The 49,338-nt window shown below is 33.0% G+C and carries 32 protein-coding genes and 1 tRNA gene; 23 read left to right on the top strand and 10 right to left on the bottom strand.

Annotated elements, in window-relative coordinates:
- A partial coding sequence (locus E0F76_RS18410) for a transposase (protein ID WP_132004782.1) occupies positions 1 to 239 on the bottom strand: 239 nt, incomplete at its 3' end.
- A gap of 51 nt (positions 240 to 290) precedes the next feature.
- Here E0F76_RS18410 and E0F76_RS18405 point away from each other — a divergent pair.
- The 12 genes from E0F76_RS18405 to E0F76_RS18350 all read left to right on the top strand — a co-directional run bounded on the left by E0F76_RS18405 (position 291) and on the right by E0F76_RS18350 (position 25,127).
- Entirely contained in the window at positions 291 to 566 is a 276-nt protein-coding gene (locus tag E0F76_RS18405; protein WP_132009728.1) for a T9SS type A sorting domain-containing protein, read from the top strand.
- Positions 567 to 1,047: 481 nt separating this feature from the next.
- A complete protein-coding gene (locus tag E0F76_RS18400; protein ID WP_132009726.1) occupies positions 1,048 to 1,827 on the top strand; it encodes a T9SS type A sorting domain-containing protein in 780 nt (259 codons plus the stop codon).
- Positions 1,828 to 2,176: 349 nt separating this feature from the next.
- A complete protein-coding gene (locus E0F76_RS18395; protein WP_181954054.1) occupies positions 2,177 to 5,416 on the top strand; it encodes a SusC/RagA family TonB-linked outer membrane protein in 3,240 nt (1,079 codons plus the stop codon).
- Between the two features lies 1 nt (position 5,417).
- Positions 5,418 to 7,409, top strand: a complete 1,992-nt coding sequence (locus tag E0F76_RS18390) for a RagB/SusD family nutrient uptake outer membrane protein (protein ID WP_246022109.1) — start codon at positions 5,418 to 5,420, stop codon at positions 7,407 to 7,409.
- 23 nt (positions 7,410 to 7,432) lie between these two features.
- Positions 7,433 to 8,641 (top strand): DUF4959 domain-containing protein, encoded by a 1,209-nt coding sequence (locus tag E0F76_RS18385; protein ID WP_132009724.1) that lies wholly within the window; start codon positions 7,433 to 7,435, stop codon positions 8,639 to 8,641.
- An 11-nt stretch (positions 8,642 to 8,652) separates the two neighbouring features.
- Positions 8,653 to 9,888: a DUF4998 domain-containing protein gene (locus tag E0F76_RS18380; RefSeq protein WP_132009722.1), complete on the top strand. Its 1,236-nt coding sequence runs from the start codon at positions 8,653 to 8,655 to the stop codon at positions 9,886 to 9,888.
- Positions 9,889 to 10,051: 163 nt separating this feature from the next.
- A complete protein-coding gene (locus tag E0F76_RS18375; protein ID WP_132009720.1) occupies positions 10,052 to 11,275 on the top strand; it encodes a hypothetical protein in 1,224 nt (407 codons plus the stop codon).
- A 354-nt stretch (positions 11,276 to 11,629) separates the two neighbouring features.
- The gene (locus tag E0F76_RS18370; protein WP_132009718.1) at positions 11,630 to 12,805 is read left to right on the top strand and encodes a glycoside hydrolase family 43 protein; all 1,176 of its coding nucleotides are present in this window, start codon (positions 11,630 to 11,632) and stop codon (positions 12,803 to 12,805) included.
- A 108-nt stretch (positions 12,806 to 12,913) separates the two neighbouring features.
- Positions 12,914 to 16,465 carry an alpha-L-rhamnosidase gene (locus E0F76_RS18365; protein ID WP_132009716.1) on the top strand — a complete coding sequence of 1,184 codons (3,552 nt, stop codon included), beginning with the start codon at positions 12,914 to 12,916 and terminating at the stop codon, positions 16,463 to 16,465.
- Between the two features lie 17 nt (positions 16,466 to 16,482).
- Positions 16,483 to 18,945, top strand: a complete 2,463-nt coding sequence (locus E0F76_RS18360) for a sugar-binding domain-containing protein (RefSeq protein WP_220398949.1) — start codon at positions 16,483 to 16,485, stop codon at positions 18,943 to 18,945.
- Between the two features lie 59 nt (positions 18,946 to 19,004).
- Complete coding sequence (locus tag E0F76_RS18355) at positions 19,005 to 21,008, top strand: DUF2264 domain-containing protein (protein WP_132009714.1); 2,004 nt, start codon at positions 19,005 to 19,007, stop codon at positions 21,006 to 21,008.
- A gap of 69 nt (positions 21,009 to 21,077) precedes the next feature.
- On the top strand, positions 21,078 to 25,127 hold the full coding sequence (locus E0F76_RS18350; RefSeq protein ID WP_132009712.1) for an FG-GAP-like repeat-containing protein: 4,050 nt from the start codon (positions 21,078 to 21,080) through the stop codon (positions 25,125 to 25,127).
- A gap of 282 nt (positions 25,128 to 25,409) precedes the next feature.
- Here the strand turns inward: E0F76_RS18350 and pheT are convergent, their stop codons facing one another.
- Positions 25,410 to 27,830 carry a phenylalanine--tRNA ligase subunit beta gene (gene pheT, locus E0F76_RS18345; RefSeq protein ID WP_132009710.1) on the bottom strand — a complete coding sequence of 807 codons (2,421 nt, stop codon included), beginning with the start codon at positions 27,828 to 27,830 and terminating at the stop codon, positions 25,410 to 25,412.
- A gap of 295 nt (positions 27,831 to 28,125) precedes the next feature.
- On the opposite strand from pheT, the gene E0F76_RS18340 reads away from it, so the two are divergent.
- Both E0F76_RS18340 and E0F76_RS18335 read left to right on the top strand, forming a co-directional pair.
- A complete protein-coding gene (locus tag E0F76_RS18340; protein WP_132009708.1) occupies positions 28,126 to 29,631 on the top strand; it encodes an aldehyde dehydrogenase family protein in 1,506 nt (501 codons plus the stop codon).
- 76 nt (positions 29,632 to 29,707) lie between these two features.
- A complete protein-coding gene (locus E0F76_RS18335; RefSeq protein WP_132009706.1) occupies positions 29,708 to 30,082 on the top strand; it encodes a DUF779 domain-containing protein in 375 nt (124 codons plus the stop codon).
- A gap of 1 nt (position 30,083) precedes the next feature.
- Here the strand turns inward: E0F76_RS18335 and E0F76_RS18330 are convergent, their stop codons facing one another.
- From E0F76_RS18330 to recG, 6 genes are all read right to left on the bottom strand, one after another.
- Positions 30,084 to 31,007 (bottom strand): AraC family transcriptional regulator, encoded by a 924-nt coding sequence (locus tag E0F76_RS18330; protein ID WP_132009704.1) that lies wholly within the window; start codon positions 31,005 to 31,007, stop codon positions 30,084 to 30,086.
- A 76-nt stretch (positions 31,008 to 31,083) separates the two neighbouring features.
- Entirely contained in the window at positions 31,084 to 32,394 is a 1,311-nt protein-coding gene (locus E0F76_RS18325; RefSeq protein WP_132009702.1) for a TolC family protein, read from the bottom strand.
- A 2-nt stretch (positions 32,395 to 32,396) separates the two neighbouring features.
- Positions 32,397 to 35,504 carry an efflux RND transporter permease subunit gene (locus E0F76_RS18320; protein WP_132009700.1) on the bottom strand — a complete coding sequence of 1,036 codons (3,108 nt, stop codon included), beginning with the start codon at positions 35,502 to 35,504 and terminating at the stop codon, positions 32,397 to 32,399.
- 67 nt (positions 35,505 to 35,571) lie between these two features.
- The gene (locus E0F76_RS18315) at positions 35,572 to 35,940 is read right to left on the bottom strand and encodes a four helix bundle protein (protein WP_132009698.1); all 369 of its coding nucleotides are present in this window, start codon (positions 35,938 to 35,940) and stop codon (positions 35,572 to 35,574) included.
- An 80-nt stretch (positions 35,941 to 36,020) separates the two neighbouring features.
- On the bottom strand, positions 36,021 to 37,079 hold the full coding sequence (locus tag E0F76_RS18310; protein ID WP_132009696.1) for an efflux RND transporter periplasmic adaptor subunit: 1,059 nt from the start codon (positions 37,077 to 37,079) through the stop codon (positions 36,021 to 36,023).
- Between the two features lie 246 nt (positions 37,080 to 37,325).
- A complete protein-coding gene (gene recG, locus E0F76_RS18305) occupies positions 37,326 to 39,431 on the bottom strand; it encodes an ATP-dependent DNA helicase RecG (protein WP_132009694.1) in 2,106 nt (701 codons plus the stop codon).
- 509 nt (positions 39,432 to 39,940) lie between these two features.
- On the opposite strand from recG, the gene E0F76_RS18300 reads away from it, so the two are divergent.
- Genes E0F76_RS18300 through E0F76_RS18290 form a run of 3 tightly spaced genes read left to right on the top strand, consistent with a single transcriptional unit; the run spans position 39,941 to position 42,109 of the window.
- Positions 39,941 to 40,603 carry a hypothetical protein gene (locus E0F76_RS18300; RefSeq protein WP_132009692.1) on the top strand — a complete coding sequence of 221 codons (663 nt, stop codon included), beginning with the start codon at positions 39,941 to 39,943 and terminating at the stop codon, positions 40,601 to 40,603.
- A 42-nt stretch (positions 40,604 to 40,645) separates the two neighbouring features.
- Positions 40,646 to 41,194 (top strand): DUF1697 domain-containing protein, encoded by a 549-nt coding sequence (locus E0F76_RS18295; RefSeq protein WP_132009690.1) that lies wholly within the window; start codon positions 40,646 to 40,648, stop codon positions 41,192 to 41,194.
- Positions 41,195 to 41,203: 9 nt separating this feature from the next.
- Positions 41,204 to 42,109: a patatin-like phospholipase family protein gene (locus tag E0F76_RS18290; protein WP_132009688.1), complete on the top strand. Its 906-nt coding sequence runs from the start codon at positions 41,204 to 41,206 to the stop codon at positions 42,107 to 42,109.
- On the opposite strand, the gene E0F76_RS18285 is transcribed toward E0F76_RS18290, so the two are convergent.
- Positions 42,101 to 42,622, bottom strand: a complete 522-nt coding sequence (locus tag E0F76_RS18285) for a DUF7935 family protein (RefSeq protein WP_132009686.1) — start codon at positions 42,620 to 42,622, stop codon at positions 42,101 to 42,103. The genes E0F76_RS18290 and E0F76_RS18285 overlap by 9 nt on opposite strands.
- An 88-nt stretch (positions 42,623 to 42,710) precedes the next feature.
- On the opposite strand from E0F76_RS18285, the gene E0F76_RS18280 reads away from it, so the two are divergent.
- From E0F76_RS18280 to E0F76_RS18265, 4 genes are read left to right on the top strand one after another with little or no spacing between them, the layout of a single operon-like run.
- The gene (locus E0F76_RS18280) at positions 42,711 to 43,478 is read left to right on the top strand and encodes a sulfite exporter TauE/SafE family protein (RefSeq protein ID WP_132009678.1); all 768 of its coding nucleotides are present in this window, start codon (positions 42,711 to 42,713) and stop codon (positions 43,476 to 43,478) included.
- Between the two features lie 57 nt (positions 43,479 to 43,535).
- Positions 43,536 to 45,869, top strand: coding sequence for an ATP-dependent helicase (locus E0F76_RS18275; RefSeq protein WP_132009676.1), 2,334 nt, complete (start codon positions 43,536 to 43,538; stop codon positions 45,867 to 45,869).
- Positions 45,870 to 45,880: 11 nt separating this feature from the next.
- Complete coding sequence (locus tag E0F76_RS18270; protein ID WP_132009674.1) at positions 45,881 to 46,228, top strand: TfoX/Sxy family protein; 348 nt, start codon at positions 45,881 to 45,883, stop codon at positions 46,226 to 46,228.
- Positions 46,225 to 46,845 (top strand): L-threonylcarbamoyladenylate synthase, encoded by a 621-nt coding sequence (locus E0F76_RS18265; protein WP_132009672.1) that lies wholly within the window; start codon positions 46,225 to 46,227, stop codon positions 46,843 to 46,845. The genes E0F76_RS18270 and E0F76_RS18265 overlap by 4 nt, the downstream gene beginning before the upstream one ends.
- A 73-nt stretch (positions 46,846 to 46,918) precedes the next feature.
- Here E0F76_RS18265 and E0F76_RS18260 read toward each other — a convergent pair whose 3' ends face one another.
- Entirely contained in the window at positions 46,919 to 48,706 is a 1,788-nt protein-coding gene (locus E0F76_RS18260) for an ABC transporter ATP-binding protein (protein ID WP_132009670.1), read from the bottom strand.
- A gap of 170 nt (positions 48,707 to 48,876) precedes the next feature.
- On the opposite strand from E0F76_RS18260, the gene E0F76_RS18255 reads away from it, so the two are divergent.
- Together E0F76_RS18255 and E0F76_RS18250 are read left to right on the top strand one after the other, a co-directional pair.
- Positions 48,877 to 48,951: transfer RNA gene (locus E0F76_RS18255), tRNA-Val, on the top strand.
- A 156-nt stretch (positions 48,952 to 49,107) separates the two neighbouring features.
- The coding region (locus E0F76_RS18250; protein WP_456236441.1) for an ISAon1 family transposase N-terminal region protein at positions 49,108 to 49,338 on the top strand (231 nt) is incomplete at its 3' end.

Below are 49,338 nucleotides of genomic sequence, written 5' to 3'. Positions count from 1 at the left end.
GCATCTTTGAGCTTTCTTTCAAGTTCCGAAATGCGTTCCTGTTCTGGCGTTTGCTTTAAATTGCCGTTCCCTGGAAAACTTCCTTGTCCGAACTCTTCATATTCTTTTCTCCATTTATACAACTGTGGAGCAGTAACTCCTAACTCTCTGGCCAGTTCTGAAATATTTGTTCTTTCAAAACTCAACTGGACTGCTTTCTCTTTAAAAGCTCGGTCATAAATTATTCGCGTTTTTTTCATAAATTAAAATTAAGGTTTTTATTCTTAACTTTTTATGCGGGTAAAGTTAGCATGTCCAAGCTTTTAAATTCACTTGCAGTTGAAAATAATTCAGTATTTACAAAATCGAATTATACTTTCTTCACGATAGAAAATACATTAAAAGTAAATTATATTGGTGATGAGTATTATAGTTATGAAGTTTATTCAATAACGGGTAAATTACTTTCTGAAGGTAAAATGCTATCAAAAGGCGTAGTTAATTTAGGTGTTTTTAAAACAGGAATATATATAGTAAAAGTAGTTGATAATGCTGGAGTGAATAAAATTAAAGTGTTAATTAAATAATTCTATAGATGCGACATTGACTTAGTCGACACAAATGATTAGGAAAGAAATAATACTAATATTAAAACATAAAACATAGAAGTAGTTTAACAGATAGGTATTTCTTTTTATATCCAACTAAAATATATATTATATAAGTAAACAATAAAAAATAATGAATTAATATTTAGTATTTGTTAATTGAGTGGTTTTTCAATAATTACACTATATTTAATTTTAGGTGATTTAATTTATTAAATAATATTTTATTAGGTAATAAAAATAAACTTATTGTTTTATTGTGACAGTTTCATTAATAATCCTTACATAATAATAGCTTTTTACTTACAGGAACATATACTACCCCTTGTTTTGTCATTTTATACCCTACAAAATTGTCTTTTTTAATCAAAATTTGAAAATTATTAATGGTGTGTTTTTTACACTTATGTTAAATGTAACCTATTTATTCAACTATTAATTAGTAAAAAATTTTTAAAACATGAAAAAAATTACTAAACTATTTATTGTAACTATCTTGATTGTAAGTACAAATTTTTTGAATGCTCAATGTTATACTCCTTTATATCCAAAAGGAAACTTATGTCCTGATCCAGAAATGACCGATTTGGCACTTTGGAACGGCTGGGGTGCAAAGAGGGAAGTTGTACAAAGTTCAGGAGCCTATTGTGGAGATAAATTCATGAAGTTGGTTTCAAATGGTAATGCTGCTGGTTGTGCTTGGCCTGGTACTAACGGTGAAGATTCAGCATTAGATATTAATCTTACATGGGAAAAAAATGCAAAATATCGTTTGCATGTATGGGTAAAAACTGTAGGTGGAAGTATTGGCTTTTTGGCTAAGGGGACTAATCCAGATGTTTCGAGTTCATATGATACAAGTGGTAATTGGCAATTAATTGATTTGGAAATGGTTACAGGTGCTGCAGCGGTTGCAGGATTTATTTCTTTTAACACATGTGATGGAGGAGCTACTGCAACTGAAATAAATCTAGATAATTATGAATTATATAGGATTGATAATTTAGGTTTGAATAATGTGTCTTCTGTAATTTCTACTAATATAAATGCTGTTGGAAGTAAAATATTTATTACTAATGTGGATTCTCCAACAGAAATTAGTGTTTATAGCATGACAGGTGCTTTAGTTGAATCATTCAAAACTGACACTGATACGGACTTTAATTTTAAATCAGGTCTTTGGATTGTGAAAATTAAAACTACTGATGGTGAAAAATCAGTAAAAATAGTAATTAATTAGTTTAGTTTTTACAGGAAATTACTGTAAATTTTTTCCTTAAAAACATACATTTTTAAACACGCTAAAACCAATAATTATTTAACTAATTCTTGGTTTTATAAAGCTTATTGGTTTGAAAAAGTAATTTTTCCTAACTGATATGTCTTTTAATTTTTTCTAAATAAAAAACTAACCAAATTGAATTACTTTCAACGAGTTACGCATTTATCTAATTAACTAATCAACCAAAAAAAACAACTAAACTATGACATAGCAAACAAACCAAATAAACTCAATAGACCTATTTATTTAAAATAGCAGAATTAGAGTATTTAGAAATTTTGTTAAAAATTAAAAATTACAACCAAGTATGAAACACTTTATTATAATAAAGAAATTACAATTTTATGATATAGACTTTAAGCTTAGAAAGAAACTCACTTTACTTCTAGTGTTGTTTTCTTTGTTCCAAGTTCAAGCGAATCAGAGTACTAATTCAGGAATAACACAGGTTATTCAACAAAAAAAAACTATTAGCGGGGTAGTAACAGATGAAAAAGGGATTACTCTTCCAGGTGCAATAGTTCTAATCAAAGGAACTAAAAATTCAGTAGCGACTGATTTTGAAGGTAAATTTACTTTATCAATAGATGATAAAGCTAAAACAATTGTTGTGTCTTTTATGGGGTTTGAAAGTAAAGAAGTTTCGATAGGAAATGCAAAAGTATTTAATATCACCATAAAATCTTCATTAAATGATCTAGACGAAGTCGTAGTAATAGGTTTTAATAACACACAGAAAAAAGGAGGGTTAGTGAGTTCAATAACTTCTATTAATCCTAAGGAATTAAAAGGTCCTACAAGTAACCTGACACAAATGATGGCTGGACGTGTTTCGGGTATGATTGCAGTTCAGCGTAGTGGGGAGCCTGGATCGGATAATTCAGATTTCTTCATCCGTGGTTTAGGGACCTTTGGTTCAGGTAAGCAAAATCCTTTAATCCTTATTGATGGTATTGAATCGTCTTCTACAGATATGGCGCGCTTGCAACCAGATGATATTGCAGCTTTTTCTGTTCTAAAAGATGCGGCAGCGGCAGCAGTTTATGGTGCAAGGGGAGCCAATGGTGTTGTTTTAATTACTACTAAATCGGGAAAAGAAGGAAAGACAACGTTTCATTTTCGTACAGAAACAAGGATGTCTTCCAATACGAAAAATTTCAATTTTGCCGACAATATTACGTATATGAAATTGGCTAATGAAGCGACTTTGACAAGACAATATGACCAAACTCGACTGAAACCACTTCCTTACGATCAAAATAAGATCGATAGAACTGCTGCAGGAGATGATCCTTATTTGTATCCAAATAACAATTGGATCAATGAGCTTATCAAAAAATATACGATAAATCAAGGTTTTAATTTAAGTGCAAGTGGAGGTGGAGAGAAAGCAAGGTATTATATAGCTAGCACTTATAATATTGATAATGGCATCTTAAACGTAGAAGGACTAAATAATTTCAACAGTAATATTAAGTTAAGAAACTATTCTATCCGAACGAATATTGACATCAATCTTACTCCAACAACATCAGCAACAATAAGAGTGTATGGTCAATTTGATGATTATAATGGGCCAGTAGGAGGAGGAGGACATATATTTAATTCAGCCTTATGGTCTAACCCTGTTAAATTTCCTAAAGTTTATCCCAAAAGTTATCTCCCTTTTATAGAACATCCTTTATTTGGTGGGGCTACAACAGGGTATGGTTCCAATTCGTTATTGATTAATCCTTATGCAGAAATGGTGAGTGGATATGAAACTTGGAAAGCATCTACAATCCAGCCTCAGATTGAGCTAAAGCAAGACTTGAATACTCTTACAAAAGGCTTAACCGTTAGAGCTATGGGGTATTTGAGAAGGTATTCATTTTATTCCGTTTCTAGAAAGTACAATCCTTTTTATTATAGTTCTACTATAAGTCCAGAAACTGGAGAACTTCAATTAAGCGTTTTAAATGATGGAGGTAAAGGATCTATAGGCTTGGTAGGAACAGAGTATCTAAATTATGGAGAAGGTGAAAAAAAATTAGATTCTAGAACTTATCTTGAAACAGCTATTAATTATAATAGAACTTTTAATGAAAAACATGCAATTTCAGGGATGCTTATTAATTTAGTGTCAAATTTTGAACAAGGAAATGGAGGGAGTTTACAGAACTCTTTACCTGCTAGAAATAATGGTATTTCAGGAAGGTTTACCTATGGTTATGATAATCGCTATTTAACTGAATTCAATTTTGGATACAATGGTTCTGAACGATTTATAAAAGGTAATAGATACGGTTTTTTCCCATCAATAGGTGTGGCCTATCGTATTTCAAACGAAAAATTTTGGGAACCTTTGAAAGAGATTATAACCGATTTGAAATTTAGAGGAACTTATGGATTAGTAGGAAATGATCAAATTGGTGATGCATCTGATCGATTTTTTTACTTATCTAATGTGAATTTGAATGATGGTGCTTATGGTGCTGCTTTTGGAGAACAATATGGATATAATAGAAATGGAGTTTCTGTAAGCCGTTATGCTAATAATAATATTGGTTGGGAAAAATCACAACAAATCAATTTAGGAGTTGACTTAGAATTGTATAAATCTTTCAACGTAACTGTCGATGTTTTCAAACAAACTAGGAGTAATATTTTAGAAGTTAGACAAAATATAGGTTCTACACTAGGGCTTACGGCCATACCTGCCACTAATTTTGGAAAATATGAAAGTAAAGGATTGGATCTGTCAGTTAATTATAACAAACAATTAGGGGATCAATGGTGGACTCAATTTAGAGGGAATTTAACCTATGCAACTGGGAAAAAATTAATAGTTGATGAGTTATCTTATCCAGATGATTTAGCATATCGTTCTCAAGTGGGGCAAAGCGGCTCTCAAGTATATGGATACATAGCAGAGAGACTTTTTGTGGATCATCAGGAAACATTGAATTCCCCAATACAGTTTGATCAATATTCAGGAGGTGATATTAAATATCGTGACGTAAATGGTGATGGTAAAATAACAGAGAATGATATGGTTCCTATAGGACATCCAACGGTGCCTGAAATTGTTTTTGGATTTGGCGGTACTGCTGGATATAAAAGTTTTGATGTAAGTATATTTTTTCAAGGTGCAGCAAGAACTTCAATTTTTATTAACCCATGGAATATTGCTCCTTTTGTATTGACTGGGAATGCTCAAAATGGTTTGCTTAAACCAATTGCTGATGATCACTGGTCAGAAGACAATAGAGATTTATATGCTTTCTGGCCAAGATTGAGCGATACTTTTGTACCCAATAACAATGTAACTTCTACTTGGTGGATGCGTGACGGCTCCTTTCTTCGCTTAAAAACAGTAGAACTTGGATATAATGTGCCAGATAAAACAACTAAAAATTTAGGGTTAAGTTCTGCAAGAATTTACTTCAGTGGAAATAATTTAGCTGTTTGGAGTAGTTTTAAATTGTGGGATCCAGAAATGGGTGGAAATGGTTTAGGATACCCTATTCAGTCTGTATATAACTTGGGTTTAAAATTAGATTTTTAATATGAAGCCTTTAATACAAAATAATATGAAATATATGAAAGAGAATTTGTTCGAGAAAAGTCTCATTAAAATTCAGAAATCAATAGGAATTGTTTCAATAGTACTATTGGTTTTAGGAACTCAATCTTGTGAAAATAATTTTCTGGATGTTGTTCCAGATAATGTTGAGACAATAGATCTTGCCTTTAAGCTGCGTAATGAAGCAGAAAAATATTTGTTTACTTGTTATTCTTACTTACCTAAGAATGGAGATGCAATATATAATATTGCCATGTTAGCAGGAGATGAGGTATGGATACCTGGTCAAGATGAAGCAATAAATAGTTATGCTTTTGATATTGCAAGGAATTATCAACGAGTTTCAAATCCCTATATGGATGTATGGGAAGGTAGATATCAAGGTGGTGGTCCTTCAGATAGATATAGAATTTTTGCAGGGATACGTCATTGTAACACTTTTTTGGAAAATGTTGAAGATAAAACAAAAATTGCTGACTTGAATCCCGCAGAACGTCTAAGATGGACTGGAGAGGCTAAATTTTTAAAAGCATATTACCATTACTATTTGATGCGTATGTATGGACCAATACCAGTTATGAGGAAAAATGTTCCAATTGATGCGCCAATTGAAGAGATACAAGTTTCAAGAGAACCTATAGACAAGACTATCGATTATTTAGTTACTCTTTTGGATGAAGCAGCTTTAGTACTTCCTCCGCAAATAACGGATACTCAAAATGAATTAGGACGCATTACTAGACCAATTGCATTAGGTATCAAAGCTGAAATTTTGTTAATGGCTGCTAGTCCTCTTTTTAATGGGAATGCAGATATGGCTGGTTTTAAAGGTAAAGACGGAACCCCTTATTTTAACCCAACTTTGGATCCTTTAAAATGGAAGAAAGCAGCAGATGCGGCAAAAGAAGCTATAAGTGTCGCCGAAGCAAATGGTAATAAAATTTTCTATAAAGAAGATATTTCTTTTGATATTGAGAGTGTTACTAGAAAGAAATTAGACATAACTGAAGCTGTAACCGAACGTTGGAATAATGAAATTATTTGGGCAAATCCAAACAGTCGTACCTATGAATTGCAACGTTTATGTATGGCTCCTTTAATCAATACTGTTTCTCATTCTCAAGCAAGAAAAGTATTATCTCCAACATTGGAATCTGCTCAGATGTTTTACACAAAAAATGGTGTTCCAATCGAAGAGGATAAAACACTTGATTTTAGTGAGATAACTCAATTGAAAGAGGCTGGTTCTGAGGATAAATACAATATTTCCGTAGGATATAAAACATCAATATTGAATTTTAATCGTGAGCCGCGTTTTTATGCTGATTTAGGATTTGATGGAGCAATTTGGTATAAATATGATAGTGGTTCCGATGACACACGTTGGCATATTGAAGCTAAATACAAAGATTATGCAGGTAGTGCAGATGCTTTTGATTTTAATGTGACTGGTTACTATTTAAAAAAACTTGTAAATTGGGAACAAACCTTTGGCGGAGGGTCACTATATAAAGATTATGCATGGCCAGAATTAAGATTATCAGATTTGTATTTGATGTATGCCGAAGCGTTGAATGAAGTAGAGGGGCCTACAGCAGATGTATTGAAATATGTAGATCAGATAAGAACCCGAGCTGGTTTAAAGGGTGTTGCAGAATCTTGGCAAAATTTTTCGAAAAATCCGCTTAAGTTTACCTCTAAAGATGGAATGAGAGAAATAATTCATCATGAACGAAATATAGAACTTGCATTTGAAGGCAAGAACTACTGGGATATTAAAAGATGGAAAAAAGCGACACAAGAGTTTAATGAGCCTGTAAAAGGATGGAATGTATTTGGTTCTACTGAAGCTGATTATTACCAGGTTAGAACATTATTTCAACAACGCTTTGTGTCTCCTAGGGATTATTTCTGGCCTATAAATGAAAATACTCTTATTCAAAATCCTAATTTAGTTCAAGCGCCAGGATGGTAAAACGTTTAATAAAAAATAAAATTATGAAACTAAAATTTATAAAATATATACCTATTTTGATATTACCTCTGTTTGGGGTTCTATTTAGTTGTTCAAAAGATCAGGGTGCTAGTCCTTTAGAACATAGTACTATAGCTCCAGGAGAAATAAGCAATATTGCAATCCAGAATTTACCTGGAAAGGCTAAACTAACCTACAGTTTACCTAATGATAAAGATTTACTTTACATAGTAGCTCAATATACTCTAGAAAATGGGACAAAAATGGAAGTAAAATCTTCTTATTATAACAATTCCATGATTTTAGAGGGTTTTACAGGTCTTACTGAAAAAGAGGTAACTCTTTATGCTGTTAATAGAAGTGAAGTGAAGTCTAAACCTGTAAAGGTTTCTGTTGCGCCACTTAGAGCTCCTGTTTATAGTGTATTTGATAGTATGACTCTTCAACCCGATTTTGGGGGTATCCGAATAAAAGCAGATAATCCAACGAATGAAAATCTGGCTTTTTTGATTATGACTAAAAATATTCAAGGTAATTGGGAACCTTTACCTAATAGTATCTATACTACTACGAGTGAGATCAATCAAGCTTTAAGAGGATTTGATACGATTAAACAGCAATTTGCTCTAGTAGTGAGAGATCGATGGTTGAATAAGTCTGACACCTTATTTCAAGAAGTGAAACCAATTTACGAAACATTAATGCCAAAGTCCAATTATGCCGCAATTCATTTAGCAAATGATTCAAAAGTTATTGGTACTTATCCTGTAAAAAACTTATGGGATGGGCAATTTTTAGAGTATTGGGGTTCTTATTTTACCGATAGAACTATTGATGTAGGTAATCATTTGGTAACTTTTGATGTTGGTAAAGTAACAAAATTAAGTAGATTGAAACTTTGGCAATTTTCTGAACCTATTGGAGGTCAGAGACTTTACTATTACCTAGGTGCAATAAAAAAATTCAGGATTTGGGGTAGTAATACTCTAAATGACGGGAATCTATCAGGTTGGACTTTATTGGGAGATTTTGATATAAAAAAACCTTCTGGATTACCTTATGGTCAAGAAAATAACGATGATCTTTTAGCTGCTATAGATGGTCAGGATTTTGAAATTTCTATAGATATGCCAGCGGTTAGGTATTTAAGAATAGAATGTATAGAAAACTGGTCTGGAGGCCAATTTATGGCTGTATCAGAGGTACAAGTTTATGGTAATCCTAACTTTTAATTAAAAAAATTATGAAGCATTTGAAAAATAAATTAAAATTAATCATTCTGCTGTTATCAATCCTAAGCATTATCGCATGTTCAGGAAGTGATGAGTATTTAAAATATACAGAGGGTGGTGAAATTTCATATACTGGTAAAATAGATTCTCTTAAATTTTATCCAGGTAAAAATAGAGTTATGGTAAAAGGTTTAATAATTTCAGATCCTAAAGTCACTGAATTAAGGGTATATTGGAATAATAAAGCAGATTCTGTTGTTGTGCCAATTAATCGAACTAATGGAATAGATGTTGTATCTTCGATTATTCCAAACCTTCCTGAGAACATTTACAATTTTCAGGTAAAAACCTTTGATGCTAAAGGAAATGGTTCTGTAGTTCAAGATAAAACTACTCAAGTTTATGGAGAACGATATGAGGCAAGTTTAAGTGATAGGAAAATTGCAAGCAGTAGTTTATCGAGTAGTTTATCTCTTATAATAAACTTTGCTACGATGGATTTAACTACTGGCGCCTATGCTACTGAGGTTGTTTATACTGATAAATTTGATGTCGTGCATACTGTAACAATTCCAGTTGCAACGAGTCAAGTAACAATTCCAAATTATAAAATTGGAAGTCAATTTAAACAACGGTCATTGTTTTTACCAGTTCCAACATCAATTGATACTTTTTACACCGATTTTGTTTCAAAAGTACCCGAAGTTATTGATCTTTCCTATATGATTAAAAACAGTGCAGTTCCTTTTAAAGCATCTTCTTCATCTGGTAGGTGGGGTATCTTAGCTGATTGGACAACTAATGATGCAGCAAAAAATCATGGTGGTTACGGAGGTTGGGATGAATGGTCAACTGGTCTTTTTAATCTCGAAAGTGGTTGGGGAGCCCCGCTAATAACTAATGGTAAAGTATATCAAACATTAACATTAGAAGCAGGGACCTATACATATAAAGCAAACCCAAGAGTAAATGGATCTGGTCTCGATAGTGGTTATACTATAAGTGATTTCGTTTATTTTACAGTAGCTGCAGGTAAAACATTACCTAATTCTGCAGCAGGAGTCCTTGAGACAGATCCATTAACAATTGGTTTTAAGAGAATTATCAAAACGATGTCATCAACTTCAGTAGAAGTTACCTTTACACTTGCACAAACAAAAGAAGTTTCTTTAGGTATTGCTACGACTCAAGGGGATGCTAGATATTGCAACATTCTTTCTTTTAATTTATTTAAAAATAATAAATAGTAAAATAGTAGAGAATTTTAATTTGGCATGTAGTTTTATATTGCATGCCATTTTATTTACTTTTAAAATATGTTTTCTTGAACCTTTTAAAATCAGAGACAAATTTTTAATACTTAAATTTTATTCAAAATAAGCTTACAACTCCATATTTATTCGATGTTTTATGAAATATATATATATTATTGGAATAGTATTACTCAGTTTTTCAATACTTTCTTGTTCAAATACTCCGTTGAGTGATGAAAAAGTGGTACAAATACCTTCAGAAGTTATTCCTGAAAAAACACCTGAGGTATCAACAATTGAAGTGTTAAATATTGATGTAAAAACAGCTACTATTAATGCAAAAGTTATTAATAAAGGTAGTGCTTCTGTAACCAAAAGAGGAGTTTGTTTAAATACTATAGAAAACCCAACAATAGAAAATGGTGTTTTATATCCAGAGACTATAACTAAAGCAACGGGCGAATTTTCTGCTAATCTTTTTGATTTACAGGATAACACTAAATATTATATCCGTGCTTATGCTATTAATAAAGTAGGAGTTGGATATGGAAATCAGATCGTTTTTGATACAAAATTGGCGAATATTCCTGTTTTAAAAATGGGAAATGTTACGATTTCTGGTGTTCATGATTTGTTTGTAGATGTTAAAATTGTTAGTAATGGAGATTTTCCTATTGTAGAATCAGGAGTTACTTGGGATTTAAATGAAAATCCAATCATCGAAAATAATAAAACAACTGTTAGAATAAAAGATAATCTGGGTGGATTTCTGCAAAGAATCACAAATCTTCAGGAATTAAAAAAATATTTTGTAAGACCTTATGCAAAAACTATAAAAGGTGTAACTTATGGAAATCAAATATCAGTAAGTACCATTAAGTCAGGTAAATTTACTTTTTATATGTGGGAAGATCCAGTTGCAAGTACTGAAACTAAAGCAGCTTATGTTAGAATAAGAGCAGCTTTTGAGGACGCTACTTATTATTATAATAATTTTACTTCTGTTGAGAAACACCTTACTATTAATTACTCTCCAGGTACACCGACTGCTGATGGAAATATTTCTGGTTGGATTAATATGGGTTCAAATCAATCCTATCAGCGTACAGGTACAGCAATGCATGAAATCGCTCATACGATTGGTGTAGGAACTCATGGGCAATGGGGCATACTAATGAAAGGAACTTGGCAAGGAAACCGAGTTAAGGAAATTTTACGTGTGCTTACTGGTTCTACTACATCCGAATTATTAGGAGATGGTCAGCATTTTTGGCCTTATGGAATTAATGGAGCCAATGAAGATAATGGAGATGAAATGTTATATATCACAAATGCACTTATATTGCAAGGTATGAAAACGGATGGGTTGCCTAGTAATTAAAGTTTTTAATTTTTTTGTTTTAATTCCTCGAATTCCTGCTGCGATTCTTTTTTTGTAATATTGTGGTGTAAGTGAAAATAAATTAATTTTAATATTTCATTTTTAATATAGCATATTGTAGCTCTTGATTAATAAAAGAATCAGTATATCGCTTTAATATTGACCAAAATTTGAAAGGGATTGAAATTTTCAAATAAAATTAGTTTGCTTTTATAAAAATTGTAATAGTCTCGCTAGTATTATGCTCCGAAGTAGTTTATAATATGATGTGAATTTAGTGCTAATTTGTTCAAAATTGTGGATGAAGTTTAATTTAAAAATAGTTTATTAAAAAGATAAAAAAAATAATTCTAGATGTTCGAATTTTATAAAATAAAGAAAGCAAGTTTGTTTGGAATAAGTTTAATAGTGTGCTTGTTTTGTATACAATGCAATGTTAACAAAATAGGCAAAAACAAAATATTTTTTGTTCCTGGTAAAAAATGGCTTGATACAAGAGGAGTACATATCAATGCACACGGTGGAGGTGTATGGTTTAATAAAGGAATTTATTATTGGTACGGAGAACACAAAACTTCTGGCAGCGCTGGTAATACTTCCTTATTTGGTGTAACTTGTTATTCTTCAAAGGATTTGAATCATTGGAAAAATGAAGGGATTGTATTGAAGGTACAAGAAAATGCCAACTCTGAAATAACGAAAGGCTGTGTGATTGAACGTCCTAAAGTGGTTTATAATAAAAAAACAGGAAAGTACGTGATGTGGTTTCATCTCGAATTAAAGAACCAAGGATATGATGCTGCCAGAACTGGTGTTGCTGTGAGTGATTCTCCTCAAGGTCCATTTGATTTTATAAAGTCATATCGTCCTAATGTTGGGATTTGGCCAATGAATTTTGAGGAGAAATTTAAGTTACCATCTGTGGATGAGAATGAATTAAAATCTTGGACTCCTGAATGGTTAACCGCAGTAAAAAACGGAACTTTTATTCAAAGAGATTTTAATAAAGGACAAATGGCAAGGGATATCACCGTTTTTGTAGATACGGACGGTAAGGCTTACCATATTCATTCTTCAGAAGATAATTTGAGTCTTGATATTTCAGAACTCACAGCAGATTATTTAGATTTTACAAATAATTGGAATGTAGTAGCACCCGCTGGTCATAATGAAGCACCCGCGATTTTCAAAAAAAATGACATATATTACATGATAACTTCTGGATGTACGGGTTGGGATCCTAATGAGGCACGTTCGTTTTCATCAAAATCAATTTGGGGACCATGGAAATCGCTAGGAAATCCTTGTATCGGAAAAGATGCTTCTTTAACATTTCATTCGCAAGGCACCTATGTCCTTCCTGTGGAAGGAAAAAAAGATCAATTTATTTTTATGGCTGATCGGTGGAATCCCAATAACCCGATTGAAGGCACTTATGTTTGGCTTCCTATTCAGTTTGATGGCCAAAAACCAATTGTAAAATGGTTTGATAAATGGAATTTAAAAAGTATTGATGATAATTATAAATAGAATTAAGTAAATTTAAGTATTTAAATACACAGGAATGTCAACTGCTAATATGTTGGTTTCCATATATTAGATGAGAGAAAAACAAAAATTTTATCAACCAATAAAAACATGAAGTCCTTAAAACTAATTTTCTTATTGTTTTTTGCTTTGCCTAGATTGCTTTTTGGTGCTGATATACAAATTAGTAATCTTAAAGTGGAGAATGAAGTAAGTCCTATAGGTCTTGATGTGTTTCAGCCTGTCTTTAGTTGGCAAATGGAATCATCAAACAAAAATAGAGGGTGTTTTCAAAATGCCTATCAAATTATTGTAACAAATAATCAGGGGCATGTGTTATGGAATACTGGGAAAGTTAAAAGTGGATTATCCATTAATATTAAATATAAAGGCGAAAACTATAAACCCACAAGTCTGTACAATTGGACGATAACAGTTTGGGATCAAACAGGGAAAAAGTACTCCACTAAGGCATGGTTCGAAACAGGATTGATGAATGACAAAATGGTTACTAATATAGATTCAGATAAAGAAACAACTGCTTGGTCTGGAGCAAAATGGATTGGAGGGAATTCTAATGATATGGTTTTGCATTCTCAATATCTTCCAGTTTTTGTTATTAATAGTACGGTTCAGCTTGATAAAAAGTCACAATCGACTAAACTATCTTTAATTTATGGCGCTAATGATCAGCGTTTAATGGATAAAAATAAAAATCAATACAAACTGGAGCACAAAAAAGGAGATAGTTACATTCAGGTCGAATTGGATATTTCACCTTTGAATTCAGATGGAAATGCAAAACTGAATATTTATCGTGTGGGTTATCATCCAAATGATATAAAAGATACTCCTTTTAAAAATTTTTCTATTTCGAATACTATTATTAATAAAGTAAATAAGTATGATGCTCATACTATAAGTGTTGAATCTTGTTTAGGGAACACTAAAATATATATCAATGGTCATGCAGGAGAAAATCTGGTAGCCGATATTAATTTAAATCCGTTAGGTTCTGGAGGTGATTTTATAGCTTTTCCTTTAGTAGGCGATATAGGTTTTTCAGTGCCTAAGGGAGAAAAAGGAGAGTTTTCAAAAATTGAAATTAAAAATTATCGAAGTCCTTCGAATGTGATTTTTTCTGAAAACAGTAATTCTCCAAGTATATTTTCGTCATTTAAAGAAGTAACTATTGAAAATAATAGCTATACAGTAATGGGAGGAAATAAAGGAGCTTTTGTTTTAGCCAACCCAAGTAGAAATTCCATGCCAATGTTGCGTACCGTATTTGAGGTAGATTCTCCTAAAATAAGTAAAGCTAGATTGTATATCACGGCACGTGGTATTTATGATGTTTATTTAAATGGCAAAAAAATAGGAGATGATTATTTTAATCCAGGGCTAACACAATATAACAAAACCCATTTGTATCAAACTTTTGATGTAACTCCATATATCCAAAAAGGGAATAATGTATTGGGAGCAATTCTTGGAGAAGGTTGGTGGAGTGGAGGTAGTACATTCGCTGGTGAAAACTGGAATTTCTTTGGAGATCGTCAATCTTTGTTGGCCAAATTGGTGGTCACTTATTCTGATGGGAGTGAAAAGATTATGGTGAGTGACCCTGAAACATGGAAGTATTTTAATGATGGCCCAGTTAAATATGGGAGTTTTTTTCAAGGCGAAGTATATGATGCAAGAAAAGAAAAAGCAATTGAGGGTTGGAGTACTTCAGAGTATAATGAATCAAAATGGCATTCAGCAGTAACCATAGGAACAAATGGATTCGTAAGCTTAAAAGGAACAGTTAATTTACCCAACTTCAAGAATTTTACAGATGCTAAATTAGTGGGGCAATTTGGTAATACGGTTAAGCCAATTAAAGAATTAACCGCTCAATCAGTTACAGAAGTTCGTCCAGGTGTATTTGTGTATGATATGGGACAAAATATGGTTGGAGTTCCAAAAATAAGGTTTAATACTATTGGTAAAGGAAAAACTATTGCATTGCGTTTTGCCGAAGTTTTGTATCCTAATTTAACTGAATACAAAGGAAATGAAGACATGCTTATGCTCGAAAATATTAGGGCAGCCATGTCGCAAGACATTTATATAACTAAAGGAGGCGATGAAACTATAATGCCGCGATTTACATATCATGGATACCGCTATGTAGAAATAACGGGCATAGAAAAACCATTACAGTTAGCTAATGTACAAGGAACCGTATTAAGTTCGATACATCAATTGTCTTCTCATTATGAAACTTCCAATCCTTTGGTAAATAAGTTATGGGAGAACATTACGTGGTCTATGTATGGAAATTTTTTATCCATACCTACTGATTGTCCTCAGCGCAACGAACGTTTAGGATGGAGTGGCGATATTTCGGTTTTTTCTCGAACTGCAGTTCATTTATCCGATGTTAAACAGTTTTTGAAAAGGCATATGTTAGCCATGAGAGACATACAAAGGGAAGATGGGCGATTTCCAGATGTAGCTCCAATAGGTGTAGGATTTGGAGAAACGATGTGGGGAAGTGCTGGAATTACTGTTGCATGGGAAAATTATTTGCAATATGGAGATGTAAGTTTGTTAGAGGAACATTATGATGCTATGAAAAGGTACATGAACTATCTAATAGCTGATATTGATCCTAATACAGGAGTTTTTAAAGAAAAAGAAAGAAATACTTGGGGTTCTTTAGGTGATTGGTTGAGTTTAGAAGATTCTAAGAATGAAAAAACACTGTTTTGGGAGTCCTATTTTATTTATGATTTAGAAATTTTGACTAAGGTTGCCACTATATTAGATAAAAAAGAAGATCAAGAACTTTTTTCAGAATACTATAAGCAACGAAAATATTTTTTCAATACAACATATATCGATAAATCAACTGGTAAAACTATTTTTAGAGGAAAAATTATAGATTCACAGACGTCGTATGTATTGCCTTTTGCGTTTAATATTTTAAATAAAGAGAATGCAGATTTAGCTTTAAAGCAGTTTGTTAATGCTGTAACCAGAGAAAATAAAACGGATCAAGGTGTTGTTTGTCCGCCCTATTCACTATTGACTGGGTTTATTGGAACTGCATGGATAAGTAAGGCGCTATCGGATAATGGGTATTCTAATGTTGCTTACCAATTGCTACAAAATAAATCGTATCCTTCGTGGTTGTATCCTATTAATCAAGGAGCTACTACTATTTGGGAACGATTAAATTCATATACTCATGATGATGGATTTGGAGGGAATAATAATATGAATTCTTTTAATCATTACGCTTTTGGTGCAGTAGGAGCATGGATGTATAATTATTCTTTAGGAATTATAAGAGATGATAATTCGCCAGGGTTTAAACAATTTGTTCTACAACCAGAACCGGATACTACTGGAAAAATGACATTTGCTAAAGGGTACTATGATTCTATGTACGGACGAATTGAAAGTAGCTGGGAAAGAAAAAATGACAAATATTATTTCCGTTTTGTTATACCAGCAAATACAAGTGCAACTCTTTATTTCCCAGCTTTAAAAGAAAGTGATGTAATTGTAAAAGATAAAAAGAGCGGAATTAAATTTTTGAAATTAGAAAATAATAAGGCTGTTTTTGAATTAGAATCGGGTGAATATAGTTTTGAAACAATTATTAGTGATTAATAAAAACAAATAATAGTATGAAGATGATTAAAGATATAAAAGGGATAGTATTATTCATGTTATTCACTGTAATCGGTATAGCTGGAAATAATGAAAAGAAACCAAATAGCGCTGACAGAAATCAGCTTTTTGATTTTGATTGGAAATTTACTTTGGGTGATTCATCAGAAAATAGTTCTATTAACCTTGATGATAGTTCTTGGAGAAAATTAGATTTACCTCATGATTGGAGCATTGAAGGGAAAACAGAAAAAAATAACCCTAGTGAAGGTGATGGTGGCTTTTATCCAATGGGAATAGGATGGTATAGGAAAAATTTTGAAGTTCCAAAAGAGTGGAAAGACCAAAAAGTGTCTATTTATTTTGAAGGAGTTTATATGAACGCTGAAGTTTTTGTTAATGGAAAGTCAATAGGTATGCAACCTTACGGCTATACTTCTATCGAATATGATTTGACACCGTATTTAAAATTTGGAAAACAGAATATAATTGCTGTTAAAGTGGATAATTCGAAACAAAAAAACAGCAGATGGTATAGCGGTTCTGGAATTTATCGTCATGTTTGGTTGAAAGTGAAAAATGCTATTCATATTAAAAACTGGGGAGTAAGTATAACGACTCCAAAAGTGACTAATGAAAAAGCTTCGGTTCAGGTTAAGACTATGCTGAAAAATGAAACAGAGAATTTGCAAATAATAGACGTTTCAACAACAATTTCTATTAAAAAAGTGAATGGCTCTAATACTATTTCAATGAGTACTGGTAATGGATTGGGAGTTAGTTTAAAAGCTGGTGAAGAAAAAGAAATTGTTCAAAAAATAGAAGTTGAAAAACCAATATTATGGTCGCCGGAAACACCAGATCTTTATAAGGCAGAAGTGCAAATTATTAAACGAGGAGAAATCAAGGATGGTGGTTTGCCAGTTGATGTTGTTACTAAAAATTTCGGAATCAGAACAATCGAATTCAGTGCTGAAAATGGCTTTTTGTTGAACGGAAAAAAGATAGAATTAAACGGAGGTTGCGTGCATCATGATAACGGAGCTTTGGGAGTTGCAGCTTATGATCGTGCTGAAGTAAGAAAAGTAGAATTGTTAAAAGCTGCCGGATTCAATGCGTTAAGAACTTCGCATAATCCTCCTTCGGAAGTTTTTTTAGATGCTTGCGATCGATTGGGAGTGTTGGTAATTGATGAAGCTTTTGATGGTTGGAGAGAAAAGAAAACAAACTATGATTATGCCAGTATTTTTGACAAATGGTGGAAGCACGATGTGGAATCTATGGTTTTGCGTGATAGAAATCATCCTTCTATTATTATGTGGAGTATTGGTAATGAAATTATCGAAAGGAAAGAACCAGCAGCCGTTGAAACAGCAAAGATGCTGGCTAATGCTGTGCGAAATATAGATCCAACACGCCCGGTAACATCAGCAATGACTACTTGGGATAATTCATGGGAAATTTTCGATCCTTTAATGGCGGCACATGATGTGGCAGGATATAACTATCAGTTGCATCATGCCAGATCCGATCATGCCAGAGTGCCTTCGCGCATTATTGTACAAACGGAATCTTATCCTAAAGATGCCTTTTCGAATTGGAATCTGGTTCAAAAATACAATTATATCATCGGTGATTTTGTGTGGACAGCGATGGATTATTTAGGCGAATCTGGTATTGGCCGTTATGTGTATCCAGGAAAACCAACTGGTGAACATTGGGAAGGCAATTTGTATCCTTGGCATGGTGCATATTGTGGTGATGTAGATTTAATAGGGTGGAGAAAACCCATTTCTCATTATCGAAGTATGTTGTATAATAATAATGAAAAATTATATATGGCAGTACGTGAACCCAATCCGGAAAACGGAGAAATTAAATTGACTTTATGGGCAGTTTGGCCTACTTGGGAAAGTTGGACTTGGCCGGGACTAGAAGGAAAAAATATAGAAGTAGAAGTATATTCAAAATATCCTAAAGTAAGACTTTATCTAAATAATAAAGTTATTGACGAAAAAGAAACATGTATAGCTCAGGAGTTTAAAGCCACTTTTGTAGTTCCTTATGCTAGTGGCGAATTAAAAGCGGTAGGCATAGAAAATAATAAGGAAGTAGAATCGGTTTTGTTGAAAACAGCACAACAAGCATCTAAAATAAAATTGACAGCTGATCGAAATGAAATAACTGCTGATGGACAGGATTTGTCTTTTATAACAATAGAAATTACAGACGAAAATGGGAATTTGAATCCTAATGCGGCAAACCAACTTACATTTAATGTTTCAGGACCGGGAATTATTGTCGGGGTAGATAACGCTAATTTGAAAGATACAGATCTTTATGTTTCCAATAAAAGAAAAACATGGAAAGGGAAAGCATTAATCATTGTTAAAAGTACTAAAGAAACCGGATCCATTACTATTGGTGCAAATTCAGAAGGATTGTCTGCGGGTATCGTTACCATTGAATCAATAAAATAAAGATTATACAAAACGAGTTTTTGTAGAACAAATTATAAATAAAATAAATTTTAGAAGTTATGATGAATTTAAATTTTTTGTTGTTGACGTTTATGTTTAGCCTTTCTTTATTTTCGCAACAAAAAGAAAATACCAATGCCGTTTTTAAAATTGTCAATCCAGATTATGCGTTAAGTCCTTATACAGGAATGACGAAGCAACATTGGAGTGACGCAGCTCTTTATTTATTAGAAGGAGCCTTTAGTTATATCCATACTTTAGATGATCCAATGCAATTTCCAAAACAACCTGGAAAAAGTTATCCTCAAGATGAAAGTAAAGCACCTACAGAAAAATTAGAAGGATTGAGCAGAACTCTATTTATTGCTTCTCCATTACTTAAAGCGAATCCTGATTTAGTGATTAATAATATAAAAGTAGCTGATTATTATAGATATCAATTTGCTAAATTTATTGATCAAAAAAGTCCTGCTTATATTGTTCCTCGTTCCAAAAATGGAGGGCCGAGTCAAAATTTGGTCGAATATGGTGCTATTGCGATTTCATTACTTACAAATCCTGAAGTCTTATGGAATCCATTGCCGCAGAAGCAAAAAGATGCTTTGGCGCATTCCATGTTGAGTTATGGAGACGGACCAACAGTACCTTCTAATTGGAAGTTTTTCAACATTTTTGTGTTGAGTTTTTTCAAAGACCAAGGCTATGCAGTGAATGAAAAATTATTAGTAGAGTATCTGCAAAAATCATTAGATGATTATAGAGGAGAAGGTTGGTACAATGATAATCCCGCTTATGATTATTATAGTATGTGGGGGTATCAATTGTATGGAGCACTATGGTCAGAGTATTTTGGAAATAAATATTACCCAGAATATGCAGCAAAATTCAGGAATAATTTTAAAGATCTGAATGCCAATTATCCTTTAATGTTTAGTCGTAATGGAGAAATGATCATGTATGGACGTAGTAATAGTTACCGGATTGCTTCCATTGCCCCCCTTCCTTTTATGGGATTAGAGAAGGATTCTAGAATTAATAATGGATGGTTGCGAAGAATTTCATCTGGGGTTTTAAAACAATTTTTACTTCACCCAGATTTTATGAAAGATAATGTACCAACATTAGGATTTTATGGTGCATTTGAACCTACAGTGCAAGTTTATAGTTGTAGAGGAAGTGTTTATTGGATGGGAAAAGCTTTTCTGGGACTATTATTGCCAGATGATAATCCTTTTTGGACAGCCAAAGAAAATGAAGGAACTTGGGAAACCGAATTCAAAAAAGACCAAGTTTATAATAACTTTCAAGAAGAATCAAAAATCTTGATTACAGATTATCCAGAAATTGGAGCTTCAGAAATTAGAGCTTGGTGTCATGAAAAGAAAAAAGACGATTGGCAGGGATTTCGATCAACAGAAAATTATAATCGATTGTCATACAATAGTGCGTTTCCTTGGCAAGCCGATGGAGTAAACGGGGAAGTAGCAATGAATTATGTTTTCAAAAACAAAAGCCAAGAATGGGAGCCATTAAGACTTTATACCTTTAAAAAATTCGAAAATGGCATTTATTATCGTGATGCGGTTTTAGAAACTAATGAAAATATAAGAATGAATTTGGCCGATATTCCTTTGCCAAATGGTATTTTGCGTATAGATCGAAATAGTAGTACAGAAGCGGTATCGATGCGATTAGGAAATTATGCTTTGCCGCAATTGGATAAAGAAATCACTAATCAAACCAGAAAAGTAAATGGACGTCAGGTAACAATTATAGATAATGGGAAATACCAATTGGCTATGATTCCTCTTATGGGATGGGATAAAACTGAAGTTGTTACTTCGAAATTTTTACACCCAGAAAGTGAAAATAGTATCGTGATTGATGTGACTCATGATTTTGATCCAAATCAAAAATCAAATATTTATGTAACAGTAATGCTTTGGAAAAAATCAGGTAAAGAGTTTACCAATAGAGAATTGATGCCTATTAGAAAAATTAAAATTTTAGATAAGAATATAGTAGTTCTAGTAAATGGAGAAAGAAAAGTGATTGAATTTTAAATGTTTAAGAAAACGAATTAAATTATGGATTATAAAATTAATAAAGTTTAACGGAAGCGAACGATTCAAATGTTAAATAAATCATTTTTCAAATATTGTTTTATAATAACTATTTATAGTTTGGGAATAGGTACTAATTCCATCAAAGCGCAAACTTTTGATAGAATAGAAACTCTAGCAGGATTAGGTGTTTTAGAAAAAAATAATGGTGTTGCCGTCGCTGATTTTGATGGTGATAATGATTTGGATCTTTTTGTAGTGGCAAAAGCAAAAGATGAAGATGGTGTTGTAGCTAGTCATAGCAGGTTATTTAAAAACAATAATGATGGTACTTTTACTGATGTAACTAATAATTCAGGTTTAGTTAATCTATTTCCATCAACTGAAGAAGCTGCTACTTTTGATGGTTTGGCAGGATTTAAACAAGGTGGTTTTTGGGGTGATTATGATAATGATGGTTTTCCAGATTTATTCTTGACGAATACCTCTAAGGTTCAACTTTTTCATAACGAAAAAAATGGAACTTTTATAGAAGTAACTGAAAAAGCTGGATTACAAAAACATAATGGTTGTTTAAATACTGGAGCAACTTGGTTCGATTATAATAATGATGGGCTACTTGATATGTACCTGTCCGTTTGGTCAGAGACTTGTAATAATAGATTATATAAGAATAACGGAGATGGTACTTTTTCTGATGTAAGTAATCTGTTCGAAGGAGTTAACAATAAACTCTCTTATCAAAGTGTTCCCTATGATTTTAATAATGATGGTTGGATGGATTTATATATTACAAATGATTATATATCCCAGACTAATGATTTGTATATAAATAATAAAGGTATTGGTTTTACAGAACAGTCAAGTTCTTTTGGGTTAGAACGTTCTAAAGATGATATGGGAATTGCCATTGGAGATTATAATAATGACGGTTTTTTTGATGTATTTGTAACTGCAATACAAGAAAATGCTCTTTTTGCCAATACTGATGGCAAAAAATTTGTAAATGTTGCAACTGAATTGGGGGTTAATAAGTCAGGATGGGCTTGGGATGTTTCTTTTTCAGATTTCGATCTTGATGGAGATGAAGATTTATTTGTCGTAAATGGATTTGCATATAATGGATCGAGTAGTGATAATAATAAGTATTTCGAAAATTTATATGCTAATGGGGGGAATAAATTCATTGACAGTTCAGATAAAACAAAATTAGGAGATTTAGCTGTAAGTGTAAGCGAAGCAGTTTTTGATTATGATAATGATGGTGATTTAGATGTTCTTGTAACCAATAATGATAAAAAATCATTTTTTTATGAAAATAAAATCACTGATTTTACAAATCCCAAAACAGATCTGCATTGGCTTAAAGTTGAACTTCAAGGGACAGTTTCAAATAGAGATGCAATTGGAGCTAAAGTAGCTATTAAAACCTATAAAGGATCTTTGTACCGCTATTATTCTGGAGTGGGGTTTTTGTCTCAAAGTTTAAAACCCATTCATTTTGGATTGGGTTCAGAAAATAAAATAATAGAATTAAAAATTACTTGGCCTTCTGGATTGGTAGAAATCTATCAAAATATCCCAGTGGATAAAACAATTTTTGTAAAAGAAGCTACTGGTTTTGAAGTTCTTTCGATTGAGCCTAGCAAAAAAGTTTATGGCTGCACCAATCCTACTTCTTGTAATTATAATTCTTATGCAACTATAAGTTCTGGTGAGTGTATGATGTTAGACTCAGGAATTATATCGGGGAGCCAAAATGCGGTATTTCATAGTATACAAATTTATTCATATCCTTTAGCTTCAAATTCAACTGCCAATTGGGAAGTTCTAGGGGGGCAAATTGTAGAAGGAGGAATAGGAGGATCTATTAAAGTACAATGGGGAACAGCTAGCCAAGGAGTAGTTTTACTAACTGAAATAAACAGCAAGTGCTTTAGTGAAAAAATTGCTTTGAATGTAAATTTAACAACGGAACCAGTTGTTGTGCCAGAACTAAATTTATCTGTTGCAAGATTGTGGAATGAAACTTTATTAGCAGCAATACGTAAAGATTATGCACGTCCTACTGTACATGCGAGAAATTTGTTTCATACTAGTGTTGCCATGTATGATGCTTGGGCAGTATTTGATAATGAAGCAGAAACGTATCTATTAGGAAAAGAAGTTCATGGTTTTAATTCTTTATTTAACGGTTTTGTACCTAATGAAGTTAAGGAAAATTCTAGAAAAAAAGCCATTTGTTATGCAGTTTATCGCTTACTATCCTTTCGTTTTATAAATTCGCCTGATAAAATTCAAACTCAAAAGAATTTTGATTCATTAATGAGTAAATTAGGGTATGATATTACAATTACTTCAACAGATTATTCACTGGGAGACGGTGCGGACTTAGGGAATTATATTGCTCAAACGGTTATAGATTATGGTCTTGTAGATGGTTCAAATGAAATTAATCAGTATAAAAATATATTTTATCAACCAGTAAATAAAGCTTTAAATCTCTCCAGTCCAGACAATACAATGTTTGCTATTGATCCCAATAGATGGCAGCCTTTAAGTTTTGAAACATTTATTGATCAAAGTGGTAATTTAATTCCGGGCTCCACACCAAGTTTTTTAGGACCAGAATGGGGTAATGTATTTCCATTTTCCCTTAGTGAAAATGATAAAAAAGAATATACCCGGTTAGGGAATAAATATATGGTATATCACGATCCAGGAATACCACCAATTTTGAACTTGAAAGAAAAAACAAAATCAAGCGAAGCTTATAAATGGGGTTTTTCGCTAGTTTCCAAATGGTCTTCTCATTTGGATACTAAAGATGGTGTAGTTTGGGATATTTCACCAAAATCGATAGGTAATATAGATTCGTCTAAGTTTCCTAAAAATTATGCAGAATACCCCAATTTTTATAAGGAAAACGAAGGAGGAGATGTGGGTGAAGGATATTCTATAAATCCGTACACAAAGCAACCTTATGTTGAACAAAAAGTTTTAAGAGGGGATTATACAAGGGTTTTAGCTGAGTTTTGGGCAGATGGGCCCAATTCAGAAACACCTCCGGGACATTGGTTTACCATATTGAATTATGTTAGTGATAGTAAAATATTAAAGAAAAAATTTAATGGTCAAGGTAGTATATTGTCTAATTTAGAATGGGATGTTAAAGCTTATTTTGTCTTAGGAGGAGCTATGCATGATTGTGCTATTTCTGCTTGGGGAATAAAGGGTTGGTTTGATTATATTAGACCAATTTCAGCTATTCGTTATATGGCAAATAAAGGACAAAGCTCAGATGCTTCATTGGCTAATTATGATATTGCTGGCATACCTTTAGAACGAGGACATGTTGAAATAGTTAAGGAAAATGATCCTTTAGTAGGAGCGAATAAGGAGTATTTAGGTGAAATTAAATTATATTGCTGGAAAGGCCATGATTATGTAAAAGATCCAAAAGATGATGAGGCTGGAGTAGGTTGGATTTTGGCTCGAAATTGGTGGCCTTATCAACGTCCTACTTTTGTAACTCCGCCTTTTGCAGGATATATTTCAGGGCATTCCACTTATTCCAGAGCAGGTGCAGAGGTAATGACATTGTTGACAGGAGATGCTTTTTTTCCAGGTGGTTATGGAGAATTTATTGCTCGTAGAAACGAATTTTTAGTTTTTGAGGAGGGACCTTCTAAGGATGTTAAATTACAATGGGCAACTTATCGCGATGCTTCAGATCAGTGTAGTTTATCCAGAATTTGGGGAGGAATCCATCCTCCTGGAGATGATATGCCAGGGCGGATTATTGGAGAGAAAATAGGTAAAGAAGTTTTTGACTTTTCTCTACAATATTTTAATGGAAAAATTAATAAGATTCTAATTGATGATTCAACTTTAAAGATTTTTCCTAATCCAGTAATAAATAAGTTAACTATTGAAACTAATTTAGAAAAGAGTAGCAAAAACATAATGCTCTATGATATGCATGGAAAATTAATTTTAAATAAGGTTTTTTCAGATGCTACTTTTGAAATTAATTTAGAATCATTAGCAAAAGGAGTTTATTTGATGACCATTTTTAATAAAGAGATAAATATAAATAGGCTAATATTGAAAAAATAAATAAAAAGATTGTTCCTAATTCTTCATCTTAGTTTACTTTTTTTAAGTCAAAAATTACCTAGAATTAAAAAATATAAAATTGTTCTTTTTAATTACCGGTCTTGTCTTTTTATTTGTTGAGTAAAGTGTGCAGATCCAAAAAAATGTAGAAAAATGTTATATCGATTTAATAAGTTAAGCAAAAAAATCCCAAATCTGAATTCAATTCAGATTTGGGATAAATATATTTTAAAGATATTTTTTATTTAGCAAAAGACCAACTTAAATATAAAGCTAATAATACTACCTCAAACTGGCGCCCAATTCCGTTTCGAAATTCTTTTGCAACTTGCCCATAATTTTGTCAATTTGAACGTCGGTCAAGGTTTTTGTGTTGTCTTGAATGGTGAAACTAACTGCATACGATTTCTTTCCTTCCGGAAGATTATTCCCTTGGTAAACATCAAACAAATTAATGTCTTTTAGAAGGGATTTCTCGGTTTGTCTGGCAATATTATAAATGGTATCGAAAGACACGCTATCATCTAATAATAAAGATAAATCTCTGCGAACTTCAGGATATTTGGGGATTTCAGTGAATTTGATTTTATTGGAAAGAAATTTTAAAATCAAATCCCAATTGAAATCAGCAAATAAAACTTCTTGCTTGATATCGAAATGTTTTAAAATCGATTTTTTCACCACACCATATTCTACCAAAATATCATTTCCAAATCCTATCGCAATTCCTTCTGAAAACACATCGGAAGTCATTGGTAAATTTTGTGTTTTTTGAATTCCTAATCTCGAAAGTACTCCATTTACATATCCTTTGAATAAAAAGAAATCAGATGGTTTTTGTGTATTTGTCCAACTTTCTTGATTTCGATTTCCAGTTATAAATAGGGTTAAATGTTTGTGTTCTTCGAAACCAGCAAGGTATTTATGATAGGTTTTTCCAAATTCAAAAAATTTCAAATCTGAATTTCTACGATTAATGTTATAGGATAAAGCTTCTAAACCGGAAAACAATAAGGATTGTCTCATGGCTGCTAAATCATTACTTAAAGGATTTAACATAATGACATTATGATCTTCTTTTAAGTCTTCGGACAATTGAATATAAGATGCTGTAGTCAACGAATTGGCCATCATTTCATTGAATCCTTGAGAATTCAATTGAGATGCAATTACATTTTGAACCTTGTAATCTTCAGTTCTTGGAGAAATGGAAACCGTAGCATTTAATTTATCCGAAAATTTAATATTGTTGTATCCATATACTCGAAGGATTTCTTCGATAACGTCTATTTCTCTTTGAACATCTACACGATAAGCAGGAATCACTAATCCCAAACCAGCATCGGAAACACTATTTATTTTTATTTCTAATGAGGCAAGAATATTCTTGATGATTTCCTTTGGAAGTTCTTGGCCAATAATTTTCTTTACGTTATTAAAGTTCAAAACCACTGGAAAATCTTCAATTTTCTTTGGATAGATGTCAACAATATCCGAGGTGATTTCGCCTCCAGAAACTTCTTGAATTAATAAAGCGGCTCTTTTCAGGGCATAAGCTGTTATTGTTGGATCAATTCCTCTTTCAAATCTAAAAGAAGCATCAGTGTTTAATTGATGTCTTTTAGCACTTTTTCGAATACTTACTGGATTAAAATAGGCACTTTCTAAGAATATTGAGGTTGTTTTTTCAGTAACCCCTGATTTTTTACCACCAAAAACACCTGCTATACAAAGTGGTTCGTTTTCATCACAAATCATTAAATCCTCTTCATGCAAAGTTCTTTCGATATCATCTAGAGTGGTGAACTTTGTCCCAGCAGGGAGTGTTTTTACTGTGATTTTACCATGTATTTTAGCAGCATCAAAAGCATGTAGCGGTTGTCCTAACTCATGTAAAACATAATTAGTAACATCAATAATGTTGTTTTTTGGATTAATTCCAATTGCTTTTAGTCGGTCTTGTAACCATCTTGGAGAAGGTTTAATAGTAATCCCAGAAATGGTAACACCACAATATCTAGGAGCTAATTTAGCTTCAATTACAGCAACGTCAATTTTTAAAATACGTTTGTCTACTCTAAAATTACTTACAGACGGTGTAATGAATTCAACATTTAAACCTGTTTGCATTAAACCAGCTCTTAAATCACGGGCAGTTCCTAAATGGCTCATGGCATCAGCACGATTGGGAGTTAATCCGATTTCAAAAACTTCATCGTTTTCAATATTAAAAAGACTAGATGCTTTTACTCCTGCGAGAACTGAATTGTCCAGAACCATAATACCTTCATGGCTTGTTCCAAGACCTAATTCATCTTCGGCGCAAATCATACCGAGGCTTTCCTGTCCGCGAATTTTTCCTTTTTTTATTTGAAAAGATTCTCCTGCTGCATCATACAAAGTAGTGCCTATAGTGGCCACTAATACTTTTTGACCAGCCGCTACGTTACTCGCTCCACAAACAATTTGTAATGGAATTCCATGACCTAAATCTACTGTTGTCACTTTTAATCTGTCGGCATCAGGATGTTGAACACAGGTAAGAACGTGACCCACAATAATACCTTCAAGACCACCTTTTACAGATTGGTATTTATCGACCATTTCAACTTCAAGACCTAAATCGGTCAATAGGGCAGCGGTCTCTTCGGATTTCCAGTCTATTTTTATGAACTGTTTTAACCAGTTGTACGATATTTTCATTTGAAATTTTAAATAATATTACTTAGTCAGTTTGACTTGCGGTCTCGGATGCAAATATAAGGATTGCTGTTTGTAGAAAGAAACTATTTATTTGGTTTTTTATTTTTGAATATCGAAAAAAAATAATTGTTTGTAAATAGGAATTATTTAATATAATTTATTAATAATTATATAATATTTCATTTAATAGCTATAAATAAATACAAAGTAAAATTTTATGCTACTATTTGAATGAATTGTGCTATTGTATTGAATTGAATGAGACTATTTTTGAAAAAACAAAATTTATAAAAACATGGACAACATAGTAAAAAGACCTGAATTTAAGGCAACGTACAATAATTACATAGGAGGAAAATTTGTTGCACCAATCGGAGGACAATATTTTGATGTTGTTTCTCCTATTGATGGAAAAGTATTTACTAGGGCGGCTCATTCAACTAAAGTTGACATTGATTTGGCTGTTGATGCGGCTTATGAAGCTTTTCAAACCTGGGGAAAAACATCTGTGACAGAGCGAAGTAATTTATTGAACAGAATTGCACAAGTTATTGAAGATAATCTTGAATATATAGCTACTGTTGAAACCATAGATAATGGAAAAGCAATTCGGGAAACCTTAGCTGCGGATATTCCATTGGCAATTGACCATTTTAGGTATTTTGCTGGTGTAATTCGTGCTGAGGAAAGTTCAATTGCAGAATTAGATCATCAAACGGTTTCTATTGCACTAAGTGAACCATTAGGTGTAATTGCTCAAATTATTCCTTGGAATTTTCCAATTTTAATGGCAGTATGGAAACTGGCTCCAGCATTGGCTGCAGGAAATACAGTCGTTTTAAAACCAGCAGAAAGTACTCCGATTTCTATTTTAGTTTTAATGGAATTGATTGGAGATATACTTCCTCCTGGGGTTATAAATATTGTGAATGGTTTTGGAGCAGAACTTGGAAGAGCTTTGGTAACCAACAAAAAAGTATCAAAAGCGGCATTTACTGGATCTACTCCAACGGGTCGTTTAGTGATGCAATATGCTACTGAAAATATTATTCCAGTCACATTAGAATTGGGAGGAAAATCTCCAAATATTTTTATGAAATCTGTTGGTGATGCTGATGATGATTTCTTTGATAAAGCTATTGAAGGCGCTGTATTATTTGCTTTAAATCAAGGAGAAATTTGTACTTGTCCTTCTCGGTTATTAATTCACGAAGATATTTATGAAAAATTCATTGCAAGAATACTTGAAAGAACAGCGGCTATCAAAATGGGAAATCCATTAGACAGAAGCACTATGATGGGAGCGCAGACTTCATTGGTTCAAAAAGAAAAAATACTGTCTTATATTAAATTAGGCAAGGAAGAAGGTGCGGAATTGTTAATTGGTGGTGCAGAAAACCATATGGAAGGGGATCTTTCAGGCGGTTATTATATCAAACCAACTCTTTTCAAAGGGAATAATAAAATGCGTATTTTCCAAGAAGAAATCTTTGGGCCAGTATTAGCGGTAACCACTTTTAAAACTACCGAAGAAGCAATTGCAATAGCAAATGACACCATGTATGGTTTAGGAGCTGGAGTTTGGACTCGTGATGCGCACGAAATTTATCAGGTTCCAAGAGCTATTCAAGCAGGTCGTGTTTGGATTAATCAATATCATTCTTATCCTGCTGGCGCACCTTTTGGAGGATACAAGCAATCAGGAATTGGTCGTGAAAATCATAAAATGATGCTTGGACATTATCGTCAAACCAAAAATATGTTGATTTCTTATGACAAAAAGAAATTGGGTTTCTTTTAGAAATCAGTTGATATTTCGTTAATTTTAAACCTGACAGATTGCTTAATTTGTCAGGTTTTTTTAAAATTATAAAAAAATGATAAAAAGAATTGGTGCTACAGCAAAAGCAATAGAATTAATTAAAATATTGCAGGAAAAACACGGCGATTTGATGTTTTATCAAGCCGGAGGATGTTGTGAGGGAACACAGCCGCAATGTTTTGAAAAAGGAGGATTCTATCAAAGATTAGGTGATGTTTGCATTGGTACAATCGAAAATACCGAATTTTGGGTTGACAAGGATTTATTCGAATATTGGAAACATACCCATTTTACTTTGGACGTAATCGATGCTTTTGGAGCAGGTGGATTTTCGCTAGAAACCCCTTTGAAAAAAACATTTCAAATTGAATACCGAATTTTCACACCAGAGGAGGAGCAATTGCTTGAGCCTGTTAAATACATTGAATAATCTAATTTACGTACAACAATTGATATTGTTTTGGTGTAATTCCTTCGTGTTTTTTGAACAATCGAATGAAATAATTGGAATCTTCAAAACCAGATAAATAACAGACTTCATTGATTTGTATCGTAGGATTTTTGAGTAATTGCTTGGCACATCTTATTTTCTCGTTAATTACAAATTCAAGAGGACTCATACCTAATTCTCTTTTGAAAAGTCTATAAAATGAAGCCGTACTCATACCTACTTTTTCACTCAAATGTTTCAAATTTATATTTTCGTTCAAATTCAACCGAATGAATTCTACCACATGAAAAATAGGATTTTTTGGGTCGGTAAATACGCCATCGTCAATTGCTTTTGCCGATTGTGTTTGAATAATTCGAATCAATAATTCTTGCAAAGTCAAATCAGCCAATACATCTTTGGTAATAGAGGTACTCATACATTCTTTTATCAATTTGTTGATGGTTGTCGCCAATTCCACATTATTATAAAAAAAATAATTTTGATAATTCAATTGCCAAAATTGGTCTTTTCCATCTTTTGGATATCTTTCATTCAAAAATTGTAATGTATCGCTAATTTTTGTTTGGTCTATTGCTAATGCCAAACATTGTGTAGGATTTTTTATTGAAGCTTCTGGAAAATCGATTTTCATTTCAACATTCGAAGGAATCACAACGGTTTCTCCGGGTAAATAATCAAAACCAGGATCATCAAAAAGATGCATTACTTTCTTGCCTCTTAACATGCTAGTTACTACTAAATCATTAAATTTTAATGGAACAAGTACTGAAGATTCATAGGTTTCAAATAGATTGAGTTCACAATGATTTAAGGAATATACCGATCTGTTTTCCACTAATGTTTTTAACGATTTCTCGTTAGTTAAATTTGGAGGATTGATAAATGTCCGATTATTATTCATAAATTAAACTATTTTACTAAGTAAATTTAAATCTATTGAAAATAATCGTGATAATCACAATTTCTTACGAAAGATTTCAAAAACTAATATTCCCAGCCAATTCTTTTAAAGCAATTTCAGAAAGTTTGGCTTGAAATTGGGCATCGCTATAACGCACTTTTGCATTGATATAATTCAATTGTGCGGTTCTAAACTCCAGTGAAGTTATAGTTCCAATATGAAATTTATCAAGAGTGATTTCTAGATTTTGTTTTGCAATTGTTTCATTATTTGCTTCTAAATTAATTAACTCAAGATTCGTTAAGTAGGTTTGAAATGAAATTGCTAATTGAGCGGTCAAAATTGTATTTTGTTGGTCTAAAAAAATTTTACTGTTTTCCACTTCAATTTGGGCGTTTTTTTCATTTCTATTTTGATTGAAACCGTCAAAAATATTCATGCTAGCTGTAAAACCATAATTTAAACCTCGAGAATTCGATTGTTTTGTAAATCCTAAACTCGATTGGCTATCGGCAAAATTATAAGCTGAAGTTAACGATATTGTAGGATAACGATCTGATTTTACTTTTTTAAGTTCTAATTCGGCAATGCGATTGTTTATTATTTGTGCTTCTAATTCAGGGTTTTGTTTTTGTGCTAAATCTAATAAATCACTGTAAATCAATTTTTCATCTACCATTATTTCATCTGCCACTTCAAATGGTGTTTTTGAATCTCGAGCTAATATCTGATTCAAAGCAATTTTAGTATTGGCATAAGATTCTTTTTGACGTAACAATGCAACTTGATCAGTATTCAAATCCACTTGCGCATTTAATACTTCTAGTTTTGAAGCTTTCCCTATTGTATAACGATTTTTTGCTAATTCCAATCTTTGTTTCGAAATAACGATACTCGAATCTAAAGCGGTCAATTGCTGTTGTTGTTGCACCAAATCATAATAATTCAGACTTACTTGTCCCAGTTTGATTAAGATGGTTTTTTTCAACTGCGCCTCTCCCAATTTTTGTAATGCTTTTAATTGGTCGGCTTTTGCAAACATTTTCAATCCATCAAATACAGTCCATCCAAGGCCAACACCATAATTTAAACTATTATTTTTGGCATTGTTCAAAGAAACAGTGGAATCGTCTTGGCGCGTTTGTGAGGTATTTTGAATGCTATTATTATCTACTACAGAAGCAGTCACTATAGGAAGCATGCCTGTGTTTCCAATTGTGTTGTTGTTTTCACCAATTTTGGCATTATTGGAAGCGATTTTTATTTCAAAATTATTTTCTAATGCTATTTTGGTGGCATTTTCGATCGTTAAAATTTCTTGTGCTTGCAGATGAAGTACTGAAAATAACACTAAAAATAATAAAAGGTATCTTTTTTTTGAATTCATAATTAGTGGTTTTGTTTTATTTCTCGTTCATATTCTTCGATATGATCAAATTCGGGATAATGTTTTCTTTTTTTAGACCACATTAAATACAAGGCCGGAATTATAAATAAGGTCAATATTAAGGAGAATATGGTACCTCCTACAATTACAACTCCCATTCCAATTCTACTTTTAGAGGCTTCACCTAATGACAAAGCAATTGGTAAAGCGCCTAATGCAATGGCCAGACTAGTCATCAAAATAGGTCTCAATCGAGCTTCGGAAGCCTCCATAATGGCATCGATTTTAGATTTTCCTTGTTCCCGTAATTGGTTGGCAAATTCGACAATCAAAATACCATTCTTGGTTACTAAACCAATTAGCATTATGGTTCCAATTTGGCTAAAGATGTTCCAAGTCTGATCAAACAACCACAAGGAGAATAGGGCTCCGGCGACAGCCATTGGCACCGTTAAAATGATTATAAAGGGATCGACAAAACTCTCGAATTGGGCGGCAAGAATTAAAAATATCAATAACAAAGCCAATCCAAAGGCAAAGGAAGTATTGGAACCACTCTCAATAAAATCTCTGGATTCACCACCCAAATCGGTTGTAAAAGAATCATCTAATACTTTGGCTTTAATTTCGTTCATGGCATTAATTCCATCTCCAATACTTTTCCCTGGGGCAAGAGCCGCAGAAACCGTTGCCGACATATAGCGGTTGTTATGATACAATTGTGGGGGATTGCTTTTTTCATCAATTTTGACCACATTATCCATTTGTATCAATTCCCCTTTATTGTTTTTGACATACATCGAAGTTAAATCCATAGGTTTTGAACGGTCTTTTTGTTCGAATTGACCAATTACTTCATATTGTCTTCCGTTTTTGATAAAATAACCAAAACGTTGTCCACTCAAAGATAGTTGTAAAGTCTGGGCAATATCGATTACTGAAATCCCTAAACTTTCGGCTTTATCTCGGTCAATTGTTACATTTATTTCGGGTTTATTGAATTTTAAGTTCACATCGGTGGTAGCAAAGGTTTCGTTTTTATTCGCTTCATCCATAAATAATGGGATTTTTTCTTGTAATTTCTCAAAATTAGGCGCTTGAATAATATACTGAATTGGCAAACCACCGCGACGACTCACTGAAATAGTAGGTTGTTGAATTACAGCTGTTTTTACATCAGGATATTTTTTTGTCAACTTTGTCATTTGATCCGCAATATCCATTTGAGAACGTTTTCTTTCTTTTGGAGTTTTCAAAGATATTCTAATAAAACCACTATTTACGGCACCTGCACCACTAAATCCAGGAGATGTAACCACTAAACTCACTTGTTTTTCTGGAATTGAATCATCAACTAATTTTGAGATTTCCTGCATGAATCTATCGGTATATTCATAGGTTGCACCTTCTGGAGTATTCATCCGCATCACAAATCCGCTTCGATCATCTAATGGAGCTGTTTCTTTTTGAAGAATACTAAAAAACATATAAATCATTCCAAAACACACTATTATAATTGGAAAACTAATCCATTTCTTAGCCATAAAACGGTGTAAATAGTGTGAGTATCCAGCGTTTAATTTTTGAAAATAAGGTTCCGTTTTAAGGTAAAAATTGGATTTTGTTTGCTCGCCACCTTTCATCAAATAGGCATTCAACATTGGTGTTAATGTCAAGGATACAAAGGCGGAAACTAAAACTGCCGCACCAATGACGACACCAAACTCCCGAAACAGTCGACCAACAAATCCTTCAAGAAAAATTACAGGTAAAAATACAGCAGCCAAGGTGACAGAAATAGAAATCACCGCAAAAAAGATTTCATTCGATCCCTTAATTGCTGCTTCTATAGGTGTCATACCTTCTTCGACTTTTTTGAAAATGTTTTCAGTTACAACAATTCCATCATCGACGACGAGTCCTGTGGCTAATACAATAGCTAATAAGGTCAATACATTTATCGAAAATCCGAAAAGCCACATGATAAAAAAGGTTGCGATTAAGGAAACTGGAATATCAATTAACGGTCGGAATGCTATGGCCCAGTCTCTAAAAAACAGGTAAATAATTAAAATTACCAGAATTAAAGATACTCCTAAGGTTTCTGCTACTTCCAATACTGATCTTTTTACAAAAATAGTATTGTCAATAGCAATATTTAGTTTTACATCCTTTGGTAAGTCTTTTTTTAGTTTGGCAAATTCTTTATAAAATGCTTTCGAAATATCGAGATAATTGGCACCAGGAAGTGGAACTATTGCAACGGCAACCATGGGCGTTCCTGATTGAGTCAATTGGGTTTCAATGTTTGATGCATCAAGATTTGCGCTTCCAATATCACTGAATCGTACCGTTTTATCACCAACTGTTCTGATAATGATGTTGTTAAATTCGTCGGCTGTGGTCAAATTTCCAACCGTTTTTACCGTTAATTCTGTATTGTTTCCTGTAATTTTTCCTGAGGGTAATTCTACATTTTGCTTGTTTAATGCCGTTTTAACCTCGGCAACGGTAATACCATATGAAGCTAATTTTTCTGGATTTATCCACAAACGCATAGCGTATTTTTTTTGTCCCCAAATTTGAATTCCACTCACTCCAGGAATAGTTTCTAGTCTTTGTCCTATGATATTTTCGGCAAAATCGCTTAATTCTAAAGCACTTCGAGTATCGCTTTGAACGGTCATCGAAATAATTGCGTCGCTATTAGCATCTGCTTTAGAAACAATAGGTTGGGAGTCAATATCCTGGGGTAAATTTCGAACAGCTTGAGAAACTTTATCTCGAACATCGTTTGCGGCGGTTTCTAAATCTTTGTCTAGATTAAATTCGATTGTAATAGAGCTACTCCCTTGATTACTTGAAGAGGTAATATTCTTTATTCCATCAATTGCGTTTATGGCTTTTTCGAGAGGTTCGGTAATTTGCGATTCAATAATGTCGGCATTAGCACCGGTATAATTGGTACGAACTGAAATCTGGGCTGGATCAATAGAAGGAAATTCTCGAACACCTAAAAAAGTATAACCAATTATCCCAAACAGAATAATCAATAAATTTAATACTATTGTTAGTACAGGTCTTCTTATACTTATTGTGGATAAACTCATTTTTGATATACTATTTAGGATATTGGATGTACGATATTATATTTAGGAAATACAATACGTTGAATTTTTAATTGGCGCAATTTATTCTTGCCGTTTTAATTGATGATACTATGATTGCAACTAATTCATTTGCTTCTTTTATAAGTATTTCAATGTTTGAATTTAGATTCAGTTTTTCTATGGTTGTTATCTCTAAAAGTAATTCAAGAAAAAAATGACTTTCATCAGCTTCTTCTTCAACAATTTTTAATTTATTAATGAAATCGGCCGCTGATTTTGCTCTTTGAGAAGCTCTGTAATTTGCACCTACAGAACTTGAACATCGAATAAGTTGATTAACATAAGCATTATATTCTCTAGATTTTGGTAGTTTACTACAGAGTATCCAACAATCGATGGCGAACTTTTTTGTTCTTTTTAGCATTATTTCTTTCATTTCAAACAATTTAAGGTTCTTTTAAAAAATTCAATAATCTATTATTCAAAATCGAATATCCAAAATCGAATATCGTATATTTATTTTATTTTCACTTTTACTGCTGCCTCATTTTTCAAACTCATTACGCCACTTGTTATAAGTGTATCTCCTTCATTTAAACCTGATAAAACTAAAACCGAAGCGTCTGTTCGAGTGGTGGTTTCTACCATAATTTCTTTGGCTTTTCCGCCAACGGAAATGAAAACTTTTTTGCCGTTTTGAATCGGAACTATTGCTTCTGTAGGAACAATAATTGCATCTTTTATTATATTTAAAGGTAATTCTACATTGGCAAAAGTGCCAGGAAATAATTTTCCCGATTTGTTTTCTGTTATTGCTCGAATTTGTAAAGTTCGGGTGGCAATAGCGACTTCGGGTTCGATCGCATAGATTTTTGCATGGTACTTTTCATTTGACCCAGCAACAGTAAAACTCAAATTGGAATTTGGTTTTAATTGGCTCACATATTTCTCTGGAATAGAAAAAGTAATTTTTAATTTTTCAATGTTGACTAATTTAGCCACTAGAATACTTGGTGTAATATAAGTTCCTGTCGAAATAGAACGAAGACCAATTTTTCCAGAAAAAGGAGCGCGAACACTTGTTTTAGCAATTTGAGCTTTGATGAGCTGGGTTTGGGCTTGCGCCAATTTTAAATCGGCTTTGGCAATATCAAATTCCTCTTGACTTATCGCTTCTTTTGTAAGTAGTAGTTTGGCTCTTCTTTCGTTTTCTGAGGCTAGATTTTCTTTGGTTGTTGCTTGACCTAATTGTGCTCTTAACTCCAAATCATTTACTTTAAAAAGCAATTGTCCTTTTGAAACGGTACTTCCTTCGTTAAAATAGATTCCTTCAACAATTCCGGAAACTTCAGATCGAATTTCTACCTGTTCGTTGGCTTCTATAGTACCTGAAAGGGATATCGAGTTGTCAAAAGTTACTTCTTTAAGGACAATTCCTTCTACGTTTAATACTTTTTCTTTTCCGCCTTTGTCTTTAGAATCGTTGTTTTTTGCTTTATTGGAAATAATTCGATAGCCAATAAAAACACCAAATCCGATTATTACAAGGATAAAAACTACTTGTTTTAGTTTCATAACTATTTTTTAGAAAAATGAGATTAATTGAGAATTTTTGAATTTTTTAAAAAAAAACAAAATTAAGGTTTAGAATTCTTAATAAAAGTGTTTTTATGATAATTTACCAACATATTAAATACAACTTACTATAGAAAAACTAAGAATAACTTAATAAGACCAAAATTAAATAAAAAGGTTTAATATGTTTAAAAAAAAAGTTTAGCATTTATTTGTATTTAAATTAAAACATTGTAAAATAACACTTTAGCTTATGTAGTTCCAAATATTTTTCTTTTTATTCAATTCAATATAAGTTGCTCTTAAAATGGTATTTTCTGTTTTTTGCATTGATGCATCGTCTTTTAATATTTTCAGGGCATAATTCCGTGCCAAAATTAAAATATCGCGATCCCGAACAATATCGGCAATCTGCAGATTCAAAACACCACTTTGTTGGGTTCCCATCAAATCACCTGGACCACGAAGCTTGAGATCTACTTCGGCAATTTCGAAACCATCATTCGTTTTGACCATGGTTTCCATTCGGGTTTTACTGTCGGCACTTAATTTGTGGCTCGTCATCAGTATACAATAACTTTGCTCGGCTCCACGACCTACACGACCACGCAATTGATGAAGCTGAGACAGTCCAAAACGTTCTGCACTTTCGATTATCATTACACTGGCATTTGGAATGTTAACACCCACTTCAATTACTGTTGTAGCGACCATTATATTGGTTTTCCCTTCTGAAAACCGCTTCATTTCGGTATGTTTATCTGCCGGTTTCATTTTGCCGTGAAGGATGGAAATGGAATACTCAGGCAATGGAAAATCACGAGAGATACTTTCGTAACCGTCCATCAAATCTTTGTAATCCATTTTTTCTGACTCTTGAATTAATGGATAAACGATATAAATTTGTCTACCAATGGCAATTTCATCCCGAATAAATTTCCAAACTTTCAAGCGGTTGCTGTCAAAACGATGTACAGTTTGAATGGGTTTACGTCCTGGAGGCAATTCATCAATTACCGAAATGTCTAAGTCACCATACAAACTCATAGCCAATGTTCGCGGAATAGGAGTGGCGGTCATTACAAGAATATGCGGTGGAATTTCATTTTTCTTCCAAAGCTTAGAACGTTGTTCTACTCCAAAACGATGTTGTTCGTCAATCACTGCCAAGCCTAAATTTTGGAATTTTACCTTGTCTTCCAATAATGCATGTGTGCCAATTAAAATATGTAAAGTTCCATTTTCGAGTTCTTCATGAATGATTCTTCGAGCTGCAATTTTGGTTGAACCAGTGAGTATTCGGATGTTGATATTCAGTTCTTTGGCCAACTCTGATAAACCATTATAATGTTGATTGGCCAAGATTTCTGTTGGCGCCATTAAGCAAGACTGAAAACCATTATCCAACGCAATAAGCATGCTCATTAATGCTACAATTGTTTTTCCAGAACCTACATCACCTTGTAATAACCGATTCATTTGGGCATTGCTTCCCATGTCGATGCGGATTTCCTTAATCACTCTTTTTTGAGCATTTGTCAATTCAAAAGGCAAGTGATTTTTAAAAAAATCATTGAAATAGTCGCCCACTTTTGTAAAGGGATGCCCTTTTATTTTATGTTTCCGAATGAGGTTTTTTGTGATTAATTGCAATTGAATATAGAACAATTCTTCGAATTTTAATCGGTATTGGGCTTTCGCCAAAGCTTCGACGCTTTTAGGAAAATGTATGTTGAATAAGGCGGCATTTTTTGGTATCAATTTTAATTCGGCAGTCAAATATTCGGGTAAGGTTTCAGCAAATTGCGCTTGTGTTTCCAGAAATAATTGCTGCATCATTTTGTTGATCACCCGATTTGAAATGCCACGATTGGCCAAGGTTTCGGTTGATGGATAAACAGGCTGCATCGCCGAACGTAAACTTTGTTCGTGTTCGGTCATCAATTCGATTTCGGGATGCGCCATATTAAAAGTGTTCCCAAATGAAGTACATTTCCCGAAAATGACACACATTTCATTGAGTTTCAAACTCTCTCGAATCCATTTGTGACCTTGAAACCAAACGAGTTCCATTTGCCCAGTATCATCCACAAAAGTGGCAACCAATCTTTTTTGGTTTTTGCCAAAGGCAACGGTTTTGACATTGATGATTTTGCCAATAATTTGAACTTCGGCAACATTATTTTGTAGTTCGTTAATCTTATAATAACGGGTTCGGTCGATATACCGATTGGGAAAAAAATTGAGTAAATGTCCGTACTTATGAATTCCCAATTCCTTGCGTAACAATGTGCCACGGTTTGGTCCAACGCCTTTGAGGTATTCGATGGGAGTTTCTAAGAGATTGGCCATTACTAAATTTAGATTTTAGATTGCAGACTTTAGAGTATAAGAAATAGCTATTTTAATCTATTTTCGTTATTCTAGGAACGTTTTTCTTTCTAAAAGCGAAGATAGTTTTTTGTTTTGAAAATAGGAAATGAGAAAACTTGAAAAGATGTAAGAAAAGAGATATATTTGATAAAGTATTTTCAAAAATCAAATAAATAACAAACTACCTTAAATCAAATGAAATATAAAATTTTTAATTTAATAGCACTTCTACTATTAATAGTATTTAATTCAAACGTATTTGCTCAAGATTCAAAAGTAACAATTGAAAGAGGTGTTAATTCTAGTGAAAGTGATCATAGTATTATCTTAAATTACGAAAAAAATATGCCAGGTAGTTTATATATATATTTAGATTTTTCGAATGTTACCAATTGTGATGTAACAAATTATAAACAGTAATAAAAGGCTATTCAGGTAATTTACTCACACTTAAGCCGTCAGATGAAAAAAAATATATTGGTTATTCTTTGAAGTATTATACAATTATTGGAGAACCCAATCCGAAAGTAGATAGTTTATTTCATTACGTTTTGCCTTTTAAAAAAGGGAACAAGCATAAAATTGCAGAAGCTTCCTATTTAGGTGAAAAGTATTTTGACCAAGAAAGGCCTAAAAATTGGAAATCTTATGTTATAAATTCTAAAACAGCCGATACGATTTGTTGTATGAGAAAGGGAATTGTAGTTAAAGTTGTTAATCAATATGAAAATTCTTCTTTAGCGATGGTGTATTCGAGTAAAAGGAATGCTATAACTGTAGAACATTCTGATGGAACACTCGCAATTTATAAAGGATTCAAAAATGATGGAATATTTGTAAAACTAGGTCAAACAGTTTATCCTCAAACAGAATTAGGTATTATTGAACAATTTAATTCAAATAATTATAGAGCAGATGTTTCTATTTCATTTTTGTTTGATTGTGATTTTAAATCTTTAGAAAAACAAACGATGCAGAATTACAAAAGTAAATTCGGATATGTAACTCCTTATTTTGTGACAGAAAACGGAGTGGAAAAATTAGTGTCAAATAAAGAATATACTTCGGTTTGTAGTGAAAAAGAATTTTTAGGAGAATTCACTCGATCAGAAAAGAAAAAATATTTGAAAGAACCAACGCAGTTTAATTAAAATTAGAAAAGGTATATTTGAATATTTAAAATTATTTATAAAATGACAACTCATCTCGCACTACTTCGTGGCATCAATGTTTCTGGACACAATATGATGAAAATGGAGGTTTTAAAAACTACTCTTGAAGCTGTTGGTTTCGAAAATGTGCAAACTTACATTCAATCGGGTAATGTTTTTGTAGATTGTACTGAAGAAAATGCTGCTTCGGTAGGTTTCAAAATCAAACAAGAAATTTTCAAGGCTTTTGGCCATGAAGTTCCCGTAGTTGTTATTGGCAAAACCGATTTAGAAGTTTGTTTTGCAAACAACCCATTTTTGAAAGAAAAGGAAGTTGACACAAAAAAACTATATGTTGCCTTTATCTCAAAAGAATTAAAAAGTGACAGTATCAATGATTTAAAAATAAGTCAATTCAAACCTGATGAAGCCAGTATTGATGCCAGTCGAATTTACATCAAATACGCTGTAGGAGCAGGAAAAACAAGGTTTGATCAGAAATATATTGAAAAAAAACTAAATGTAACGGCAACAATTCGAAATTGGAACACAATTACCCAATTATTGAATATATTTGAAAACAAAAATTAAACATATTATATGAGAGCATTAGTTATTTCTGGAGGTGGAAGTAAAGGCGCCTTTGCAGGAGGCGTTGCGGAATATCTAATAAAAGAAAAAGGATACAAATATGATTTGTTTTTGGGAACTTCTACAGGAAGCTTACTGATTTCGCATTTGGCTTTGGGGAAAATTGATGAAATTCATGATATTTATACCAATGTTGATATGGGTAAAATTTTTAACATAAACCCTTTTGTTATTAAAAATAAGAAGGGAATTGATATTGTTACTATCAATCATTTCAGTATATTAAGACAATTCTTGTTTAAGAGAAGGACTTTTGGCGAAAGCAAAAATCTTTTGAAATTGATAAAATCAAGCCTAACGATTGCGGAATTTAATGAATTAAAAATGTCTAATTTAGATGTTGTTGTAACGGTTACAAATATTTCAACTAATGAAACCGAATACAAATCGATTAAAGATTGTACTTATGACGAATTCTGCGAATGGGTTTGGATTTCTGGTAATTATGTACCATTTATGAGTATTGTTACTAAAAACGAATGCGAATATGGTGATGGCGGTTTTTCAAATTTAGTTCCAATTCAAGAAGCAATAAAACGAGGAGCCACAGAGGTTGATGTTGTTATTTTAGAAACGGAGACTAATAAAACGAAACAAGTAGTAGGGAAAAATCCATTATCTTTATTAATTGATCTTTTCAGAATCACTTTAGGACAAGTTGAAAAGAAAAATATCACTATTGGAAAACTGATTGCCAGAAATAGAGATGTCAAATTAAATTTATATTATACGCCAATAAAATTGACCAATAACGCACTTATCTTCAATAAAAAAGATATGACAAACTGGTGGAAAGAAGGATTTAAATACGCCCATAAAAAAAGTGTAATTATGAGTGAAGTTTTATTACCATAATTGGCTTACTTCATTTTTCAAATACGATAAAGCGATGCTAGTAGGAGCTTGTTTTTCTGATAATTCTTTTAATATGTATTCTCGTAATTGATTAGCGTCACTGATGTTTTCTTTTGAAGTTGCTGCTATTATGGATTGAATTGTTGCGTTTTTAGCTTTGATTATTACCGACCAACATTCTTCAGAAATATAAATTTGTTGAGCTAAATTATGCTCAAATTCTTGCTCAATCTGCGCTATTACAAAATTTTGATAATCATTTTTATTTTCTGAAATAGGTGAGATACGAACCAATAATTGACTAGGATTGATGCGCTCTATAAACAATGTCATGCGTTCATAAGCTTGTAATCGTAAGGGTAAAATATCAGTTTTTGTATCTCTTTGCAATAGATACTGTCTTTTTTCTCGCTCATTCTTAGTGTATTGCTCAAATAGATTATAGCCTATCAATGCAATTATTAGTGTTGGTAAGCTGTAACTTATTAATGCTATAATTTGAGTTGAATCCATTTTAAATCGTATGTTTAAATTTATTGAAGGCAAATTAACGAATAAACAAATAAACATAAAGAGTACATTTGCGAAAATTTTATTTTAAATGGAATCTTACATTATAATTGTACTTTGTTTGGCCGCATTTGCAGCAGGATTTATTGATGCTATAGTCGGTGGAGGCGGATTGATACAAACGCCTGTTGGATTGATTATGCTTCCCAATCTTTCTGTTTCAACGGTTATTGGAACATTGAAAATTCCTGCTTTTAGCGGAACATCATTTGCAGCCTATCAATATTTGAAAAAGGTGGATATGAATTGGAAAATTTTAATCATTATTATGGTTTTGGCTTTTCCGTCAGCATTCTTGGGTTCTACTTTATTAACTTATGTCAGCAATGACTTTATGAAACCTTTGTTGTTGGTAGTGCTATCATTATTAGTTATTTATACTTATGCCAAGAAAAATTTTGGGCAACAAATTATCAAATCACATTCTGTCAGAACTCAGGTTTTATATGGCGTTCTCATTAGTTTTATAGTAGGTTTCTACGACGGTTTCATCGGCCCAGGAACTGGCAGTTTTTTAGTATTGGCCTTTATATCCTTGATGGGTTTTGATTTTTTACATGCTTCCGCCAATGCAAAAATGGTAAACCTTTCGACTAATTTCGGTTCAATCTGTTTATTTGCTTTAAAAGGAAAAATTATTTGGGCAATCGCAATTCCAATGGCAATTTGTAATGCGTTTGGTGGTTGGATTGGAGCTAAATTAGCTATAAACAGAGGAAATAACTTCATTCGGATTTTCTTTTTGGTGGTTATTATTGGAACCTTAATCCGATTTGGATACGATGTGTTTTATAAATAGAAAACCACTCTTTTTTTAATTCATAAATCCTTATTTTTGCATATTACAGAAAATTTTATGCAAAAATACATCGATCAACTTAACGAAGCCCAACGCGAACCCGTACTCCAAAAAGACGGCCCAATGATAATTATTGCTGGTGCTGGTTCTGGTAAAACGCGTGTGTTAACCATTCGGATTGCTTATTTGATGAGTCTTGGAGTGGATTCGTTTAGTATACTGTCCTTGACGTTTACCAATAAGGCGGCTCGCGAAATGAAAAAACGTATCTCAGATATTGTTGGCGCATCTGAAGCCAAAAATCTTTGGATGGGAACTTTTCACTCCGTTTTTGCTCGAATTCTTCGTTCAGAAGCTGATAAATTGGGTTATCCATCAAATTTTACGATTTATGATTCTCAAGATTCCTTGCGTTGTATTTCGGGGATTATCAAAGAAATGCAATTGGACAGAGATGTGTACAAACCCAAACAGGTGCTAAGTCGAATTTCTTCGTATAAAAATAGCTTAATTACTGTAAAAGCCTATTTCAACAATCCCGAATTGCAGGAATCTGATGCTATGGCCAAAAAGCCACGTTTAGGTGAAATATATCAAAATTATGTAGAGAAATGCTTCAAATCTGGCGCTATGGATTTTGATGATTTATTATTAAAAACTAATGAATTACTGAATCGTTTTCCAGAAGTTTTGGCTAAATATCAGAACCGTTTTCGATATATTTTGGTCGATGAGTACCAAGATACCAATCATTCTCAGTATTTGATTGTTCGCGCTTTATCGGATAAATTCCAAAATATATGTGTTGTGGGTGATGATGCACAGAGTATTTATGCCTTTCGTGGCGCCAACATCAACAACATCTTGAATTTTCAAAAAGATTACGAAGGAGTAAAAACTTTTCGATTAGAACAAAATTACCGCTCTACAAAAAATATTGTGGAAGCTGCAAATACTATAATTGACAAGAACCAAACCAAACTCGATAAAATTGTTTGGACGGCGAATGATTTTGGACCCAAAATAAAAGTGCATCGCTCTATGACTGATAGTGAAGAAGGTCGTTTTGTAGCCAGTACGATTTGGGAGCAAAAAATGCAAAATCAATTGCATAATGGTGCTTTTGCTATTTTGTATCGCACCAATGCACAGTCTCGTGCTATGGAAGACGCATTGAGAAAACGTGATATCCCATACCGAATTTATGGAGGTTTGTCTTTTTACCAAAGAAAAGAAATCAAAGATGTGTTGTGTTATTTGCGATTGGTTATCAATCCTAAAGACGAAGAGGCTTTAGTTCGTGTTATTAATTATCCAGCCCGTGGAATAGGGGATACCACCGTTGAAAAACTAACAGTAGCTGCCAATCATTACAAGCGTTCTATCTTTGAAGTAATGCAGAATATTGATAAAATCGACTTGAAACTGAATTCTGGAACCAAACAAAAACTATCTGATTTTGTAACGATGATTCAGAGTTTTCAGGTAATCAACGAGAATCAAGATGCTTTTTATATTACGGATCACGTTTCCAAAAAAACTGGATTGGTTCAAGAATTAAAAAAAGATGCGACTCCGGAAGGAATGGCAAAAATCCAAAATATTGAAGAATTACTGAATGGTATCAAAGATTTTACCGAAGGCCAAAGAGAAATAGATGGCGCTCGTGGCGCTTTGTCCGAGTTTATGGAAGATGTGGCTCTCGCAACGGATTTGGATAAAGATACCAGTGACGAAGATCGTGTAGCGCTAATGACCATACATTTGGCTAAAGGATTAGAATTTCCGCACGTTTTTGTAGTGGGAATGGAAGAAGATCTGTTTCCAAGTGCGATGAGTATGAGTACCCGAAGTGAACTCGAGGAAGAACGCCGATTATTTTATGTGGCATTGACTCGTGCAGAGCATCAGGCGTATTTGACTTATGCACAATCGCGTTACCGTTGGGGAAAATTAACCGATAGTGAACCTTCCCGATTTATCGAGGAAATCGACGGACAATATTTAGAATATCTTACGCCAGAAGAAAGTAATTATCGCTACAAACCAATGATTGATAGTGATATTTTTGGAGATATTGACAAATCGAAGTTGCGTTTGGCTAAACCAATTGCTGGAGCTCCACCAAAAAACAGTACCAATAATGAACCTAAAACGGATTTTAATGTTAGAAAGTTAAAACCTGTTTCGACTAATTCTACATCGGGTACTGCCAATTTATTTGACAATAAATTAGTCGCAGGAAATATCGTGATGCACGAACGTTTCGGTAAAGGGGAGGTGCTCAACTTGGAAGGTGTTGGCGCGGACAAAAAAGCAGAAATCAAATTTGAAGTTGGTGGAATCAAGAAATTGTTATTGCGTTTCGCAAAGTTGAATGTGATTGGGTAAAAACTATTAAAATGGCTTACAACGAAGAATTATCATTACGTGTAAACAAGCGATTAATAGAATTAAATTGTAGCTTTATAGAAAAGAAAATGTTTGGTGGAAATGCATTTATGATTAACGACAAAATGTGTGTCGGAATTATGAAAGCAGAAGTAATGCTTCGGGTTTTGGATTCAGAATACGAAGTATTAATAGAAAGCAATCATGTTCATCCAATGAATTTTACTGGGAAAACAATGAAAGGATTTCTTTTGATAGAAGCAGAAGGATTGAAAAAAGAAACCGATTTAAATAAATGGATTGATTATGGTTTGGAGTTTTCCAAATTTGGAATTGTAAAATCGAAAAAGAAAAAATGAGCCAATTTATAAAAATATACGAAGACAAACCTAACGAAGCGGCTATTGCCAAGGTCGTAAAGGTTTTAAAAGAAGGTGGTTTGGTAATATATCCAACCGATACTGTTTATGGTTTGGGATGTGATATTACGAATACCAAAGCTTTGGAACGCATTGCCAAAATTAAAGGAGTGAAGTTGGATAAAGCTAATTTTTCCTTTATTTGTCATGATTTGAGTAATCTTTCGGATTATGTGAAGCAAGTAGACACGTCGACTTTTAAGTTATTAAAAAGAGCCTTACCAGGTCCGTACACTTTTATTTTACCTGGAAATAATAATTTACCAAAAGAATTCAAAAAGAAAACCACCGTGGGAATTCGTATTCCGAATAATTCGATTGCCCTAGAAATTGTACGTCAATTGGGAAATCCCATTGTATCCACTTCTATTCGGGATGAAGATGAAGTAATTGAATACACCACCGACCCTGAACTCATTTTCGAGAAATGGCAAAACCTGGTCGATATGGTGATTGATGGTGGTTATGGTGATAATATTGGTTCTACCATAATCGATTTGTCAAATCATGAACCAGTAGTAGTAAGAGAAGGCAAGGGGAGTTTAGATGTTCTCTAATTTGTTCTAAGCAAAAAAATGAAAAGGTCTCGATGCAAATCGAGACCTTTTTTGTTGTATTTTAAATTCTCCTTTAAGAATGGGTAAATTGTAAATTACTTAGATTCTTGTATATTCCGTTTTCTAATATTATCAAATCTTGGTGTTTTCCTGTTTCAGCAACTCTACCATTATCAATCACCAAAATTTGATCGGCACTACGAATTGTTGAAAGGCGATGCGCAATAATAATGCTTGTTCTTCCCTCCATTAAAATTTCTAGGGCTTCCTGAACCAGTTTTTCGCTTTCACTGTCTAATGATGACGTAGCTTCGTCAAGAATCAATATACTTGGGTTTTTGAGCAAGGCTCTCGCAATTGCAATGCGTTGTCGTTGTCCACCCGAAAGTTTAATTCCTCGTTCTCCAACCATAGTTTCAAATTTTTCAGGAAAGCTTTCAATAAAAAGTAAGGCATTGGCTTGTTTGGCTGCCAAAATAATTTCTTCATTCGTTGCATCGGGTTTTCCGTAAGCAATATTTTCTTTGATGGTTCCACCAAATAAAATCACGTCTTGAGGAACTATGCTCATATTGCCACGCAAATTTTCTAAATCATAATCGTAGATGTTTTTTCCGTCGATTAAAATTTCGCCACTTTCAATATCATAAAAACGCAACAGTAAAGAAGCAATAGTAGATTTTCCAGCACCACTCGGCCCTACAATGGCAATTTTTTGACCAAACTTTGCTTCAAAACTAACTTCTTTCAATACTTGCATTTCTTTTCTAGAAGGATAACTGAAAGCTACATTTTTGAAACTTACTTCTCCTTTTATTTTTTGAACAGGATGAGAATTTTGTGTTGAGTTAATTTTTTCAGGTGTTTCGTCTAATAATTCAAAAACACGTTCGGTTGCACCAATCGCTTTTTGAATTTGGGCATAAAGCTCCGCAATTCCTCCAAAAGAGGCGCCTACAAAAGTGGAATACAATACAAATGAGATCAATTGTCCCACACTCATTTCGCCACTAATACTCAATCGAACGCCAAACCAAACCACAGCTACAATAGCTCCAAAAAGGCAAAAGATGATAAAAGAAGCAAAATAACCTCTGTATTTTCCACCTTTTATAGCTAATTTCACCACTTCTTTTATTTTTCCATCATATCGGGCAATTTCGTACCATTCATTGGCGAAAGCCTTAACAATACTGATTCCTTGCATCGTTTCTTCGACAATAACTTGACTTTCGGCAACTTGATCTTGGACTTTTTTAGAATATTTTCGAATGAATCTTCCAAATATTACTGCCGCAACTGCCACAAGAGGCACCACTGAAAGCATTAATAAAGTCAGTTTGATACTTTGGGTTGCTAATAAGATAACACCTCCAATAATTAATATAAACTGTCTCAAAAACTCCGCAATAGTCGAAGTTAAAGTATCTTGTATTTGAGTAATATCGGCACTAATTCGGCTATTCAATTCGCCCACACGCTTGTGCGAAAAAAACAACATAGGCAATTTGACCAAATTACTGTATAATGAAAGTCGAAGGTTGGCTAAGGTATGTTCCGTAAAATTGACAAACAAGTACAATCTAAAAAACGAAAAAATGGATTGCAAAAACAAGATTACGACTAGTATAAGTGCGATATTATTGGCTTGATCGTAACTATTATTCTTTACACAGTCAATCAACATTCCCATAAGTTTTGGAAAAGCCAAAGCGGTTGCTCCTGTAAACAATAGAAATAGTAATCCAACATAAAATTTCCATTTATGACTTCCGGCATATTTAAAAATAAGTATTGCTTTAGACAGCGAACTTTTAGTTATTTTAGATTTTGGTAAATCATTTTCTACGAACCGAGCCATTTGCGTTTTTTTTGTTTGCAAATGTATGATTATAGCGAATCATCACAAAAGAATCACGCTTTATTTCATCATAATATTGACTTGACTTTTCCGAAGAGAAAAAAAAACAGTAAATATTTCTGATTTTGTTTGCAAATTCAATATCTAAGTGTATATTTGCACCCGCAATAGGGCGATTAGCTCAGCTGGTTCAGAGCACCTCGTTTACACCGAGGGGGTCGGGGGTTCGAACCCCTCATCGCCCACAAAAGAGACAAACAGAAAATTTCTGACTTGTCTCTTTTTTTTTGTGGAAAAAATTCATTTTTCAATTTCAGGATCAATCCCATTTTGACGGATCAAGTCTAAAAGTTGTGGGGAAATATTAAATTTCGATATTTGTATTTCAAAATTATATAGAAATGCAAGACTCTTTTATTGAACTTCTCAAATTGTTATTACCTGAAATTATTGTTGATTATTTCGAACTTACTTCCTATAAAAAAGGGGAAGAAATTCTTCATCTTTATTTAAAAGAGATCAATTCTATACCCAAAGAATATCGTCAAGCTAAATTAAGCTCCAAAGGTTTTTTTGATGAGATAACTGTTCAAGACTTTCCTATTCGTGGACATCAGGTTTATCTGCACATC

The sequence above is a fragment of the Flavobacterium cellulosilyticum genome (assembly GCF_004349355.1).
GTDB lineage: Bacteria > Bacteroidota > Bacteroidia > Flavobacteriales > Flavobacteriaceae > Flavobacterium > Flavobacterium cellulosilyticum.
This window is presented reverse-complemented; position numbering and strand designations above follow the sequence as displayed.

What these genes read in the sequence shown, in the direction of transcription:
- E0F76_RS18405 (WP_132009728.1), top strand. Translation starts at nt 291, where the DNA reads ATGTCCAAGCTTTTAAATTCACTTGCAGTTGAAAATAATTCAGTATTT.
- E0F76_RS18400 (WP_132009726.1), top strand. Translation starts at nt 1,048, where the DNA reads ATGAAAAAAATTACTAAACTATTTATTGTAACTATCTTGATTGTAAGT.
- E0F76_RS18395 (WP_181954054.1), top strand. Translation starts at nt 2,177, where the DNA reads ATGAAACACTTTATTATAATAAAGAAATTACAATTTTATGATATAGAC.
- E0F76_RS18390 (WP_246022109.1), top strand. Translation starts at nt 5,418, where the DNA reads ATGAAGCCTTTAATACAAAATAATATGAAATATATGAAAGAGAATTTG.
- E0F76_RS18385 (WP_132009724.1), top strand. Translation starts at nt 7,433, where the DNA reads ATGAAACTAAAATTTATAAAATATATACCTATTTTGATATTACCTCTG.
- E0F76_RS18380 (WP_132009722.1), top strand. Translation starts at nt 8,653, where the DNA reads ATGAAGCATTTGAAAAATAAATTAAAATTAATCATTCTGCTGTTATCA.
- E0F76_RS18375 (WP_132009720.1), top strand. Translation starts at nt 10,052, where the DNA reads ATGAAATATATATATATTATTGGAATAGTATTACTCAGTTTTTCAATA.
- E0F76_RS18370 (WP_132009718.1), top strand. Translation starts at nt 11,630, where the DNA reads ATGTTCGAATTTTATAAAATAAAGAAAGCAAGTTTGTTTGGAATAAGT.
- E0F76_RS18365 (WP_132009716.1), top strand. Translation starts at nt 12,914, where the DNA reads ATGAAGTCCTTAAAACTAATTTTCTTATTGTTTTTTGCTTTGCCTAGA.
- E0F76_RS18360 (WP_220398949.1), top strand. Translation starts at nt 16,483, where the DNA reads ATGAAGATGATTAAAGATATAAAAGGGATAGTATTATTCATGTTATTC.
- E0F76_RS18355 (WP_132009714.1), top strand. Translation starts at nt 19,005, where the DNA reads ATGATGAATTTAAATTTTTTGTTGTTGACGTTTATGTTTAGCCTTTCT.
- E0F76_RS18350 (WP_132009712.1), top strand. Translation starts at nt 21,078, where the DNA reads ATGTTAAATAAATCATTTTTCAAATATTGTTTTATAATAACTATTTAT.
- pheT (WP_132009710.1), bottom strand. Translation starts at nt 27,830, where the DNA reads ATGAAAATATCGTACAACTGGTTAAAACAGTTCATAAAAATAGACTGG.
- E0F76_RS18340 (WP_132009708.1), top strand. Translation starts at nt 28,126, where the DNA reads ATGGACAACATAGTAAAAAGACCTGAATTTAAGGCAACGTACAATAAT.
- E0F76_RS18335 (WP_132009706.1), top strand. Translation starts at nt 29,708, where the DNA reads ATGATAAAAAGAATTGGTGCTACAGCAAAAGCAATAGAATTAATTAAA.
- E0F76_RS18330 (WP_132009704.1), bottom strand. Translation starts at nt 31,007, where the DNA reads ATGAATAATAATCGGACATTTATCAATCCTCCAAATTTAACTAACGAG.
- E0F76_RS18325 (WP_132009702.1), bottom strand. Translation starts at nt 32,394, where the DNA reads ATGAATTCAAAAAAAAGATACCTTTTATTATTTTTAGTGTTATTTTCA.
- E0F76_RS18320 (WP_132009700.1), bottom strand. Translation starts at nt 35,504, where the DNA reads ATGAGTTTATCCACAATAAGTATAAGAAGACCTGTACTAACAATAGTA.
- E0F76_RS18315 (WP_132009698.1), bottom strand. Translation starts at nt 35,940, where the DNA reads ATGAAAGAAATAATGCTAAAAAGAACAAAAAAGTTCGCCATCGATTGT.
- E0F76_RS18310 (WP_132009696.1), bottom strand. Translation starts at nt 37,079, where the DNA reads ATGAAACTAAAACAAGTAGTTTTTATCCTTGTAATAATCGGATTTGGT.
- recG (WP_132009694.1), bottom strand. Translation starts at nt 39,431, where the DNA reads ATGGCCAATCTCTTAGAAACTCCCATCGAATACCTCAAAGGCGTTGGA.
- E0F76_RS18295 (WP_132009690.1), top strand. Translation starts at nt 40,646, where the DNA reads ATGACAACTCATCTCGCACTACTTCGTGGCATCAATGTTTCTGGACAC.
- E0F76_RS18290 (WP_132009688.1), top strand. Translation starts at nt 41,204, where the DNA reads ATGAGAGCATTAGTTATTTCTGGAGGTGGAAGTAAAGGCGCCTTTGCA.
- E0F76_RS18285 (WP_132009686.1), bottom strand. Translation starts at nt 42,622, where the DNA reads ATGGATTCAACTCAAATTATAGCATTAATAAGTTACAGCTTACCAACA.
- E0F76_RS18280 (WP_132009678.1), top strand. Translation starts at nt 42,711, where the DNA reads ATGGAATCTTACATTATAATTGTACTTTGTTTGGCCGCATTTGCAGCA.
- E0F76_RS18275 (WP_132009676.1), top strand. Translation starts at nt 43,536, where the DNA reads ATGCAAAAATACATCGATCAACTTAACGAAGCCCAACGCGAACCCGTA.
- E0F76_RS18270 (WP_132009674.1), top strand. Translation starts at nt 45,881, where the DNA reads ATGGCTTACAACGAAGAATTATCATTACGTGTAAACAAGCGATTAATA.
- E0F76_RS18265 (WP_132009672.1), top strand. Translation starts at nt 46,225, where the DNA reads ATGAGCCAATTTATAAAAATATACGAAGACAAACCTAACGAAGCGGCT.
- E0F76_RS18260 (WP_132009670.1), bottom strand. Translation starts at nt 48,706, where the DNA reads ATGGCTCGGTTCGTAGAAAATGATTTACCAAAATCTAAAATAACTAAA.